The sequence below is a fragment of the Nocardiopsis yanglingensis genome (genome assembly GCF_045809185.1).
GTDB lineage: Bacteria > Pseudomonadota > Gammaproteobacteria > Xanthomonadales > Xanthomonadaceae > Stenotrophomonas > Stenotrophomonas yanglingensis.
In genome coordinates, this window is record NZ_JBJNRH010000004.1 from 240,991 (window position 1) to 296,540 (window position 55,550).

Genomic DNA, 55,550 nt, shown 5'->3' on the forward strand with positions numbered 1-55,550 from the left:
CCTGCGCTGGTTTGTGGTGGGCCCGGCGGGGGGCCGGAACCCGGGTAATTGTCTGCAATTGCCGGCCAGCGGCCGGCACTACCTGCTACATGTCCGGAATCCGACCCTGCCATCACCAGCGCAGCTTGCGCCGTGCCAGCGCTGCGGCCAGCTGTTCCATCACCTGTTGGGCCTGTGCCTGCGGCAGATGGTGCAGGGTGAGCGCCACGTCGCCATGCGCACCGGCAGTATCCAGCTGCAGGCTGCTGGTGCCGAGCAGCTTGTCCAGCGGTGAACGCTGCAGGCGCAGGCCCTGCACCTTGTCCAGTTCGGCCCAGCGCCACCAGCGCTTCCACCAGCCGCCGCGCACCGCCACGTAGTGGTCATCCAGGTACCAGCCCATGCGCGCCATCTGCCGGTTCGCCACCAGCAGGGCGACCGGCAACCAGGCCAATACCACCAGCCCCCATGGGCCCCAGCGCCAGTACGCGGCCGCAGCCAGCAGCGGCACCAGCACCAGCGCGCCCAGGCACAGCCGCCACCAGCCGCGCTGCGGAATGGCGTGCCACTGCAGCGGCGGCCACTGCAACTGTGGCAGCAGGTGCTGCACCAGCTGCTCGCAACGCGTACTTGACGCCAGCGGTGCCAGTTCGCGCAGGGCACGGTCCTCATCGCGCGAGGGCCCGCCAGCGGCGCTGTCGATGCGCAGCTGGCGCAGGCCGAACCAGCGATGCAGGGTGCCTTCGCGCAGCGTCCAGGCCTGGATGCGACGACGCGCCACGCTGCTGCGGGTGCGGCTGAGCAGGCCGGCCGACACGGTCAGGCGGCGTTCCTGCTCACTGAGGGTGAAGCCGTGGTAGCGCAGCAGGGTCAGCACCACCGACAGCGCACGCAGCGCCAGCCAGCCCAGCAACAACGCCGCGGCCAGCAGCAGGAAGGCGCCGGCCACGCCGGGATGCAGGTGGCTTGCATAGCCGAAGGCCTCGCGGCCGCCACGCTGCAGGGCATCGTCCATCACCGGTCGCGGCACGGTCTGGAACAGAACACCGAACGCGGCGATCGCCAGCGCCCAGCCGCGGTTGGAGAGCAGGCCCATGCGCACCACGTCCCAGCTCGACAGTCGCAGCAGCACACGCTCACTGTCGGTGTCGGTGTCGAGCACCTGCCCGGAGGTGACCGCGTCAGCGGCCTGAGGCGCCTGCCCACGCTGGCGCACCAGTCGTTCCAGCGCCAGCGCCTGGTCCAGCTTCAGTACCCGCATCTCGGCTTCCGGACGCACGCCGCCGGCCGATTCCAGGCGCAGCTCGGCCACACCGAACAGGCGGTGCAGCGGGTTCTGCCGCACTTCCACGTTGTGGATGCGGGCGAACGGGATCTCGCGGCGGTTGCGTGCCAGCAGGCCACTGCGCACGGTGATTGCATCGCTGCCGATGCGGTAGCGGTAGCTGAGGTACTGCAGCACCGACACCAGCACCAGCGCTGCGATCGCCGACAGCGGAATCAGCTGCGCCCACATCGGGTCGCGGTCGCCGCGCTGGCCGAACACCAGCAGCGCGACCAGCGGCAGGAAGTAGTGGCGCAGCTGCATCAGCAGCACGAACAACCACGACCACGGGTGCAGGCGATGGTCCTCGCCACCATTGGGCAGCGACGCGGGCAGGGGCGGCGGCTGGCTCACAGGGCGTCGGCGTCCTGGTCGAGCTGATGGGACAGGGTGTCGCGCAGGCGCTCGGCGTCGGCCTCGTCCAGGCCGCTCACGGTCACCGCGCTCATGCGGGTACCGGCGGTGTGCACGATCAGCGTGGCCAGGCCGGCACGGCGTTCCAGCGGGCCGCGACGCAGGTCCAGGTGCTGCACGCGCGAAATGGGGATACGCGTTTCCAGCTGCCACATCAGGTCGCGGCGCAGGCCCAGGCCCTGAGCATCCAGCCGCCAGCGGGTGCGGGTCAAGCGCCGGCGGCCGAGCCAGGCGCCGAAGACGATGCCGATCAGCAGTCCAAGGGCGGCAGTCCACAGGCCGCCGGGCAGATCGAAGAACCAGGCGGCCGCGGCCAGTGGCAGGCCCGGCACGAACAGACCACCGAAAGCGCCTTCCAGTGCAGCGAGACGGGCGGCGCGTTGCGGCAGCGACTGCCAGGCATCGGTGGGCGGGGAGGTCAGGGGAACGTCGGTCACGCGGGCTCCGTCAGGCGGCAGGGCGGGCGATGGCGGCCGAGACCGCACCGCGCAGACGGTAGCAGGTCGGCTGCGTTACTGGGCAGCCTGGATCAGCGCATCCACATCCAGCATGTGGCCTGCGCGATCAGCCTTGGTGCGCAGGTAGTGCTCGTTCTCGGCGGTGATCTCACCGGTGACCGGAATGCAGTCCAGCACCTCGATGCCGGCGTTGCGCAGCCGCTGTGCCTTGGTCGGGTTGTTGCTGAGCAGGGCCACACGCGAAATGCCCAGGCCGTGCAGCATCGCCACCGCGCTGCCGTAGCGGCGCTCGTCGGCACCGAAGCCCAGCTGTGCGTCGGCGTCGATGGTGTCCAGGCCGTCGTGCTGGTAGCCGTAGGCGCGCATTTTGGCGGCGATGCCGGTGCCACGGCCTTCCTGGTCCAGGTACAGCAGCACGCCGCCGCCCAGTTCCTTCAGCTTGCGCAGGCCACGCCGCAGCTGGTCGCCGCAGTCGCACTTGAGCGAGCCGAACAGGTCGCCGGTCAGGCACGAGGAGTGCACGCGCACCGGCACCACGGCCGACAGGTCCGGCTCACCGACGATGATCGCCACCTGGTCGCGCTGGGCCACGCCGCCGCGGAACACCGCGAAGGTGGTCATGCCGACGTCGCGCAGCGGTACCGGCGAACGCGCCACCAGTTCGTAATCGTGGGCCGCATGGGCTGCGCCTTCGGCCAGATCGCACAGGGCCACTTCGGCAGCACCGTCGAAGGTGCGGTCTTCGGCATCCAGGCGCACCGCCACCATGGCCGGCAGCAACAGGCCGAGGCGGGCCAGTTCCACGGCGCCTGCATCGAAGGCGTCACCGGTGCTCCAGCCGTCCGGCATCGGGCCGGGCTCGCGCAGGTAGCCCAGCGAGGGCAGGGCATCGAAGGCAACGCCGGCCAGTGGCAGGCGCGCGCCTTGCGGTGCCTCCACACCAAGCACGCGGGCGCGGGTGGCGGTCAGGAACAGGTAGTGGCGTTCGCACGCGGCGCTGGCGAAGGCGGCGAAGCTGCTGGCGGTGGCGCTGTCCAGCGCGATTACCGCCAGGCGCTGGCCCTGGCCATCGTGGAGCAGGACCGGGCGACCGGCGCGCAGTTCGGCAACCGCGCGTTCGCAGCGGATCGCGGCCGGATCGCCGAACAGGAAAGAAGCAGCAGGCATGGCAGGACCGGGGGAGGCGGACATCGCAGTCTCTATGGGGGCGCCAGCGTCGTATTCAACGTGCTGCGGCCGGCGGTCGCAGGCGGCCGTCAGTGCGGGTGTTCCTCAGTCGCGTACGGGTCTTCCTCGCCGCTGCCCGGTGGCCGCAGCGTATAGCGCTTGTAGGTCCACTGGTACTGCGCCGGGTCCCGGCGGGCGATGCGCTCGATGCCGGCATTGAGGGCGGTAGCGGCCACCTGCGGGTCCGGGTCGGCCACGGCCGGGTCGGTCGGTTCGATGTGCAGGGCGAATTCCATGTCCGGCCCGATGCGCTCGCACCAGCCATACAGCACGGTGGCGCCGGTGCGCTCGGCCAGCCGGTTGACCAGGGTCATGGTCAGCGCCTGCACGCCGAAGAACGGCACGAACACGCCATCGCCAGCCTTGGGCTGCTGGTCGGGCAGGATGCCGGTGGCGCCGCCGTCCTTGAGCACCTTGAACAGTTGGCGCACGGCCGGGCCTTCGGCGCGCACCTGCTGCACGTTCTGGCCGCCCCGCACCAGCTGCAGGAAGGCATCGCTGGCCTCGTCCTCCGGTGGCTTGTAGACGATGGCGATCTGCCCGCGTGAGGCCAGCCACTGGTTCAGCAGCTCCCAGTTGCCGAAGTGCGGCGCGGCCACGATCACGCCCCTGCCGCTGGCCAGGGCTGCGTCGTACAGGGCCTCGCCGTGGCGCTGCTTCAGATGCAGGCGCAGGTTGTCGGCCGGCCTCTGGCTCCACAGACGCAGGGTCTCGATGGCCTGCAGCGCGGTGGAGCGCAGCAGATCGCGGTGGAGGCAATCGCGTGCAGTGCTGTCCAGCTCCGGGTAGGCCAGTTCCAGGTTGCGCCGGGTGACGCGACTCTCACGGGCGTTGAGATTGATCCACGCCCACGCCAGGGCGCGCGCGAATCCCCGCAGCAGCGGCCAGGGCAGGCGGGCGAACAGGGTGGTGGCGCGGTAGACCAGCCGGGCTTTGCGTTGCGGATTCATCGGCGCCAGTTTAGCCAAGGGCGCTGCTATCGTGGCCGGCCCTGTTCATTGGAAGCCCACGATGCTCGTCCTGATCCAGCGTGTCAGCCAGGCCGCGGTCCATGTCGATGATGAGGCGGTGGGGCAGATTGGCCCGGGCCTGCTGGCCCTGGTCGGCATGGAACCGGGCGATACCGAGGCCCAGCTGCGCCGCATGGCCGAGCGACTGCTGGGTTACCGGGTGTTCGCCGACGAGGCCGGGAAGATGAACCGCTCGCTGCGCGACACCGGCGGCGGCCTGCTGCTGGTCAGCCAGTTCACCCTGGCCGCCGACACCCGTTCGGGCATGCGGCCCAGCTTCACCAGCGCCGCGCCGCCGGACGAGGCTGAACGCGGGTTCAATCGATTTGTCGAGATCTGTCGTGAAAATCACGCGCCGGGGGTGGAAACGGGCCGATTTGGTGCCCATATGGTCGTCAGCCTGGTCAATGACGGTCCTGTGACCTTCCTTCTCAGGCCCTAGGCCGCCGGGACCACCGCCCGGCAGGCCGGGCCCCGGGCTGGTATAATGCTACGTTCCCTATTTCTCCCTAGCCGGTGGCGCGAGCACTACATGGCCAACGAACGTCCTGCCCAATCCGAAATCAAGCAACTGATCAGCAAGGGCCTGGAACAGGGCTACCTGACCTACGCCGAAGTCAATGACCATCTGCCGGACGACATGGTCGACCCGGAACAGATCGAAGACATCATCGGCATGATCAACGGCATGGGCATTGATGTCCATGAAGTTGCGCCGGATGTGGAAACCCTGCTTCTCAACGACGGCAACACCGGTAACCGCGAAGTCGATGACACCGCGGCCGAAGAAGCCGCCGCCGCGCTGAGCGCGCTCGACACCGAAGGTGGCCGTACCACCGACCCGGTGCGCATGTACATGCGCGAAATGGGCACCGTCGAGCTGCTGACCCGCGAAGGCGAAATCGCCATCGCCAAGCGCATCGAGGAAGGCCTTTCGCAGGTCCAGGCTGCCCTGGGCCAGTTCCCGGTCTCGGTCGAATCGCTGCTGACCGACTACGAAGCCCACAAGGAAGGCAAGAAGCGCCTGGCCGAAGTGATCGTCGGCTTCAACGACCTGACGGACGAAGCCCCGGCGCCGGCCGCAGCTGCCACTGATGACAGCGACGATGCCGACGCCGATGGCGACGAGGATGAGGACGATGATGTCGAGGGTGGCGAGGAAGAAGCCGCACCGACCGGTCCGGACCCGGAGGAAGTCGCTGCGCGCATGCAGGCGCTGAGCGATGCCTTCAATGCCTTCAAGAAGGCCGCCACCAAGGGCGACAAGAAGAACCTGCCGCGCCTGCGCGAAGAGATGTCGGCGGTGTTCGTCACCCTGAAGCTGCCGCTGCCGCTGACCGATGTGCTGACCAAGCAGCTGCGCGACACCATGGCGTCGATCAAGGCCCACGAGCGCCGCGTGCTGAACCTGGCCACCGTCACCGCCCGCATGCCGCGCAAGGACTTCATCCGTTCCTGGGAAGGCAACCAGACCAACCTGGAGTGGGTGGAAGACGCACTGAAGCGCAAGCAGAAGTGGTCGTCGGCCCTGCGCGAAGTGAAGGACCAGATCATCGCCGAACAGCAGGCGACGATCGACATCGAGAAGCTGACCCAGCTGGACCTGGAAGAGCTGAAGGAAATCAGCCGTGCCATGGCCTACGGTGAAGCCAAGGCGCGCAAGGCCAAGAAGGAAATGGTCGAGGCCAACCTGCGCCTGGTGATCTCGATCGCCAAGAAGTACACCAACCGCGGCCTGCAGTTCCTCGACCTGATCCAGGAAGGCAACATCGGCCTGATGAAGGCCGTGGACAAGTTCGAGTACCGCCGCGGTTACAAGTTCTCGACCTACGCCACCTGGTGGATCCGCCAGGCGATCACCCGCTCGATCGCCGACCAGGCGCGCACCATCCGTATTCCGGTGCACATGATCGAGACGATCAACAAGTTGAACCGCATTTCCCGCCAGATGCTCCAGCAGTACGGCCGCGAGGCTACGCCGGAGGAGCTGGCCAAGGAAATGGACATGCCGGAAGACAAGATCCGCAAGGTGATGAAGATCGCCAAGGAGCCGATCTCGATGGAAACCCCGATCGGCGACGACGAGGATTCCCATCTGGGCGACTTCATCGAGGACACCAACGTGGAGTCCCCGATCGAGAACACCACCAACATCAACTTGTCTGAAACCGTGCGCGACGTGCTGGCCGGCCTCACCCCGAGGGAAGCCAAGGTGCTGCGCATGCGCTTCGGCATCGACATGAACACCGACCACACGCTGGAAGAGGTCGGCAAGCAGTTCGACGTGACCCGCGAGCGCATCCGCCAGATCGAAGCGAAGGCCCTGCGCAAGCTGCGTCACCCGAGCCGCTCGGAGCAGCTGCGCAGCTTCCTGGATATCGATTGATTTCCAGCGGCTGTTGAAGCGTTGAGAGAAACCCCGCCTGGTGCGGGGTTTTTCTTTGATAGTGCCCGGCCATGCCCGTTGGATCTTAACGATGTCGCATCTGCCATTTGAATACCTGCCGCGACGGCCGCACGCTGACCGCGCAGATGCTCAACACATCGCGTAGGCAAGCCGGCCTTCATCGGTGCTGCTGACGCCGTCTGGCGCGGAACTGGCGGCGGCAACCAGAAGGCGCTGGAAGAGGCCAGAAAGACGGTGGCGCTGTTCCAGGCACACCTGCGGCGGCAGGTGTGGTTCGCGGAAGCCGCGGAGAAGTGGTTGGGGCGTGTTGCTGAGGTTCTTGCTGCTACCGGGTAGCCGATCGAGCGCGGCCTCCACTACACTGTGAAGCTGCGCCGGGCCTATAGCTCAACGGTTAGAGCAGGGGACTCATAATCCCTTGGTTTCAGGTTCGAATCCTGATGGGCCCACCAATTAGACGTCTGAGGACGTCCAGATCAGTCCAAAAAAATCCCCGAAAGCGCTGAAATATAAGGCTATCGATGCCACTGGTGTCTCTCCCCTTCCGCTTGCATCCACGAAACAAGTGAGTCAGTGTGTGAGTCACTAGGCGATCCAGTTCTGCCTGACTCACAAACATCTGACTCACATGCTGACTGACACCAAGATTCGTGCACTAAAACCAAGGGGCGCAGCGTATCGGGTCAGGTATGTTTCTCTGGGCATACTTGGTGAGAATGGGCTGATGATCTTCATGGCCTCCAATCCTTCTGCGAAGCTCTATACACCTCTCACTGGGCCCAGGAGAGATTCCCGGTCGTCGTCGATGGACAGGAGCTGATGAACGGGCGGGCAGCCAGTACGCTGTACGGGGTCTGCCATGGAATCAGGGGCGATGATCCGGGATGCCGTGGCGGTCAATCACCAGGACATGGGAAGGAGCAAGATGATCACTCTGTCTGAGGACCCGTGGAAGAACGAGCTTGCGGTTCGTCGAATGGTATCGATCGAGTTGCAGTTCTTTGCCTGGATGCGCCTGGTCGAGGATCGGAAGATCGCGCGCTGCATCGATCTGAAACGGGGTGGCTACCAGCTGTACATGCGTCGCTCCACGTGCTTCTCCCTTCCCGGGATCGGAAGGCGTGTGACAACGTTGGATATTGCGTCAGTGTCCTTGACACCCAAGCTACGCGGAAAGGGCTGGTTCGGTTGCTTCCTGGAGCTGGTCGACCACCTGGTGCCTTGGGACGCGATCTATGTCGAGGCTGTGAGGAATCCACGGCTTGGCCCCTATCTGCTCTCCGTGGGCTTCATTGAGTATGGAGACTGCAGCTACTACCGCCCTACCCGTGCCTGGAGGGAGAGGCATGGATGGAGCGAGCAAGCACGCGCCGATGCCGAAGCGCTGGCGCTGGCATCAAAGCCGATCTCGCTTCTTGAGTCTCTGGATCTTCTTGATCTTGTGCCTTTGAAGCCTGGGGGGTATCGAGCATTCGACACCCCAGGCATGAAAGGGCCGGTAGACGATATGGACAGTGGCGCCAGACCACGCCCATGGTCCATTTCCGGCTGTACAAGCAGCGCCACGCCCAATGCCGGGCGTGGCGCTTGTACTTAGAAGCTGCCGCTGAAGCTGGCGTACAGCGTAGCGTCGCGAGCACGCTTCTGCAGGGTGGTAGAGCTGATGCCGATGTTGCTTTGCAGGCCCCACAGGTTCAGACGCGCACCCAGAACCCCTGTGACGTAGTCCCTGTCGAACTCCAAGCCCGGGACCTTGTCATGCCCGCTTCGGGCATGATCTGCAGCCAGGCGCCGGCCTGCTTGCTGTCTTCAAACTCATGGGAACTGTCATCTACAACCTCGCAATGACCTTCTTCTTTATCCCGCTGACCATTCGGGCGTGCATAAGCCTGAAGAACGACCGTCTGCTGTTGCCGCGCTTCCAGAACAACATCGTGGTCAATCGCATCAAGTTACAGAACGCCATTGGGATCTGGTCACCGATCCTGTTCTGGGTCTTTCACCTTTGCTGGCTGATGTGGAACCTCTTGATCGACGCCTGGCTAGCGTCCAATGCGCATGCCGCGAGGCCGAGAGCCAATGTGCTTTCGCCGTTGCTCTGTAGACGACGCACTACGCTCCCCGGCGATCCTCATCCATCCAGCGTGCTACGTCGCTAGCATTCTCAACGATGACATGTTGCTGTGCAGGCTGGGTAGATACTGTTAGATCTTGCAGATTGAGGTGACGCAAGGTGTAGAACAGCATTGCCTTCCGGCATCGCAGAGTATGGCGACCATCGACCATCCCGTAGTCCCGCATTACCACGGATCGTTGCGCTGAACTGAGTCCGGGGTGTGGGACCAGACTGATGGCAACTTCGGTGTACCAGCCTAGATCCATAGATGGATCTATCGGTGTTGGAGGTTCTACAGCTCCCTCGACAATGAATCTTCCAATAGCGAAATCGCGGAACATGGTGCGTGAGTGGCAGTAGGCTCGCACATGCCAGCGGAGTCCGTCGAAGCCGAGTGCGTGAGGGGACACCACGACTTCGCGCGCACCCTGTTCGTCCATTGATTGGTACGTCCCACGCATGGCAAGCCTGTCTCGCATGGACTGTACCCAGCGGGCAACTTCAGCCGCCTGGATTAGGCGAGAGGGGGTAGAGACCACTCCCGTTGGTGGGGTGTAGCCGATAAAGGACTCATCAGCAGAGATGGCCTCCCGAGCGATGCCGGCTAGCTCGAACAGGTACTGGACCGCAGTGGAGCGACCGTACAACGGGGCGAAGTCGGGAGTTGCCAGATATGTCCTGACTCGTGGGTCGTACCGCATGTTGTGCGGTGCTGAGACCCCATAGTCAGCTAGATCTGTAGATGCCTGAGGAACTGAAATTCCAAAGAAATCAATGAGATCCTTTCTGTTTATGCGGCCTTCGTATTGAAGGCGGAAGTCGATGAAGGCCAAGCGACGTGCTTGGCCCCACCGGACCGCGGCGGGGGGAGGGGGGGTCATGGAGTGGTGCTTCCAGCAAGAGCTGGGGTGAACGCTACCACAGATACAGTTAGTTGACTGTATAAAAAACATGCGTATAGTTGGCATTCGCTATCCAACTTGATTCCAAGTCAACTAGGGGTGGGGGATGAGTCATGAATACGCAGTGCTCGGCGGATTGAACCGTGCGCTGATTGGCAAGCTCGTGATGTGGGTATCCGTGATCCTTTCCGGAGCGGTGAGCGCTGTTGCTGGGCTAGCGGTGGCCATCATCGGCAAAGCTGGCTTCAACATCCCTCCGGTCGTGCTCTGGCCGATCACTGCAGGCCTCATCTACGGTGGTCTCTACTGGCTCTTCGAGGGCCATGTTTGGAAGTTGCCTCGCCTTTCTGCCCTGTTGCGAGTGCCGAACCTGTCAGGCACCTGGACGTGTCGTGGCCAAACGATCAACCAGACGGATAAGACGTTGGGCCCTGAGTGGGAAGCTGAAGTGCTGATCGAACAGAGCTGGGACAAGATCAGGATTAGGTGGAAGACCTCTAGGTCGACATCTATCAGCACCTCGGCTGCTCTCATCTACGAAGGTGCCGACGGCTATCGCGTGCTTTACAGCTATCGCAACCAACCCAGCATCAGCGAACCCGACATGGCGCCTCACCGAGGTTATGCAGAGCTCGCATTCCCCCTCGACGTTCAGTCCGCGAGCGGCGAGTACTTCAACGGACACGGTCGCTACACATACGGAACTCTCAACCTCATCCGATCGGAGAGCAAAGCCTCATGAGCACGGATATCAAGAAGCGCCTGTCGAATCTCAGTGCACGCCGCAGTGGGCACGATCGCGGCATCCGTTCATACGATGCGGCGGTAGCTAGCGCCGAGTTCTCTGATCATGTGATGGAGGCCTATCAAAAGCGTAGCAACCGGGAGCACACGCGCTACGCTCTCGGGGCGATGCAGGAGGTTGAGAAAAGCTACACGCTCAATAGCATCCGGGAGGCTGAGCGGGTGCAGGGGCAGATCCGGCAGCGACTGCTGTCCGAAGATCTGACCTGCAGCTTTAAGCTGCAGGGATCAGTGCCCGGAAACATCCACATCCGTGGTGCTAGTGACGTCGACTTCCTGGTGCTTGAGCCCCGCTTCTATCGCTATGCCGCTTCCGGCGTGCTCGCTCGCCAGGGCTACTACGACAGCCCTTATCCGTATTCTGCAGTGCAGACCTTGGTGGACCTGAGGAAACGACTGGAGAGAATTCTTCGAGACGCCTATCCGGCTGCAGATGTCGACTGCGGAGGGGCGAAGGCAATCACGCTTTGTGGCGGATCGCTTCAGCGGAACGTCGATGTGGTGCCCGCAGTATGGTTTGATACCCCGGAATATCAGGAATCACGTGATGAAGACTTCCGGGGCGTGGAGATATTGGACAAGCATGTTCCTGAGCTGATTGGAAATGCACCCTTCCTACACCTTCGCCGTTTGTCAGAGCGCGATACCGAAACATGGGGTGGACTGAAGAAGGCGATTCGACTTTGTAAGACGCTTAAGGTCGACGCAGTTGATGAGGGCCGGAAAGTTGCGATAACCAGCTATGACGTTGCGTCCGCACTGTGGAGTGCTGATGTCAGCTCCTTGAGGGCCGGAGTAATTCAGGAGCTTTCGATCTTGTCTGCCACGACCCGCTTCTTTGTCTACCTAGTCGGGAACTCGGACCATGCGCGGCGTCTACGGACACCTGACGGCTCCCGTGCGGTCTTCGACAGTCAGGAGAAGATCAACTCAATTGCGATTCTGGCAGATGAGCTCGTCAAGCTTTCGCGAAACGTCAGTCAGGAGCAGGCTCCACTCGGAACCGGAGTCATGCAGTTCAATGATTGGATGAGAATGCTAGAACGTACGCAGATTCCCGCCTATGGGTGAGGGAAGACGCCGCTGTCTATGCGCCCTTGGTTGCCCAACCTAAACAATCAGAATCAGGAGTGAGCATGACATATCAAGTTCTGTGTACCTTCGATCTACAAGCGGCCAGTAGTGCCGACTACAAGAATGCCTACTCCGACCTCGAGAAGATTGGACTAAGGCGTGTTCAAGTAGGCAGCAAGCGCGAGGTGGTTATTCCCACCACTACCGTTCTGGGGGACTTCAATGGGCAGTCGGTGGATTCCGTACGCGATGACATCAGAGAAAAGGTCATCGCGGCATTCACTGCTCGAGGCTTCCAGTCGGAGATCTTCATCGCAGTAGGTAAAGATGGAACTTGGGGGAGCGGAATCACGCGCTGAACTGTGCTGCTTTCATATCCCGCAGTGGCAACTGGGTGGCAGTCAGGGTCTTCCTCTGACTGCCAGTATGCGAGTGGCGTTCCATCTACCACCAATCGAGGATTGCGACCTGGGTGGCTAGAGAGCTCTCAATGCGAGCCACACACCCTGGCTTCGGGTTGATCAAGAAGCGCTTGTGGGCAAGCTCCAGAACTAGAAGGTCTGCACTGTGGTCGGTACATCTCAGCGACGGGGGCGGCCGGTCCCAGTGCGCTTGACCCAGTACGATCGGATCAGTTCGGATGATCGCTGAGCTATGCCGGCATCGACCCGACGTCGCAGCCGGGCTCCGGTGATCACTTCAGCGGCGCCCATGATCACCTCCTGTAGGTCACGGGAGTACACCCAATGCTGACGCCCCGCATTGGCGCCACGTTCGTTCTACGAGCGCAGATGGTCTCCTGGCTGATTTCATCACCGGGTGCGGCGGTGCACGAATGCAATGGCTGCCAATCACTGGTGCCCCGCAAAATGGAGCGGAGTGGATATCAGCTTCCGGAGTTGGAAAAGGGCTCTTATCGAGTCCCAGCGATTCGTCCCCCGGCGCGAGCACTCACTGAACGAGCAAATCACCAAGGAGAGGGCGCATGGGAATCAACGAGGTACGCGAGCTGCTGTCGAGCCGGACTGGTCCGAAGACGTTGAGCTTCGACGGGAGTGCCGGCGGCCCGAATACAGAGGAAATCGTCGCAGCGCTGGCGTATGTTCCGCAGGGTCTTGGACGTGAACTGCTGCAGGCTCTCTGGTGGCCGGAGAGTGGCCAGCGACGGCGCGAGCAACTGCGCCAGGCTGTTGTAGCCCTGGTGGCACCTGAATTCACCCGCCAGATGCACGCGCTGGCGGACGCACGCACCCAGTTTGGTATCGCCAAGGCCAGTATGGGCTGGTGCGGAGGCGTGGTCACGGATGCCCAACGGCGCGAGCTTCGCCGTGCCGAGCAGGCGCTGGAAGATGCACGGGTGGGGGCATGGCCCAATAACACGATGGAGCAGCTTGGGGCTCTGGCCGGAGCGGTGATTGCTGAGATGGCCGGTTCATGCGAGTGCCCGCGGTGCGGTGGCAAGAAGGTTGTCCGCAATGGCGCAGTAGCCGGCGGGGGGAGCTGTGAACACTGCGGCGGAAGTGGCTTCGAGCCGCTCAGTGGCCGGAAGCGCGCAGGCGCGATTGGTGCCGATTGGTCAGCTTACAGCCGGTTCTGGCGGACAGTCTATGAGTGGATGCTTGCCAACTTCCGCGCCGAAGAGTCGCGTGCTGCAAGGCAGTTCAGCAAGGTGCTCACACAGGCTGCTTAGCGATGACTTCCCAGGTCATCGAAAAGAGCGTCAATATTGCCATCATCCAATCTCAAGCCCCGGTCAGCCGGGGCTTTTTCTTTGCCCGCGATCCCATGTCGGATCGGTTCCTACGATCCTTCGAAAGCCGGGGTCGCCAACCATCAGACAGAATGGACAGCGCCTATCAGCAAGGGACTCACAACGTCCACTTGGCGATGACTTCCCAGGTCATCGAAAAGAGCGTCAGTATTGCCATCATCCAATCGCAAGCCCCGGCCCGCCGGGGCTTTTTCTTTGCCCGCGATCCCATGTCGGATCAATGCCTCCGACCCGTCGGGAACGGGGGCGGGCAATCATCAACCGGAAGTCCGGAACTGGCGCCGGAGCCATCGAATGTGATGCTCGCGCGGTACTACGTGCACAGGTTGTTGGGACTGGAATTCGAATCGTCAACGAAGCCGAAGATCACGTGCGCGCCGGTGATTTGGCAGTACGCACATGCTCAGGCGAACGATGGATTGATTCGGTCGCAACCAAATTTGAAGGGCTGCCATGTGCAGCCCTTTTTCGTTTCCAGAGGCGCCGGATTGGCTGGCGTTCTCGGATAAACGCCGAAAGGCATTGAAAAGTGAGCAAGAGAAACATGAGCAAGAAAGCAATCAAGAATGACAAGATCGCCGTGATGGGTCACCGCGACGGCCCGGATCTGCCGATGGACAATTCGGACTGGAGCGTGTCCGGTGACGTGATGTGGGATGCTGGTCGTGCTGTCGGTGCGCGCTTCAATGGATCGCTCGATGGATTCGATGTGAGCGGCGGTGTAAAGAGCGGCGAGGCGACCGTCAACGTCGGTCAGGATCGCTCTCAGCTTTCGCTTCGCTACGCGAACGAGCGTGTCACCGGTTCCGTGAGCTACAACGTAGGCACGGAGCAGGCCAAGATCACCGGCAACTTCGATAGCCGCGGTAACCTGACCGGCTCGGGTGAGCTGCGATTCAAGGACACCACCATCAACTTCTCGCCGAACAGCATCGGAGCATCCTACGACTTCGGCCAAGGCTGGCGTGGCACGCTGACGCGTGAGTTCGGCGGCGGAGTTGGCGTCAACTTCTCCGGTGGCAGCTCGTTCGGTAGCGGCAGCAGCTTCAACCTGAGCCTGGGGGCGACGGGTTCCGGCGGTTCCTGGGGTGTCAACGCGAAGTTCAACCTGGTTGTTCTGACCTCGATGTAACTTCCGAGCCCGGCCGGTTCGCCGGCCGGGTCTGGAGGTGCCTGATCGGCCGTCTGGTGCATGAACCTGCTGTGCGGGTTGTTCATCAAGGCTCGCTACTCGACGTGCAGCGTTGGCCTTCCCTGTGCCGAATGACACATGCCCCGCTGCTTCTGCAGGCAGGAAGATGACGGCATCCCGAAGTGGAGTGATCTGATGCCTCATACGCTCAGTCGTCGCACTTTCCTGGCCAACGCCGCTGCGGTTCCGGCGGTTGCGTTCGTGCCCGCGGGCATTGCTACCGGGAAGACGTATGCTGTCCTTACGGAGAGCTTGATCGAGACGGAGCGGGATGCAGTCCACTCCGCCATGAAAGGCAGCGACATCGGTGCCGCTGCCGTCTGCCTGGTCGAAGGCGGGCAGGTGCGCTGGGCCGAGGGCTTCGGGTACGCATCGGGCCACGGTAGTGCAGCAGTAGACGTCAGCACGATGTTCAGCATCCAGTCCACCTCGAAGAATTTCGCGGCGGTGGCGGTGCTGTTGGCCGTGCAGGACGGCATCCTTGATCTGGACGCGCCCATTACCCGCTATCTGCCGTCGTTCACGGTGCACAGCCGCTTCGAGCATTCACCGCAGGAGCGCATCACGCTGCGCCTGCTGCTTGCCAACCGCGCTGGATTCACGCACGAGGCGCCGCTGGGCAACAACTACGAACCGGCGTCGCCGGGCTTTGATGCGCACGTCCGCAGCATCTCCCAGACATGGCTGCGCTTTCCGGTAGGTACGCGCTACCGCTATTCCAACCTGGGCTTCGACCTTGCAGGCCATGTCCTTGAACAGGCTGCGGGTGTCGGCTACCCGCAGTGGCTGCGGCGTCGGATCTTCGAGCCGCTGGGAATGCACGAAAGTACGGCGGATGCTTCGGTCTATCTGGCAAGCAAGGGCCGCGCACTGGGAACCCAGGAAGGCTTCGTGCAGGTACCGCCGGTGACGCCACTGGTGGTATCCGGTGGCGTCTGGACCAGTGCTGCCGATATGGCCAAGTATCTTGGCTTCATGCTTGCTGGCGGTAAGGCAGGTACGCAGCAACTGCTTGCACCTGATCTCTGGGAGGAGATGCATGGCTTCGGCCTGGGTGGCGACTACGGGCTCGGTGTGATGCGCAGCGAGCGCCGCTACGGCAGCACACCGGTGCGGCTGCTGCACCACCGCGGCGGAGGCTTCGGATTCGGTTGCGTTTTCACTTACTGCCCGCAGGCGCATGTGGGTTTCGCTGCAATGTTCAACCGTGCGACGTCCGCAGGGTATGGCTTCGGCGAGCGTCTGCTTGATCAACTGTTGTCGGCGCGTTTCGGACCACGGCAGCCCCGCGTGCCGGTATCGTCGCTGGCACCGATCCGGTTGAACCAGAGCCAGCTGCGGCGGATGGCGGGAAACTGGATTGGCCGCAGCGCCAAAGCGAAGATTGTGGTTGCCGGAAATGGTGAGCTGCTGCTGCGTCGAGAGGCCAATGAAGCGGGTACCCGGCTTGCGGCCATCGACTGCGATCAACTGTTTACCGAGGGCGCCGATGGAGAGGTTGCGACGTACCGTTACCATGAGGCAACGGACATGCTGCCTGCGCATCTGGAATGTACGAACGGAGAAGATGGCCTGGACCAGAACGACGCCATGGAGATGCCTGCCGGGCCGAATGGCCCCCATTGGCTTCCCTGGCTGGGGCGCTATCGCATCGACCAATGGGGGAAGCCGTCAATGTCCGTTGTGCTGGAACAACGACAGGGCTGGCTGTACATCGATGGCATCCGTCTGGTTGCTGAAGTGGAGCCAGGCCTGTTGTTCACCAGCGATGGCGAAGCCGTGGACTTCCGTGGCCCCCAGCCCACGTGGCGCAACCTGCGCTTGCAGCGCGTCCGCAATGCGGACGCGGGCTGATGCCTGCGTGGCGCTGGGTCATGCGCGCCGCCCCCGGCCATCAATGCTGTAGCGCCCGGCGCCGGTGCAGGCCAGCAGCAGGAAGCCGCCGGCCAGCCCCAGGTTCTTCAGGAACATGATCTGCTGGGTCTGGTCGGCGAAGTTGTGGTGGAAGATGAAGGCGGTGACCAGGCTGAAACCCACCAGCACGACCGACACCAGCCGGGTCTGGAAGCCGAGCAGGATGCACAGTCCGCTGCCGATCTCGAAGGCGATGGTGGGCCAGAGCAGGATGCCGGGCACGCCCATCGCTTCCATGTAGCCCTGGGTGCCGCCGAGATCACCTAGCTTGCCCAGGCCGGAGACCAGGAACAGCGCCATCAGCAGGATGCGTGCAAGCAGGTAAGCGAGCGAATGGGATGAGTGGCTCACGTCGGTGTCCTCGGAGATGGCCGGCGAAGGCGATCGGAGCCCACCGGCAGTGAAGCCTGTGTCTACGCGAGGGGCAAGGCGCCTTGACAGCTGGCCGTCCGCAGGAGACCTTTCTCCCATGACGATTGATATTGAATCGCTCAGCCTTCGGGAGCTGGGCGCCTTGGTGGTTGCCGCTGAACAGCGGAAACAGCTGATTTCCAGCCGCCGTCCGGCCAGTGCGGTACGACGGATGCTGAAATCCGCAGCGGCTGAAGCGGGCTATACCCTCGAAGAGCTGTTCGGCGAAGAGGCCATCGAAGAGGACGCACCGCGCCGGAAGCCGGCACGGCGCAGAACCGGGAAAGTGGCCGCCAAGTACCGCGATCCGGAGTACAAGCGCCTGACCTGGTCCGGCCGCGGGCGCATGCCGCGCTGGTTGGCGTCCAAGGTGCAGAAGGGCCACAAGGTGACCGACTTCCTGATTCCCGGCCTGGCGCGGCCGACGGCGCGCAAGAGCAGCCCGATCGGCAAGCGCACGGTTTTCAAGAAGGATTGAACCTGCCGCGCTGCTACCCTGCCTGGGTCTTTGAACGAAGGAGCACGGGATGGCACACGATGGCAGCATGACGATTCCGCCCAGAATGCTCTACGTCGCGGCAGGCGCTGCGGTGCTGGTCAGCCTGCTGGCCTGGGCGGTGGAATGGAGCGGGATGGCCTATGTCTGCCCGTTCTGCCGCGTGCAGCGCACGGTCATCGGCGTGCTGGGTGTGTTGACGCTGTTCGCGCGACCGGGCGGGCTCATCGTGCCGTGGTTGTCGTACACCGCGGGCGGCTTCGCGTTCGTGGTCGCGGCGATGCAGCACTTCAACGGCTGGAAGCGCATTTCCGCAGGAGATTTCAGCTTCAACGCGCAGTGGTATATCGATCCGTGGCTGCTGTCAGGTTGCGCGATGCTGATCCTGGTGGTGCAGCTGATGCTGGTGCAGGCCGCATCTCGGCGCAGTCTGCACTGAGGGCTGCCCACGGGCGTAGCGTCAGGCGTTCTGGAACACCGCCAGCTGCGCAGCAAACGCACGCTGGTAGGCGGGGCGTTGTGTTGCACGGCCCACATAGGCGACCACCTGCGGGTGCTCGTCGAGGAGGCCGCTGCTCTTCAGGCGCAGCAGTACCGAGACCATCATCAGGTCGCCCACGCTGAAGTCGCCGTCAAGCCACAGGGCTTTGCCCAGCCACGCCGACAGCTGCGCCAGCCGCATACGCACACGCTCATCGAGCATCGGCAGGCGCTGTGCATACCAGGGCTGCTCGCGCTCCAGCACCCAGACCATGGAGCGTTCGACGATGGGCGGCTCCACCGTGTTCAGCGCAGCAAACAGCCACATGATCGCGCGCATGCGCGCATCCGGGTCGGCTGGCAGCAGGCCGGGGTGTTGCTCGGCCAGGTGCAGCACGATCGCACCGGATTCGAACAGGAGCCGGTCGCCCTCCTGCCAGGTGGGAATCTGCCCGAAGGGATTGCGCGCCAGGTGTGCGGGCTGCTTCATCTCGGTGAAGCTGAGCAGCTGCACATCGTAGGGCACGGCCAGTTCCTCCAGCGCCCAGCGTACGCGCATGTCACGGGCCAGGCCCTGGCCGCGGTCCGGGGAAGTGGCGAAGGCGGTGAGAATCGGGCACATCGGGCGGCTCCAGCAGGCCGAAGGAGGGCCTTTCCTGTTCCGACGAACGGGGAGGCGGGAAATCGACAGCGCCCGCTGCGTCGTTCACCCCGCCCGATGCAGTTTCCGGTACTGATCCGGCGTGCACTGCGCGTGCCGCTTGAACATCTCGGCGAAGGCGCTGACGCCGGAGTAGCCCAGCTCTTCGGCGATCCGGCTGATCGGCCGGCGTGTGCACAGTGCTTCGGTGGCGCGCACGAACTTCACCCGTCCACGCCAGTCGCCCAGCGACATGCCCAGCTCGCTGCGTGCCAGGCGCTCCAGCTTGCGCACGCTCATGTGGTGCCGCTGCGCGATCTCGGCAACCGATTCGGCTACCGACAGGTGTTTCTCCATGTACGCCATCACCTGCTTCAGCGCATCGCTGCTGGCGATCGGCAGGAAGCTGGGCAGTACGGCCGCATTGACGATCTGGTCGATCACCACGGTGGCCATGCGCCGTTGGGCCGGCGTCCGCGGATCGGTCACGCCCTGCCGTGCCAGTTCGTGCAGCAGCTCGCGCAGCAGCGGGCTGACTTCCAGTGCACGGCAGCGATCAGGCAACCGGCGTGACAAGGCCGGCGACAGATAGGCCGAGCGATAGGCCAGTTGCGAGCGGTTGCGCGAGTAGTGGGCCATCCCCGGTGGAATCCATATCGCGTAGTGCGGCGGGGACACCATCCACTCGCCGTCGATCTTCATCTCCATCACACCCTGTGCGACAAAGTTGAACTGGCCCCACGGATGGCTGTGCGTCCCCCAGTCGGTGGGTTCCATCGCACCCTGCCGGAAGTAGATCGGGCCAGGCAGTTCGCGGAAGGTGGGGATCGGCTCCATCGGTTGCCGCAAGCCGGGGTCGGTGTGGCGCATTTTCGGGATGTCCTCGATATGCGCCAAGCGTACGCTGGACAATTCCCCACGTACACCCACACGCGTGAACTATCTCTTCCCGATCCTCGCCTGCCTGTTATGGGGCGCGAACACCATTGTCACCAAGCTCGCCTCGGGCTCGGTCGGCCCCATCGACATCGGCTTCTTCCGCTGGCTGATCGCCGCGGTGGTCCTGCTGCCGTTCGCGCTGCCACGTCTGCGCGAAAACCTGCCGACCGTGCGCGCCAATCTCGGACGCTTCCTGGTGCTGGGCTGCCTGGGTGGGGTGATGTACCAGTGCCTGGCCTACTATGCGGCGCACTTCACCTCGGCCACCAACATGGGGGTGATCCAGGCGCTGATTCCGTTGATCGCGCTGGCGCTGTCACGCGTGTTCATGGGCCATCCGGTGCGTGGCACTTCCATTCTTGGCGCGGTGATCTCCACCCTCGGCGTGGTGGCGGTGGTATCGCAGGGCGACCTGGCACGGTTGGCCGCGCAGGGCCTGAACCGCGGCGACGCGATCATGCTGATCGGTGCATTGGCCTTCGCTGCCTACAACGTGCTGATGCAGCGCTGGAAGATTCCGCTGTCGGTGCTGGAGTCGCTGTTCCTGCAGGCCACCGCTGCATCGCTGATCCTGTTGCCCGTGCAGCTGTTGATCGGCACCGGGGTGAACAACCTGACGGCGGTCGGCTGTATCGGTTTTGCCGCCGTGTGCGCCTCGATCCTGGCGCCGCTGACCTGGATGACCGGACTATCGCGGCTGGGAGCCGCACGTGTGTCCGGCTTCTTCAACCTGGTGCCGATCGTGACCGCTGCGCTGGCCGTGCTGCTGTTGGGCGAATCGCTCAGTGGCTGGGTACTGGTCGGCGGTGTGCTCGCGGTGTCTGGCGTGGTGTTCGCCGAGTACAGCGCCCGGCGCGCTGCTGCAGTGCCGAGCGAGCAGCCCGCGTAGGGCTTCGGTCATGCGGGATATGTGTCTCCGCTCAACGCCTGTTCCACCCGCTGTTGCAGCGCGTCTGCATCATGGCCGCGTTTGCCCTGCAGGCTGAGATACAGCGAAAGCGGGTCCACCACATCGCCAATACTGGTGAATGCCGGCGGATAGGCCCAGATCTGCAATCGTGCGCTCTGGCGGCAGTCCGGACCGGGCATGGGAAGTGCGCCCAGCAACCGCCACGCATCGATGTACAGTGCGCGGGTGCCAGCGATCGGGGGCGGTGACGTTTCAGCAAGCGCGTCGAGGCCTGCCTTCGGCGCCGGATGCCCGGCATCGCGGAGTGCCTCGGCGGTCGGGCCCCAGCAGACATCCACTTCCTTCAGGATGGGGGAGCGCAGGAACGGCTGTGCCCTGGCCCAGACTTCGTCGCGGTTGCCGGCCAGCTTCAGGAAGCGCTCGCGGCCACCGGTGGAGCGCTCGACCAGGCCGCGACCGACCAGTTCGGCAGACAGGCGCGACGCCGTCATCGAGGTGTAGCCGGCGGCGGCGCTGATCTCGCGCGGCGACCACCAGCGCGATTGGCCGCTCAGCAGCACGTGGATCAGCACGGCCTGTGCCGAAGGCAGCAGCGAGATGGCCTTCTTCTCGTGATCAGGCGCGTCGCGGAATTCGATGGCGAGGCTGGGAGCAAACAGTTGCGCATGCGGGACCACGAAGTCGATGTGGTTCTCGACCAGGAAGCGGCGCTGGGTCGGCGTGAGATAGGGCGAGACATACAGCACCAGCGCATTCGCTGCCGAGCGCAGGCAGCGCACATCCTGGATCACACGGGTGCTGGATTCACCCGGTTCGCGGGCTACGGCGAGCATGGCCGGGGTTTCCCCGTACAGCGTCAGTTCGGCGAAGTGGTAGCGCGATGCCATGGCGTGCGGAATGGCATGCAATGAAGCAAGTGGATGTACCGCCGAGGCCAGCCCGGGAAGAATCCTGCGCAGGTACCGCTGCGCATCAGCGACCAGGTCGGTCAGGCCGGTGCGAACTGCCGTCGTCATCTCGTACTTCCCTTGCGGCGGTACGGCCGGAACATTGGAACCCGGCCGCACCTCCACATTCAGTGGTGAACCTGGAGACGGGCGTGCAGTGTCGGGGCGCGTGGCAATCCATGCGGTCCTGCTCCTCAGCCGTCATGACATCAGTGTTGCCGGGAACCTTGGAGATTCCGTCGAAGAACAATGGAGATTGGGTGGAGGCGGTGTGCATCGTGGCCGGCGGACTCCCCTTCCGCCGGCCACGTGCACGGACATGCCCGTCAGAAGCGCTGCGAGTACTTCACGTACACGGTGCGGCCGATATCGAAGCCGCCGTAGTAAGGGAAGGAGCTGGACGGCTTGGAGAACATGATCGGGCCCTGGTGGTTGAACACGTTGTTCGAACCCAGCGCCACGGTGCCATCCCACGGCAGCTTGTAGCTGACCTGGATGTCGTGGAAGGCATTTGAACCGACCTTGCGCAGGGCATCCGGTTCACCGTAGGCGTAGCGGTCGGGCAGGGTGCAAGGGCGGTTTGGTACGCAGTTTTCCACCATGCCGGAGTAGTAGCGCACGGTGTACTGCGTGCTGAAGTTGCCGAGCTGCCAGTTCACGCCCAGGTTCGAGCGCAGGCGGGAAATACCCGGCTGGCCGATCCGGCCCATCATGATCGTATCGCCGGCCGAATTCTGGTTCTGCTCGTCGTACTTGGAGATATAGCTGTTCTGCAGGTCGATGGTGAAGCGGCCGAACGAGAACTCGGGCAGACGGTAGCGGATGCCCAGGTCCCAACCTTCGGTTTCCATCGAGCCCAGATTGGCCAGGCCGTAGAACATGCTGGTGATGTGGCCATCGCCAGCGCGCTTGACGCTGCCGCAGCGCGACGCGTTGCCGAGCACGTAGCAGTCACGCAGGATACGGTCGACGCTGTCCTGGATGATCATGTTGGTGATCTTGTAGCTGTACCAGTCCAGGTTGATGTCCAGCCCGTCCACCCAGCGCGGGCTCCAGACCACGCCCACGGTCTTGCTCTTGGACTCTTCCGGGCGCAGCTTCGGATCGGAGCCGGTGGTGAACTCGTCAGGCGTGGCGCACGGATAGCTGGCGCAGGGCTTCAGACTCTGGTTCAGCTGCTGGTAGCCCAGCGGGATGCCGGCAGCGTTGCAGGCAGCGTTGCCGTTGACGCTGTTGGTGGCGCCGATGCCGCACGGGTCGACATAGGTTTCGAAGCTGGTGCCCAGGCCGCCATACAGGTCGGAAATACTCGGCGCACGGAAGCCCTCAGCGAACGTACCGCGGATCATCAGCTCTTCGATCGGGCGCCAGGCGAAGCTGGCCTTGGAGTTGGTGGTGCTGCCGAAGTTGCTGTAGTCGGAGTAGCGCGTGGCCAGGTTCACGGTCAGCTCCTTGGCGAACGGCAGGTCGCGCAGGATCGGCACGTTCACTTCGGCGAAGAATTCGTTGAGGCTGTAGTCACCGGCGGTGGTCGACGCTCCCAGTGCCGTGCTCTGCCGTGACTGGGCGAAGGCATCGGGCACGAAGCGGCCTTCTTCCTTGCGGTACTGATATCCCAGGGCGACGGACAGGTCACCGGCAGGCAGTTCGATCACCGGGCCGGAGATGTTGGCGAAGTAGCTGCGGGTCTTGGTGATGCCGGTATCGTTGAACGTCGGGAACAAGAAGCGCTGCAGTTCGGGATCGGAGAGAGAGCCAGCCCCCGCGACCCCGAACGGCAGCAAAGGATTCCAGGCCAGGCAGCCCGAGACCGGCGATGCCGCCGTGCCACACCGGGCCACACCGTTGGCGTCGAGGTAGGAGGGCCCCAATGCCTGCCGGGAAGCGATCAGGCTCATGTCGCCACGGCCTGTTTTTGTAACTTCATTGCGGTTGAACAGTGCGCCGACTTCCCAGTCGTACGTCTTGGTGCCCAGCTCGAAGTAGCCGGACAGGCTTGGTGCAATCCGCAGCGACTTCAGCTTGCTTTCGGTCGTGCGCGGCACTTCCCACAGGCGGCGATTGAACGCGATGCTGTGGTCGAGCGGGTTGAATACGCTGGCCGCGTCCAGGGGCGTGCCGAACTTGGTGGACTGGTATGGATAGCCCGCGATCTGCTGGTCGGTGGTGCGCTCGTTGTAGCCGATGTCGGCGGTGAACGTGATCTGGTCGGTCAGCGCGTAGTCGGTGCTGAGGAACAGCGAGCGGCGCTCGATGCCGGTCTGCAGGTGCATCTGGTCGTTGCCGTTGGCGAACTCGGCCGGGGTGATCGGGTGGTAGTCGTTCGGGTTCTTCGGATCGCCGCCCCGATTGAGGGTCTTGAATACGGCGTCACCGGTGTTGCACTTGTAGAGCGCGGGGTCGCACCACGAACCATTCTGGCTGATGTTGCTCCAGTCCGCGCCCGGATAGTGGGGGCCGGCACCGCCATACCTGGAGAATTCGCGGTCGCGGGCAGACACCGGGTCCGACTTCTGGTACTCCAGTGCGAGGGTGTAACCGCCGCGTTCGCCGCGGGCGCCAGTCACCAGCGAGAACGTGCTGTCCTTGCCATCGCCCTGGCTGAACTGCCCATGCTGCATGGACACTTCCAGGCCTTCGTAGTTCTTGCGGGTGATGATGTTGACCACGCCGGCGATCGCATCCGAGCCGTATAGTGCGGATGCGCCGTCCTTCAGTACGTCGATGCGTTCCACCGCGCTCATGGGGATCTGGCTCAGGTCCTGCAGGCCACTGGTAGTGGCGCCCAACCGCTTGCCATTGACCAGCACCAGTGTGCGCGTAGCGCCCAGGTTGCGGATATTGACGTAGTAGCCACCAACATTCTCGCCCGATGCCAACGCACGTGCACGCGAAATGGTCGGCGCGCCGGTGGAGGTCAGGTTCTGCAGCAGGTCGGCGATGGTGGTGAAGCCCTGCTGTTCGATCATCGCGCGGGTGATGGCGATGATCGGCTGCTGCGTTTCGATATCCACGCTGCGGATGGCCGAGCCGGTCACCTGGATCCGATCCAGGTTCTTCGGCGTCTTGTCGCTGTCATTCTGCGCATGCGCAGCCGGCGACCAGGCGGCCGTCAGGGCTGTGCCTACTGCCAGGGAAAGCAGGGTGTACTTGTGGTGCATTTGGCTCTCTCCAAATCCAGTTGAATGGGTTTCGTGCATCGCTGCGTGGAAACCGATCTGAAACTCCGCTCTGCGGAATCGGAAGGAACCTAACACTCCGTTTACATCTCGATTGCGTTATGGACGCGTTATCGTCGCGCGCCGGATACAGCGCTCGTGCACAGGCCATGCACGAGATCGCGACGTGAACCGAGGGCGCTCTGCTTCAGTCTGGTTGTGGCCCGATGACAGACTCCAGGAGACATCCGATGAATACCCCAGGGAAACCTAAACCCACATGGAAACAGTGGCATGTGCTGTTGCTGGTGCTTGCCATCGCACTGTTGGTGACGCTGATCATCGTCATCGCCCCCTGGTGAATCGTGGGCGTTCTGCTCAGGTACCGTGAACGTGCCAATGCGATGGGATGAAGGAGTCAGGACGCGTTGAGGGTGGTGATGCATGCATCAATTCGTACTCACCCAGCCGGCACATCCAAACCTCCACAGTGGTCTCGAAGGCAACGCACTCGCGCTGTCATTCTCCATAGACCATCGAGCACACAGGAGCGATTCCATGAGCACCCAGTCCACCATCGAACACCGCCTCAACGACCTGATCGAGATTGCCCGGGACGGAAAGTCGTTCTATGAGGAAGCTGCGACCAAGGTGAAGGATGCCGAATTGTCGGCCCTGTTCACTCGCATTGCCGGCGTCAAGGGCCGCATCGTCGCCGCGCTGAGTGGCTCGGTTGCTGCCAGCGGCGGCAAGCCGGCCGAGCACGGTACCGTGGTTGGCTCGATGCAGCAGTTCTACGGCAAGGTGCGTGCTGCATTCGGCGACACCAACTATGGTTACGTGGCCGAGCTGGAAGAGTCCGAAGACCGTCTGCTTGGCGCGTTCAAGGATGTGCTGAAGGATAACGAGCTGCCGCCGGCCGTGCGCCAGGAAGTCACCCAGCTGCTGCCTGAAGTGCAGGAGTGCCACAACGTGATGCGTGCGCGAAAGCACGCCATGAAGGCGGCCTGACGATCATCGGCGGCCTTCTCCCCGGGGCCGCCACGGTCGGGGCAGCGAGGCTGCCCCGGCCAACTTCGAGATCGTGTGCATCACTCAGCGTGGCACATCAGGTGCAATGTCCTGCAGATGCATCACCCGCCCCATCAGCTCGCTGAAGATGGGAGCGGCGACGGCTCCGCCACCGTAGCCTCCGCGCTGTGCATCGGGATCGTCCACCACCACGGCGACCGCATAACGTGGATGTTGCGCCGGTACGACCCCCGCAAACAGAGACATGTAGTGGCGCGCGTATCCGCCGGCGGCCGCCTTGCGCGCGGTTCCGGTCTTCCCAGCGATGGCATACCCGCTGATGCGTGCCCGCGTGGCGGTGCCACCCGGCTCGCTGGTGGTGGCAATCATGGCGAGTACCTGATCGGCCACATCTGCGGGCATGGCGCGGGTCGCTACCGTTGCGCGACCATGCTCGAAGGTCGGTTGCACGCGCAGGCCATGGTTGGCCAGCGTTGCGTAGGCATTGGCCAGCTGCAGCGTGGTCATCGACAGCCCGTACCCGTAGGCGAGGGTCTGCTTGCTGGTACCACTCCATTCAGCAGGGGCGGCCAGTACACCGTTGCGCTCGCCGGGGAATCCACTCCCCGAGACATGCCCGGCGCCCAGCGCCGTAAACATCGCGTGCAGCTGTTCCCGGCTCAGGCGGTGCGAAATCAACGAGATGCCCACGTTGGAGCTTTTCTTCAGGACCTCGGTGGTATCCAGTACGCCCAGATCCCGATAATCACGGGTCGTGAAGCGACCATTGCGGATCCAGCCTGGGTGGGTGTCGAACATGCTGGCAGACGTGATAACACCGGCCTCGAGCGCCGCAGCGACGGTGAAGGGTTTCACCGTGCTGCCAGGCTCGAACACATCGGTCGCTGCACGGTTGCGGCGTGCATCGGCGGCGCCGGTACCGGGTGCATTGCTGTTGTAGGTGGGCCAGTTGGCCATCGCCAGGATCTGGCCGGTGCCGACTTCCAGCACCACGATGCTGGCGGCAGCTGCGCCGTGGCGTTGTACCGCCGGCCCCAGTCCTGCGTGGAGGATGTGCTGCATACGGCTGTCCAGCGACAGCACGATGTCCTCGCCGGGACGCGCCGGACGGCCGCGGTCGCGCAGCTCGACCGGGCGGCCCTTGCGATCGATGATGACGTCACGGTAGCCGGCCTGTCCGCTCAGGCGCGCGTCGAACAGGCGCTCAAGGCCTTCAAGGCCATGGCCTTCAATATCGGTGACGCCGACGGTCTGCGCGAACAGTTCCGACTGTGGGTAGAAGCGTTTGAACTCCTGCTGCAGATGGACTCCGATCGGCGCCCTGGCCTGCAGTGCTTCAAGGCGGGCGGGATCGCCGCGACGGAAGCCAGGCAGATAGACGAAACGTCGTTGCCGGTTGCGCGCCAGCAGTCTGGTCAGCACCGCCGCATCGGCATCCAGTAACGAGGCCAGCTGCTCGACTGAACCTGATGCCTCGAAGAAGGCGCGCGGGTCGATCCACAGCGATGCCACGGGAGCCGATCCGGCAATGACGATGCCGTGGCGGTCGTACAGCGTACCGCGATGTGCGCGCAGCGGATGGTGGCGGAGCATCCGTGCTTCGGCCTGGTGCAGGTAGAAGTGGTGATGGACGATCTGGACGTCGGCGGCCCGCGCCAGCAGCAGGCCCGCCAGTACGGCCAGTGCGGCACAGGTCAGGCGGTAGCGGCGGCGGAAGCCATGGGCACGCGTGCGGCGTGGCGCCATGGTGGTGGGGCGCATGCGATGGGACATCGAAACAAGAGCTACAGCGGTTGCCCGGCGATGTAGGCCAGCAGTGCGGAAGCACGGTCGATGACATTGGCGTGGCTGCGGCCATCGGCAACAGCCATGCAGGCGATCTCGGCATCGCGCAGCATGGCCAGCTGGTCCTGCAGGGCCGGATAGGGTTCGGCCGTGCGATAGGTCGCGGTGTAGCCTGCATCCAACAGCGGCTGGACCTGCACGGGATGGCTGTCGCGCTGGTTGCGCAGGGTGTGGTCGATCCGTGCGACATCGCAGGAAGCGATGGCATTGAACGCGTACTCCCAGGCCACGGCATTCGCCATGCCCTGGTCGATCTGGTTGAGCAGCGCTGCGCGTGGCGGCTCTACGGGGAGATTGGACGATGCCGCACCAGTGGTGGCCAACGGCATGGCGAACAGCAACAGGATCAGGGAGAGGTTCAGTCGCATGCGCGCGATTCCGGGAGTTGCGGGAGGGACGATGCTTTCGCCGCAGACCGGCTACGGCCCAGCAGCAGCACCGCAAGGCTGGCCAGCAGCGCGGCGATGGCCGACGTCCACAGTGCACTGGCAAATCCGTGGCTGTAGATCGCCTGCGCGAAGGCGGCGGTGCGTGCGTCGGCGAAGGTGCCGGTGGCGATCGCATCGGCCATGGGCAGCACATCGCGCGCGGGAACCGCAGCGGACAGTGCGCTGCGGATGCCCAGGCTCAAGGCACTGGACAACACAGTGAATCCGAGCAGGATGCCGACAAAGCGCGTGGTCGCGCTGATGCCGGAGGCCATGCCGGCCCGCTCGCGTGGCGCTGCGCCGATGATGGCCTTGGACGTCTCGCCATTGAGGATGCCGCCGCCGGCACCGATCACCACCATTGCGGCGAGTGCCAGCCACGGCAGACGCTGCCACGCGGCCAGTCCGGCCACGGCATTGCCTGCGGCAGTGATCGACAGCCCGATCGCCAGCACGGCCGGACTGGTCAGGTGGCGACCGAGCCGCCGGCCCACGCTGGGAAACAGCAGCATCGCCGCGGCGAACGGAAGCATGCCGGCACCCGCAGCCAATACACTCAGGCCGACGCCATTCTGCAGGTACTGCGGCAGCATCGACGCCATCACCTGTGCGCTGACCGAATAGCCAACCATGGCAATGAGTGCGCCGACGAAACGCGGGCTGGCCAGCAGCCCGAGATCGACCATGGGGTGTGACCGTGCCCGTTCAACGATGACGAAGGCGGCGGCCATGATGATGGCCAGGCCCAGCCCGCTCAGCGCCGGCGCCGATGACCAACCTTTTGCCAGTCCTTCCACGAGGAAGAACACGATGCCGAAGATGGCAGCGCTGAACGTGATGATGCCGGGTGGATCGAGCGGGCGGACCACGCTGTCGGACGACTCGGGTATCCAGCGCAGCGTGCCGTAGCCGAGCAGGGCCAGGAACGGAAGGATCGCGATGAACACCGCGCGCCAGCCCCAGAGCGCGGACAACAGGCCGCCGATCAGTGGTGAGAGCACCATCATCACGCCCATGGCTGTGCCCCAGAACGCCCATGCAGTGTCTTTGGCGGCCCCCTGGTGGTAGGTGTGGCCGATGATCGACAGCGAGGGCGCCAGCAGGAACGCAGCACCGATGCCCTGCAGTGCCCGTGCCAGGTAGAGCAGGGCAGCACCGGGCGCCAGTGCACAGAGCAGAGAGGTGAGGGCGAACAGGCTGATGCCGATCAGCAGCACCCGGCGACGGCCGTAGCGGTCGGCGACAGCTCCGGCGGGCAGCAGCAGTGAGGTAAAGGACAGGATGTAGGCACTGATCACCCACTCGATATCGGCGAATCCGGCGTGCAGGTCACGCGCGATGCTGGGCAGTGCGACCGCTACGGCATTGGTCTCCAGCACGGTCATCGTGCAGCCCAGAGAGGCCACCAGCAGGACCGCGTCAGGCAGCGTGTGCCGTGCAGGCGAAGAGGGAGGGGAGGGCGGCACCGGTCACTCGCAGGAAGGGAGGACGGCCATTCCAGCAATGATCGGTGTTTGTTTCATTCTCGGTGTTTTCTGGTTACGTTAGCTTGAACCTAACGAAATGCCGCCCATGGAACGCCGTCACCTGGAGTACTTCGTCACCTTGGCCGAGGAACTGCACTTCGGTCGTGCGGCCCTGCGCCTGGGGATCGCCACTCCCACGCTGAGCGTGCAGATCCAGGACATCGAGCGTCGGCTCGGCACGCGCCTGTTCGACCGCAGCCGGCGCGAAGTGCTGCTGACCTCCGCAGGCGAGGTGTTCCTGGCGGAAGCCCGCGATGTGCTGCGCCGGTTCGAACAGGCCGAGACCCTGGGCCGGCGCGCGGGGCGGGGTGAGATCGGCAAGATCGAGATCGGTTACGTCGGCTCGGCGCTGTATGCCGGCGCGTTGCAGGATCAGCTCAGCCGGTTCCGCAGCCGCTACCCGGGCGTGGAGCTGCAGGTGAGCGAATGGCCGATGGGCGAGCTCCCGCAGCTGCTGCAGGAAGGACGGGTAGATGTGGTGTTCTGCCGGCCTCCGATGGATGTACCCGACAGTTTCGGCGAACACACCCTGGTCGAAGACCAGTTCTGCGTGGCCCTGCCAGAAACCCATCCGCTGGCGCAGGCCGGGGCGCCGGTACAGCCGGCATCATTGGCCCGGGAGGGCTTTGTCATGCCGGAGCAGCCGGTGGGCGCAATGGAAGTCGGGCGCCGCGGCGGTTTCATTCCGCGTATCCGTTCCCAGCCCGGGCATCTTGCTGCGGTGTTGGCCGAGGTGTCGGTCGGCGTCGGTTCGGTGGCGATCGTGCCATCGGTGCTGCAACGCACGCTGGTGCTGCCCGGGATGATCTATCTGCCACTGGCCGGTCCCACCATCGTCTCGACCATCGCCGTGCAGTACCGGCGTGGGGAGACCTCGCCTGTGGTGCGGCGGCTGATCGAGCAGGTGAAGGAAACACCGTGCAGGCGCATCGACATGCTGCCCCTGGCCTGAAGGCCGCGCGGCAGATGGACGATTGCTACACTTGCGCCACCTGCATTCGCATTCGATGGACATCATGAACAACGGGAACGGTCCGCAGACAGTTCGCTGAGCCGCAACAACGATGCAGACGTTGTTGCGGTGATCACCCCTGCGATGCATGCGAGGTGGATGGATCACCGCCGGATTCACTCTGGGCGGAGATTCCCCATGTTCAATCGTCAGGCCCCGCGTTGGGGCCATACCCTGCCATCGGCCATTGCGCTGATGGCGCCGTTCGACCTCCTGGCCTCGCTGGCCATGGACATCTATCTTCCCGTAGTGCCCTTGATGCCCAGCGCGTTGGGCGCATCGCCCACGCTGGTGCAATTGACGCTGAGCATCTACATGCTGGTGCTCGGCATCGGCCAACTGCTGTTCGGCCCGTTGTCCGATCGCATCGGGCGGCGGCCGGTACTGCTGCTGGGTGCATTGCTGTTCACCGTCGCGTCGTTTGCGTTGGCGCTGTCCAGCAGTGGCGGGGCATTCCTGGCCTGGCGCACCGTGCAGGCGGTGGGAGCGTCGGCGGCATTGGTGGCGACCTTTGCCACGGTGCGTGATGTGTATGCCGATACACCCGAAGGCGCGTCGCTGTATGGGCTGTTCGCCTCGATGCTGGCCTTCGTGCCGGCGCTGGGGCCGATGCTGGGGGCACTGGTGGCAACGGCAGCGGGCTGGCGTGCGATCTTCGTGCTTCTGGGCGTGCTTGGCGCGGTCGCCGGCCTGCGCGCGCAACGCCAGTGGCAGGAAAGCCGCCCAGCATCTGGTGCAGAAGCGAGATCAGCACTGCAGAGGATGCTTCGCAGTGGCGCCTTCTGGGCATACACGCTGGGATTCAGTGCGGCAATGGGTACGTTCTTCGTGTTCTTCTCGATTGCACCGCGCGTGCTGGTCGAACGCATGCAGTACTCGCAGATCACGTTCAGCCTGGCGTTCGCGACCGTGGCGCTGGTGATGATCCTCACTTCGCGCGTGGCGAAGCGGTTCATTGCACGCTGGGCGGTACGCGGCACTTTCCTGCGCGGCCTCTGCGTGATGGTGGCGGGTGTGCTGCTGATGGCGCTCGGTGCGGTGTTGCCACTGTCATTTGCCAGCGTCGTGCTGCCCATGTGGGGCATTGCGGTGGGGCTGGTGATGGTGGTCTCGGTGGCCGCCAATGGCGCGTTGCGTGATTTCGCCGATGCGTCGGGTACGGCGGTGGCGCTTTACTACGCCGTACAGAGCGTGATCGTGGCCGGCTTCGGGACACTGGCTACCGTGTTGTTGCCGGGGGACACGGTGTGGCCGCTGGTGGCCTATGGCCTGCTGTTGCCACTTGCCAGTCTGATTGCGGTGGCGGCGTTGCGGTGCCGCGCATAGCCTTGGGCAGTGAATAAAAAAGGGGCGGCCATGAGGCCGCCCCAACCCGTCAAGCGATCATGTGCGTGGTACTAGAAGCGCACCGACCAGCGCACGTTCGCACTGTGGTCGCGGCTCTCGCTGCCGTACTGGCCGCTGTAGCCCAGCTCCAACTGCTGCCGCGGTGTCAGCCACGCGGACAGGCCCAGTTCGGCCACTACGGCGTTGTCGGCAATCGGAGCACCCTCGACCGCGAAGGTGGTGCTGCTGTTGGCGAAAGCCAGGTTGGCCACCTGGCTGCGATCACCCGAGGCACGGCGGTAGCCGACACCGCCACGCAGGTGCAACCAGCTGTCCTGCTGGAACGATGCCTTCAGGCCCTTGTCGAAGCGCACGCCCGCAGTGGCGACCGTGGTGCCGGTGTCGTCCACCTTGCCGTGCAGGGCCGCCGCGCCGCCGCGTTCGGTGATCTGCTTCAGATCCACCTCCACGCGCGCGACCTGCAGGTACGGCTCCAGCCCGGCTTCCGGGCCACCGAAACGGTAGCCGGCTTCGATGAAGGCCTGGCGGGTGCGGGCGTCGTAGCGTGCGCTCAGGCTGTCGCTGAAGCCCGCGAAGGCCACATCGCGTGTGCTCTTCACCTCGTGCTTGCTCCAGGCCAGGCCGCCGCGCAGGCCGAAGCCGCCCCAGGTATGGCTGGCGTAGGCACCGAAGTGCGTGTTGTCGATCTTCGACTTGGCGCGGCGGTCCTGCTGCTTCACATCGGTGCGGCCGGTGCCGGCCAGCACACCGACCTGCCAGCCGGAGAACTCGCGGTCGATACCGACCAGCAGGCCGTTGCTGTTGGCTTCGGTGCGGGCGGTGTTGGCGTTGCCATCCAGCTTGCTGTTGCCGCCCAGGGCCTGCACCCATGCGCCCGTGGCATCGCCCGCATCAGCACCGGGTGCGGTGGCGCCGGCACGACGTGACAGTGCGGCATCGCGCACATAGCGGCTGCCCTCGACCAGGGCCAGCGCCGTGGCCGGATGCAGCTCGCCGCTGAGGCCGTCGAGCACGCCACCGAGCTGTTGCGGGAACAGCTGCGTCAGCGGCTTGGGCAGGCCCTGGTTGATCGCCAGCACGTCAGCGGCGCCGGCCACCGCGCGTTGATTCGGCGTGGTGGCGGCACTGGCCAGCGAGGCGCCACGGGCCACGTCGATACGGGTGCCATTGGCACCGTAAGCCAGGCTGAACTGCAGGAACGGCGAGAAGGCACTGAAGTCGGTTTTGGCGAACTGGCCGCTGACGCCGCCATCGGCGCGGATGAAGTTGAACTGCTCGCCGAGGTAGTAGGTGCCCGGCTCCGGCAGTGCGACCAGGGTGCCGCCGAGGGTGGCGGTGCCGGTCACGTGCAGCTGGTCACTGCGCCCGCCCGGCGCGAGTTCGGCCGCATAGACACCGGTTGCGCCCTGCACGTAGTCGCCATTGATGGTCAATGTGCCGATGGAGTTGCCGGGCGCGATGATGCCGTCCACGCGGGTGTTGCCCAGCGTACCGACACCCTTCAGCAGGCCGTTGGCACCGACCGTGGTGGTGCCGCCAGTCTGCGTGCCGTTGAAGGACACGACGCCACCGTTGACGGTCAGGTTGCTGTCCTTCAGCAGGCCGCTGGCGCTGACCGTGCTCACGCCCCCGGTGGTGTTCAGCGCGGTGGAGACCAGGCTGCCGTTGAGCAGGAACTGGCCACCCTGGACCTCGATCGCTGACGTGAGCGTGTTGGCACCGTTCAATTCCAGCGTGCCGTCCTGCAGCACTGCGCCGTTGAAGGTGTTGTCGCCGCTCAGGCGCAGCCAGCCGATGCCGGACTTGGTCAACTTGCCGGGGCCACCGATGTCGTTGGTCCAGTCATCCCAGGCATCGCCTTCCCACACCTTCAGGCCACCGGCCTTCTGGTTCATCACCACGTTGGTATCCACGCGCAGCGAACCGTAGCCTTCGATGGCCTTGCGCAGGTCCATCAGGCCCCAGCCGTAGATCTCATCGATGCCCGGCGCGCCCAGATCGCGCGCGGTGGTCAGCAGCACGTCGCGGACCTGCGCGCTGTCCAGATAGGGGAAGCGTTCGAACAACAGGCCCAGCGCACCGGTGACGTGCGGTGCGGCCATCGAGGTGCCGCTGAGCAGTCCGTAGCTGTATGTCGGCACGCGCTGGGTGACGTCAAGCGACAGATTACCGTTGGCATCCACGCCCAGCGCCGCCGCCACGGCGGAGTCATCGCCATAGACGGTGGAGTTGATGCCTGAGCCGGGAGCGGCCAGGCACCAGTTGGCGCTGAGGCCGCACTTGTTGGAGGTCAGGCTGAGCGTGAAATCCTGGCCGACGTTGACGACACTGAGCCAGTACTTCTCAATGTCAGCGAAGGCACGCGGAAGGGTGGCGTACATGCCGGCTATCGGGCTGGCCGATACGGGAGCCGCAACATCACGTGCAGGCGAATTTCCTGCTGCCCAAACCTGGATCATGCCATTGGCGCGGGATCCGTCGGCATAGGTGGCGAGGTAGTCGCGATCATCCGGATCGTTGTAGATCTGATCCATCTGTACCGCATTGGGCTCTTTGCTCAGGCCCCAGCTATGGTTGACCGCGCGCACGCCCTGGGCGTTCATCTGGGCGTACATGTCGACCACGGCGGACGAATCGGGGCCAACGCTACCGAGTGAGACCACCGAGTAGCCGGTCGCCGTTCGCTGCCATTCGCTGGCGCTGTTGAAGAACAGGCGGGCGACGCTGAGATCCGCCCCGAAGGCGACCCCATGCATACCATTGCCATCGCGGTTGGCGGCGATGGTGCCGGCCACATGGGTGCCGTGTACTTCAAAGCCGATGCCGGGCTGAACATAGGGGCCCGCCATGATCAGGTCGCGAATGTTCTGTGGGACGTTGGCGTTGAAGCCGACGTAGCTCACCTGCACGTCGTCGCCATCGCTGGAGAAGCAGGCGCCGGGGCCGGTGAGCTGTGTGGTGTTGGTGCAGTGCGAACCGTCGGCCAGAAGGTCGGCGATGTGGAGGCTGCGATGGTTCTTTCCCGCGAACTCCGGGTGGTCAAGACCGGTGCCACTGTCGAACACGCCGAGGCGGATGCCGGTGCCCGTCAGGCCGCGCGCATAGGCATGGTCCGCGTTGGTTGCGGCCAAGCCCCAGTCGGCATTGAACTCGTTCGTGCGCCAGCTGGCCGGATCACCTGGCTTACCGAGAATCGACGTGGTACTGGCTGCTGCTACGGGTGTTGCGGCCGACAGGTTCGCGCCGGTCGATGAACTCGCCAGTGGTGTGGGCTGCGCCCACGCAGCCTGTAGCTGGCGCTGTTGCTGCCAGGCCTCGAATGAGTCGTTGGCCATGGCGGGCAGCGTGCTGGCAAGCAGCAATGTGCTAGTGACCGCCAGTGCCAGGCGGCTGTGCATCGGAGAACGGGAGCGGGACGAACGGCCATACAGCGGGTGATTCATCAGACAACTTCCTTGATTGACGGACATCAAAGGCCGTTAACCCCGCAGCGCGCCGATCACCCCCAGTTGCGTGAAGATAATTTAATGAACGAGTTAAGGTTTCGTGACATGAGCATTCACTTCGTCTCCCGGCGGTCCCGCTACCGTGACCCAACCTGGGCTCACCAGGCCTATCAGGGAGTGATGCAATGCGAGTTTTCAGGAAAGTGATCGCAGGGGCTGTGTTCGCGCTGGCATGTACCGGTTCGGTGGCGGTGGCAGGGCCGGTCGAGCCCTGCGACAAGCCGTGCTGGCGGGCTTACCAGATGTGCCTGGCCAGTGGTGCCGATGCCGGTGAATGCCAGCAGGCGTACAACACCTGCGTGGTCGATCTGTGCATGGGCGTGTGAGTCGCGCCGTTTGAGCGTTGCGTTCCGTGGAGCCCCGTCATCGACGGGGCTCTTCTGTTTCAATCGAGGATGCCGGCAGCGATACGGTAGTCTCGGCATGTCTTCATGGGCAGAGGAGTGCCATGGCCGTCAAACGTGTTGTCGCCAACATCGCCACGGCGGAGCCGCAAAGGGCTGCTGCCTTCTACGGCGAGCTGCTCGGCATGCCGGTGGTGATGGATCACGGCTGGATCGTCACTCATGGCGGGCAGGGCAGCGCGCTGGCGCAGGTCAGCTTCGCCAGTGAAGGAGGTTCCGGCACCGCAGTGCCGGACCTGTCGATCGAAGTGGACAATCTGCAGGAGGTGCTGGACCGCCTGCGCGCGGCCGGCGTTGTGCTGGAGTACGGCCCGGTCGACGAACCCTGGGGTGTGCGCCGCTTCTTCGTCCGCGATCCGTTCGGCCGGTTGTTGAACATCCTCGCCCATTCCTGAGCAGCGGCGAGGACTTCAGCGTCGCGTGCCGGCTCGCTTCGGGGCTGGCGACACGCCGACCATGCGCAGGCAATCGTCCACCACGGCGCCGATGAAGGCTTCGGCATCCTGCGCTGGTGCGGCGATCAGGTCGTCGGTGGCGCCGTGCACGCCGGCATAGATCAGTGAGGCGGTGACCTGCGGCGCGGGCAACTGCCAAAGCCCATCGGCGATGCCGGCGTCGAGGATGGCCAACAGTTGCTGCTGGATTGCGTTGCGTTCGGCGTTGCCACGCTGGTGGTGGTGATGGTTGGCGTACACCACATCGTGCAGCGCGTGGGTGCGCACGTAGAGCTCGATATTGGCGCGGATCCAGGCACGCAGGCGCGCCACGCCATCGCGGGTCGGGTACTGCTGCACGGCGCGGTCGACGTCTTCCATGAAACGCTGGGTGTAGCGCTGCGCCAGTGCCTGCAGGATCTCGGTGCGCGAGGCGAAATAGGTATAGAAGGTGCCCTTGGCCACATCAGCCGCGGCGACGATGTCGCTGATGGTGGTGGCGTCCACGCCTTGCGACAGGAACAGCGCCTGCGCGGCGTCCATCAGTTCTTCCTGGCGGGTTTCTGCGGGCTTGGTGCGAGGCCTGGCGACAGCTGGGGTCTGCATGGTGGGCAAGGTCCGGGTGCGACGATGGCCATTCTAGCTGTCCTTCGGCATTGACTGACCGCCAGTCATTGACCGACGGTCAGTCAGTGGCTACGATGCGCGCACGTCCTCCCCCGGGATCCATACATGCAACGTTTCCAACGTCCGGCTCTGGTGCTGGCCGCCTACCTCGGCACGTTTCTCGCCTCGCTGGACATCAGCATCGTCAACGTCGCGCTACCGACTCTGCAGCAGGCGTTGAATACCGACATGGCCGGCCTGCAATGGGTGATCAATGCGTATGCGATCGCGTTGTCGGCGCTGATGCTGTCGGCGGGGCCGCTCGGGGATCGTTACGGTCATCGGCGGATGTGGTTGATCAGCGTCGCCACCTTCACTCTAGGTTCGTTGCTCTGCGCCTGTGCCGGCAATCTTGCGACCCTGGTGGCTGGACGCGCAGTGCAGGGCATCGCGGGCGCGTTGCTGATTCCCAGCGCGATGCCGATTCTCAGCCATGCATTCCCGGATCCGCGCCAGCGCGCGCGGGCGATCGGTGGCTGGTCGGCGTTCAGTGCGTTGGCCCTGGTGCTTGGGCCGTTGCTGGGTGGGGTGCTGGTGCAGCGCGCCGGATGGCCCAGCATCTTCCTGATCAACCTGCCGCTGGGCCTGCTCGCGCTCATGCTCGGTGCCTGGGGGATTCCCGAGCGGCGGCATCCAGAGCATGCCGCACTGGATCCTGCCGGACAGCTGCTCAGCATGGTCGCGCTGGGTGCGCTGAGTTACGGCCTGATCGCGATCGGCGAGCACGGCCTGTTGGCGCCGGTGACGCTGCTGGCGTTGGGCGTGGCAGCTGCCGGGTTGTTCCTGTTCGGCATCGTCGAACGCCGGATAGCACGCCCACTGCTGCCGCTGGACCTGTTTGCCGACCGTCGCTTCGGCATGCTCAACCTGGCATCGTTCGTGCTGGGTTTCACCGCCTACGCGAGCCTGTTCTTCCTGTCACTGTTCTTCCAGCAGGCGCAGGGGCATAGCGCAGCCCTGGCAGGGGCACAGTTGGTTCCGCAGTTCCTGCTGATGGGTGTCGTCTCGCTGTTGTTCGGTCGTCTGGTCGCCCACCTGGGGCTGCATGCCGCGCTGGTGCTGGGCTACGCCCTGGTAGGGGCGGCGCTGTGTGCGATGGCCACGTTCGAACCGGCTACTTCGCGCGCTTTTGCCAGTGTTCTGCTGGTGCTGCTTGGCATTGGAATGGGACTGGCAGTGCCGGCGACCGGCATGGCGGTCATGGCCAGCGCGCCGGTCGAGCGCGCGGGTATTGCCTCAGCCACGATGAACGCATTACGCCAGGCAGGTATGAGTCTGGGCATCGCGCTGCTGGGCAGCCTGATGGGCCAGCGCGCCGTACAACAGTTCGCCACTTCCGCACAGGCGGCCGGGCAGCGGGGGCTGGTGGCACAGGCGCGCGAAATGATCCTGCAACCGAGCTCGATGCACGCCACGCCGCAGATGCTGGCGTGGTATCGCAGTGCGATGGCCAGTGGTTTCGGCTGGGCGATGGCGGTGGCCGGTGCGCTGGCCCTGCTTGTGGCGCTGGGTCTGTATCGGCAGCGCGCACCGGCCTGACGCGCGGCATTCAGCCCTGCTGGCGTTGCGGGCCCTCTGTCGTGCGTTCGGTCTCCTGTTGCTGCTGTTGCTGCTGGCGCGCATTGGCGTGGCGAGCGTGTCCACCTTCACGACCGATCGCGGCCATGTGCTGGCGGTTGCGGCTGATCGCCTCGCCGCCCTTGCGGCCTGCGACACGTGCTTCGGCCGGACTGAATTCGTGCGCGTTGCCGGAGGCGTGCGCGGCGCGCCCGCCCTTGGCAGCGATCGCGCGCTGCTTGTCCTGGTCCATTGATGCGAAGCCCCGGTTGGAGCTGCGCGGGTTCTGCTCAGTCATGTGAAATCTCCTGCAGTGTGGACGCCGCCTCGTAGACGACGGGATCCATGCTTGGCCATCGCACGCTAAGTCCAGGTCGCCATCTTCGCCACGATTTTCACGCGCCCTGCGCACGCGGCTGATCACGCAGCCATTCAGGCGGGTGCTGCCTTCGCTGCAGCCAGCGCCATGCCGCTGACCACCGCCGCGATCGTCTCCACGTCTGCCAAGGGGGCTCCCTGGTTCAATCGCGCCTGCAGCGCCCCATGGGAGACGGCGAAGACGATCGCCTGGCCAAGCAGGGCGTGGGTGCGCAGCACCGTCTCGACGCCGGATGGTTCGCTGCCGCGCAGGCGCGCCACGCACGCGTCCAGCGTGGTGTGCAGGGGTTCGAACAGCGTACGGTGGGCGCTGGCGAACGCGGCCGTTGGTTGGATCTGTTCGCGCGCCAACAGCAGCGTGCGTGGACCCGCATCCGGTGCCGACAGCAAGGCATGGACAAATGCCCGCATCAACTGTTGCAGCTGCTGCGTGGCCTGCCGCGCGCCAGTCGGCGGTGCTGCCGGCAGCGGCAGTCGTTCGGCAATGGCTTGGGCACAGCGCTGCAGCACGGCGGCATACAGTTCCTGCTTGCCGCCGAAGTGATACGGAATGGCTGACTGGCTGCAGCCGGCCATGTCCACCAGTTGGCGGGTACGTACACCCTCCACACCGAATGCGCTGAACAGCTGCAGCCCCGCGTGCAGCAGTCGGCCTCGGGTCTGCCCGCTGCGCGTCTCGGCCGCGCGCCGTCGTGCCGGTGTCTGCAGATGGGCGATGAACTCAGGCATCGGCCTGCATCAGCCGTGTCGAGTTTTCATTGAGCGCGGTACCCGCGTCCGCGCCGACGATGACCGTACCGCCGATGTTGGCCATGTGCCGCCCGAATGCACAGTTCGGTTCGAAGGCGAAGCACATGCCAGCCTGCAAGGGCAGTTCGCGCCCGACGGTCGGCAGCGGCGCGATGTGCGCATAGCGCGCGGCCTCCGGCAGTGCTTCGATGCCTGGTGCACGGCCGAAGCCAATCGGTCCATAGGGGTTGAGGCTGTGGACCAACGGATGCACGTGCCAGCCGCCCGCCTCCAGCAGGGGCGCTTCCATCGCGTCGACGACATCGCCGAAGGTATTGCCCACGCGCAGTGCAGACAGGCCTGCTTCGTAGCTGCTGCGGGCGACGGCGGCGGCGCGATGGATGTCCTCGTGCACCTCGCCGACGGCCACCGCGGCCTGATGCTGGGTTTCCATCAGTCCGTACAGTGCGAAGATCTCCGACAACACCAGGTCACCATCGCGCAGGATGCGCGGCAGCTGTGCACGGTACTGCCAGGCGGGTGGTCCCCAGCCTACATACTCGGGACCCGAGCCGAGCAGCACCTCGGCGGTATAGCCCCCCAGCGAGAAACAGGTGGCGGTCACTGCGGCAACCAGTTCGGCTTCGGAAACACCGGGGCGAGCAGTGGCACGCAGCGCCTCGCTCATGGATTCACCGATCCAGGCGGCATGCGCGATCAGCGCCAGTTCTTCCTGGCTCTTTACCGAGGCGCGCTGGAAGAACGCACGATACACCGGTACGAATTCCGCGCCCGGCACTGCCGCCTGCATGCCCAGCAGGGTGCGAGCAGGCATCGCGCCGTCGAAGTAGAACGGCGGATAGGGCTCCAGCCCCAGCACGCCGATACGTGCCGAGTGCAGGCCACACTGCTGCAGCCAGCGGCCCACCTCCTGCCCGGATTTGCCCACCCACAGCTGTTCGGGTGCGATCCACTGCAGGTCGCCGCGCAGGCCGGCCTGCAGGTGGTCGGCAATCATCAGCGAGGCAAAGGTGAATACCCGGGGCGGCTGGTCGCCGACGAACACCACGATCGAGCCGGGCCGGTCATTGGTGAAGTAGCAGTCCGGCGAAAAGCCGGCCGGTGCAGCGGCTTCTCGGTCGCCATGCACAACCAGGGCATCGAGTCGTTCACTGGCCATGATGTCGCGGGCCAGGGCCCAGCGGCGGTCGCGTTCCATCAGGCTCAGTGGTGCGGGCGGCATGCGCATGAGGAGTACTCCAGGGGAAGGAGCGCGCAGGCTCGATCACGCAGATGAATGAATCAACCGCTTGAATCGGCATTGCATGTGCGCTGCTGCGGGGGCAGCTGAAGTCGGCGATTGCGCAGCGTTGCCGATCATCGTGATGGGGCCACCGCCACTGTTGATAGGATGCGCAACAACGCCACCTGTCTGGCCACAACAAGGATGTAGAACATGAACAGGATTGGATTGATCGCATTGCTGGCCTGTGCCGCCCCCGTCCATGCGGCCAGCCCCCTGTTGTCCGGCAGCTTTGTCCACGTCGGCTATTCGGCCACCGACGAACAACTGCCGGCCACGCAGTTGCCGCTGTTCCTGGATGAACTGCAGGACCTGGGCAACGACACGATCATCCTCGGCCAAGTGCGTGCCACCCGTGCTGGCGTGGGGTGCGCCAGCGGCGTGCAGGATTTCGAATGGATTGCCGGCTTTCCCGGCAAGCTCGGCACCGTGCTCGACGCGGCAGCCGCGCGCGGCATGAAGGTCGTGGTCGGCACCACCTACAGCTCGGGGCAGTGCGCCACTTTCTGGCAAGGCCAGAACGCAACGGCCGTGGCACAGGATGCGGCGCAGTCGTTGGCCCAGCTTGGCCAGCAGTACGGATCGCATCCGGCGTTCGCGGGCTGGTACATCACCGACGAGCCGGCACAGGTGCCGGCTGATCGCGCACCGTTCTACCGTGCGGTCGTGACGGCGCTCAAAGGCAGCACACCCTCGCGGCCGGTGATGGTCGCGCCCTACCTGGCATCATCCAGCGTTGATCCGGCCAGCGTGGGCCGGGCTGCTGCACAGTTCCGCACCGCCACCGGGGTGGACGTGCAGATCTGGCAGGACGGCATCGGTGCCGCCTCGCATGCGCGACTGTTCCAGTGGGATCGCGCGGGTCATTCCACCGAGGCGTATTACGAGGCGCTGTCGGCGGCGCTGGGTGCCAGCGGCCTGTGGGCCGACATCGAACTTTTCAACCATGGCAGTCCCTTGTTCCTGGACACCGGCAACGGACTGTCCGGCGCCTATCGCCCGGCCTCGGTACAGCGCATCAACCAGCAGTTGTGGAGTGCGCGCTCGGCCGGCAAGCGCGTTGCCTGGCTCAACCAGTACCACATGTCCGAGGTGGTCGGCCCCGGCCAGGGCTATGGCGAATCGCCGCGGCTGATGAACACCTATCGCGGGTTGTATGGCCTCGGTGCGTCCTACAGTGTCGATCCGGTGCAGACCACCTACAGCTACAGCGTGGCGCCGGATGCGAACTATCCGGACAGCAGCGGTCACGAGCTGTTCGATCGCCGCGTGGGGGATCCGCGCAATCCGATGGATGCCGGCTGGGTGGGCGTGCACGGCAACGTCAGCATCACCATCGACCTGGGCCAGCGTCGGCGGGTGGACTGGATCGGCCTGCATACGATGACCCGCCCGGCGTGGGGTATCGTCACGCCGACGTCGGTGGAGGTGATGTGCGCTGAGCCGGGCACTGCCGCAACCAGCATCGGCGTGCTGTCGGCGCCATTCACCCAGGCCGGGCTGAGCGGTTCGACCGAAGAGGAATACGTGCTGGGCAATGCCGCGCCGCTGGCCGCGCAGTGCCGCACGCTGGAGCTGCGGTTGGCCAATGGCAGCTGGACCTTCCTCAGTGAAATCGAGATGGCGGCCGAGCAGTAGGCGCCTCAGCGTTGGCGTGCGTCGTGCAGTCGCTGTGCGAACGGCCGCTGCTCAAGCGCCTGCAGTGCGTCGCGCAGCACCTGCTCCAACGACTGCCCAAGATCGGCATCGAGGCTGCGCGCCGCGCGAGCCGTGGCCTGCCACTGCGCCTGCAGCGCCGGCAACGCCTGCAGTGCGCGCGGGCTCAACTGCAGGATGCGCTCACGGCTGTCTTCACCGACCGCAGCGTGCAGCCAGCCGTCGCGCACCATTGCTGAAACCGTCTGGCTGAGCGCCGAATGGCTGAGCCCGCAGGCCAGTGCGAGGTCCTTGATGCGGCAGGGGCCTTGCGCCATCAGCGTGCGCAGTACCGGGGTGTAGCGCGGCCGGTAGTCCAGCTTCAGGTCGCGGTAGGCCTGTTCGACCGCCGGGTCGAGCTGGTCGAGCAGGGCCCGCAGCAGCGTTCCCAGGGTGGCGTGTTGGAGATCCATGGTGGTGATGATATATAAGTACTTACATATCATCAACGTGGGGTGCGGTCATGGCGGTTTCGTGGATGCTGGGCGCGCTGCTGGCGACGTCCTGCCCGGCCCAGGACGCGGTGCTGCAGGCGGCGGCCACGGCGATAGAGGCGCAGTACCTGGACGTGGCCGAAGGCGCGCGCATTGCCGAGGCGGTGCGCGGCTGGTCCAGCCAGCAGCGCTATGTGGACAGCTGCGCGGACCCGAAGACTTTCAGCGCACGCCTGAACCAGGACCTGGACGTGTTCGATGGCCACTTCCATGTCGAGCGGGTGGATGCCAGCGCCGGCCAGGACGACTGGCTGATGGCCTGGCGCGCGGATGCGCGCAGCAATGGTGCGGGCGTGCGCGAGGTGAGGGTGCTGGAAGGCAACATCGGCTACCTGCGGCTGAGCACCTTCTATCCGCTCGATCTGGCCCGGCCGAAGCTGGCCGCGGCCTTCACCCTGCTGGCCGACACCGATGGCCTGGTGCTCGACCTGCGCCAGAACGGAGGTGGCGATGATGGCAGTGCGGACCTGCTGGTGCGCACCCTGCTGGAGCCCGGTGTGACCGCAGTGCAGGTGCTGGAGCAACGTGGACGGCGTACCCCCGTGCCACTGCCGCCAGCGGGCCTTCCGCCGTACCTGAAGCCGTTGGTGATCCTGATTGACCGCCGCACCGGATCGGCTGCCGAATTTGTCGCGTACTCGCTGCAGGCAGAGGGGCGCGCGCGCATCGTCGGCAGCCGCAGTGGCGGCGCCGCACATATGTTCGATGATCCTGTGCTGCTGCCGGATGGCTATCAGATCAGCATTCCGGACCGGCAGCCGATCAATCTGCGCACCGGCGGCAACTGGGAAAGGACCGGTGTCATGCCTGATACGCCGGGCGGTGATGATCCGCTGTTCATCGCGCGGCAGCTGCTGGCCCCGAAAAAGTCGTCAGGATGAACGCATGCCTGCAAGGCGGTCCTATCGCAGATGTGCTGCTGCATGCCTAGAATCGAAGCATCCCGGTAGTTCCCGGGCGCTTCGAGTGAATGGACTCAATGAAGATTCTGTTGACCGGCAGTTCCGGGCGGATCGGACGCGCGATCTTCGGCGCGCTGGCGGCGGCCCATGAAGTGGTGGGGCTGGACCGCAGTCCGTTCGCCACTACGCGCATCATTGCCGATGTCACCGATCGTCAGGCGGTCACGCGGGCGGTGCAGGGCGTCGGCGCGGTCATCCATACTGCGGCGCTGCACGCCCCGCACGTCGGCCTGGTGCCGGATGCGGTATTCCAGCAGATCAATGTGGAGGCGACCGCGCACCTGTTGCAGGCTGCCCGCGAGGCAGGTGCACGCCGCTTCGTACTGACCAGCACCACCGCCCTCTATGGTCACGCGGTGGTGGCCGGCGGCTGCCGCTGGATCGATGAGGACACCGAACCCCTGCCGCGCACCATCTACCATCGCAGCAAGCTGCAGGCAGAGGCGTTGGCTGAAGCCGCTGCGGCGCCGGGCTTCAGCGTGCGCGTGCTGCGCATGGCTCGCTGCTTCCCCGAGCCACCGGAGCGGATGGCGATGTTCCGCTTGCACCGCGGCATCGACGCGCGCGACGTGGCCAGCGCACATGCCGCGCTGCTGCACGATGAGGGCGCTGCCTTCGCACGCTACATTGCCTGCGCACCGACGCCGTTCCTGCGCGAAGACTGCCTGGAACTGGCCACCCAGCCGCGCAGGGTGCTGGCCCGCCGCGCCCCACAGCTGCTGGCCGAGTTCGAGCGCCGTGGCTGGCCGCTGCCGTTGAGCATCGACCGCGTCTACGACAGTGCACGGATGCGCAGCGCACTGGGCTGGCAGCCGCGCTTTGGCCCGGACGATGTCCTGCAGCAGTACGCCGCTGGCAGCATCGAAGTACTGCCGCGGGCGGAATGGATCAAGGACCGCGTGGCCGAATAGGGCGGCATTAGGGCGGGTTCCTGACCCGACCCTGAGCAGGTTCAGGAATGTGCAGACGGACCGCCTCAACCTCGTTCGCAGACGGCCGCTAACCCTGTGCGCTTCCAGCGCCGGGCCCGACCCGGCGGCCGGTGGCCTGCGCGACGGATCGCGCGCCTGCGCGGTGCCTTCGCGGTGCCGGTCGTCCTGAACTGCCTTGCGGACCCTTCCATGTCTTCTTCCCGTTCCGCCGCTGCCCGCCGCCCGGGCAGCATCGCCCACAAGTTGATGCTGGGCACCGCCGTGATCGCACTGCTGTGCTTCGGCCTGACCGCATTCCTGATCTACCGACAGGCCAGCGCCAGTCTGATCAGCGCCTCGCGCCAGACCATGACCAGCGAGGCCAACGCTGAAGCGCGCCAGGTCGCGGCTGATCTGGGCACTGCCTTCGCCAGCAATGACGCCATGGTCGAGACCGTGCTGGCCCAGCGCGCGCGCGGTGACGTGCCCGATCGCGCCAGCCTGGCGGCGGTGCTCGGCGAGCAGTTGCGCACCCATTCAGAATGGCTGGGCAAGAGCACCATGTGGGAGGCCGATGCCTTCGACGGCAAGGACGCCGAGTTCGTCAACACCGAAGCGCACGACGCCACCGGTCGCTACATGAGCTACTGGGCCTGGCACGACGGCAAGCCGCAGCAGTCACAGATGACCGACTACACCGAGACCGCCAGCGGTTCCGGTGACTGGTACATGGTGCCCAGCCGCGACAAGCTGCCGAAGGTCAGCGAGCCCTATGCCTATGACATCGCCGGGCAGCAGGTGCTGATGAGTACGCTGAGCACGCCGATCATCGAGAACGGCAGGTTCCTGGGCGTGTTCACCGTGGACTTCTCGCTGGCAGCGTTGCAGAAGCACCTGGCCACATTGAAGCCGATGGGGGCTGGCCGCGTCGAACTGCTGTCGCCGAAGGGCGTGGTGCTGGCTTCGGCCAATGCCGCCGAAATCGGCAAGCCGCGCAACGATGCCCTGACCCGCAGCATGCTGGCCGACATCGCCGCCGACCGTCCGTTCGAGGCCTTCAGCCCCGATGCGGCCGGCAACGTGCGCGTGTATGTGCCGCTGCGCGTGGGCGACGCCCCGCAACGCTTCGCGCTGGGCGTGGTGATGCCGCATGCGGTGATCGTGTCTGAAGCACGCCAGCTGCTGTGGCTGACCCTGCTGGTCGGCGTGATCGCCGCGCTGACCCTCAGCGCCGGTGTCTATGTACTGCTGCGTCGCCTGGCGATCCGCCCGCTGGCCGAAGCAGTGCGCGTGGCCGGCGACGTCGCCGCCGGCAAGCTGGACAGCACGTTGCCGGCACGCAGCAACGACGAAGTGGGGCGCCTGCTGGACGCGATGCAGGGCATGCGCGGCCAGCTGCAGTCGGTGATGGCCGCGCAGGCTGAAATGGCGCGCCGCCACGATGCCGGTGAACTCAGCTACCGGATGGACGCTGCAGCGTTCCCGGGCGAGTACGGCCGCATGGTGGCCGACAGCAACCAGCTGGTGGCGTCCAGCAATGCGGTCACCCAGCGCCTGGTTGAAGTGATGCAGCGCTATGCCGTGGGCGACCTCAGCGTGGACATGGAAGCGCTGCCGGGTGAGAAGGCGGTATTCACTGCCGCGATGGCGACCACCAAGAGCAACCTGGCCGCGATCAACGAGCAGATCCAGCAGCTGGCCGCTGCTGCCGCTGCCGGTGATTTCGCCGTGCGCGGTGATGCACTGCGCTTCGACCACGATTTCCGCCGCATGGTGGAGACCCTGAACACGATGATGCAGGTCAGCGACCACAACCTGGCTGCACTGTCGACGCTGCTGCGTGCGATCGCCGCAGGCGACCTCAGCGCGCGCATGCAGGGCGACTTCCACGGGGTATTCGCGGTGATGCGCGACGATGCCAACAGCACCGTGCAGCACTTGACCCAGATCGTCGGGCAGATCCAGCAGTCGGCGGCCAGCATCCGCCTGGCCGCCGGTGAGATCGCCGCCGGTAACAGCGATCTGTCGCGGCGTACCGAGCAGCAGGCCGCCAACCTGGAAGAAACCGCCGCCTCGATGGAGGAACTGACCTCCACCGTGCGCCAGAATGCCGATCACGCGCTGCAGGCCAACAGCCTGGCCGGATCCGCGGCGGGCGTGGCCAGCGAAGGCGGCCAGGTGGTCAGCCAGGTGGTGCACACCATGGAGCAGATCGAGGCGTCTTCGCAGCGCATCGCCGAGATCATCTCGGTGATCGATGGCATTGCGTTCCAGACCAACATCCTGGCGTTGAACGCGGCGGTGGAAGCGGCGCGTGCCGGCGAACAGGGCCGTGGCTTTGCCGTGGTGGCCAGTGAAGTGCGCGCACTGGCGCAGCGCTCGGCAGGTGCGGCCAAGGAGATCAAAGAGCTGATCGACGCCTCGGTGGCGCAGGTCGGCGCCGGTGCGCAGCTGGTGCACGGCGCGGGCCGCACCATGCAGGAGATCGTCGGTCAGGTCGGGCGGGTCAACGAGATCATGGCCGAGATCTCGGCCGCGTCACGCGAACAGTCGGCCGGCATCGAGCAGGTCAACCAGACCGTGGTGCAGATGGACGAAACCACCCAGCAGAACGCCGCGCTGGTGGAGGAAGCCAGTGCTGCCGCGCGCGCGATGGAAGAACAGGCCGAGCAGCTGGCGGTGGCGGTTTCGCGCTTCCGTTTGCAGGCCGAGCCGGTAGCCGCGGCACGCCGCGCGGCCTGAAACCAGGCATGCGCACATGAAGACGCCCGGCCAAGGCCGGGCGTCGTCGTTTCTGCTCATCGGTGCGCCGGAGTCAGGTCCGGTAACCGCAACGGCTCAGAACATCCCTTCGAAGGGGTTCCAGCTGGCCTTGCCCTTCACCTGTTCCAGGTAGTAGCTGTAGTTGGTGCTGGAGGCGACCAGGAAGTTCATGGCGATGAACACGGCACGGGCCACAATGTCCGGCAGGAACAGGGTGACGATGCCCAGCGCGATGTTGATGCCGAGCACGACCAGCGCCTTGCGCCACATGCCCAGGATGAGCAGGTAGATGAAGCCGAAGAAGAAGGCGAAGAAGTTGATGTTGACCTTCAGGCGGTCACCGAAGGACAGCGCCTTCCAGGCCTGCTTGAAACCCGGCTCCTTGGGCGCGCCGTGCTGCTGGAAGAAGTTGAAGCGGAACTGCCACTTCGGGCTGAAGCGGGAGAGGTCGACTGCGTTCATTGACGATCACGTCCTTGTAGGAAAACGATTACATCTTATCGGGCGAGGGGTCCGCGAGGCCACCCTCCCGCGTCAAAAATGTGACGTTTGATCAGGTGTGGCGCTGTGGCAGGGTACGCATCGTCACCCATCCGCCTTGTTTTTAGGATAGGGTGCGCAGTTCCGCTGCCGCCCCAGCTGAACCCGGGCGGCGGCGGGATGTCCATGGAGGTTGCATGACCACACCTGCTACACCGGAAAACGCACCGGGACCGGTGCTCCTGCCGACACCTGAAGTGGTGCAGGCACAACAGCTGCTCGCACGCCAGCAATTGGCGGTGGCGATGGACCGTGCACGCACGGCTGCTACGCAGAACGCGGCCGCGGCCGCGCTGGAAAGCGAGTAATCCGCAACACCGCCGATCGCGCTGGCCTGTCGCCAGCGCGATCGCGGCGCGCGCCGCCGGTCAGAACCGCGCGGTCATGCTCAGGAAGTAACTGCGTCCGGCCACGAAGTAGTCGGTGGAGCCTTCGGCATACAGCTTCTTGTCGACCAGGTTGCTGACGCCGCCGCGCAGGGTCAGCACCTCGTTGACGTTCCAGGCCGCAGTCAGGTCATACAGGGTGTAGGCCTTGAGGAAGGTCGTGGCGGTGCCGGTCTGCTTGCCGGTGTACTGCGCCGACAGGCTGCTGGAAAACACCGTGTTGGGCGTCCAGTCCAGCGACGAATAGCCGGAGAATTCCGGCGTATCGATCAGGTTCCTGCCGGTGGTCAGGTTCTTGGCCTCCTTCATCCAGGTGGCCGAAGTGCGCCAGCGCCAGTGCTCACCGAAGCGGAAGTTGAGGTTGCCTTCCATGCCGCTGGTACGGGCGCGCTGCACGTTGCTCATGCGCGTCCACCAGATGCCGTTGAACCGGCCCAGCGGGGCGTACTCGATCTTGTTCCTGAAGTCGGTATGGAAGTAGGTCAGGCCCGCATCGACCAGGTCGTTGTCGAAGCTGATGCCGATCTCGCGGTTGGTGCTGGTTTCCGGATCCAGATCCGGGTTGCCGGCCATGTAGCAGCCACCGCGGGTATAGCCCAACGGGATCAGCGAGGTGCAGCCGCGGCCGCCGGACTGGGTGGCGGCGGTGGCCGAATTCTCGGTCAGGCTGGGTGCGCGGAAGCCTTTGGAAACGCCGCCCCGGATCGTCCACTGCTCGGCCGGATGCCAGACCAGGTAGGCACGCGGGCTGACGTGGCCGCCGAACTTCTCATGGTGGTCCAGGCGTGCGCCCAGGGTCAGCGCCAGGGTGCGGTGCAGCTTCAGTTCGTCCTCGACGAACAGCGCCCAGGTATCGACCTCCAGGTCCGAGCCACTGACCGCGTTGCCGGCATAGTCGATCGGCGCGCGGCCGATGGTGTCGGTGTTGGTCAGCTCCTGACGCTTCCACTGGCCGCCCACGGCGAACTGGTGTTCAACGCCGAGGGTGAACGGCGTGGTCAGGCTGCCTTCGATGATCGTATCGGTGGCTTCGGAGCGTCCGGTGGCACCGATGTCGTTCTTGTATTCGGTCCAGTACGCACTGATCTTCGAGTTGCCAAAGCTCCACTTGCCATCGTGGTTGAGCGCCAGCGAGCTGCGCTTGAGTTCACTGGCACCCCAGGCGCCTTCGTCCTGTTTTTCCAGTGAGGCATCGATGAAGGCCTGCTGCACGCCATGGCCGGCTTCCAGCGACAGCTCCTGGGCGTCGCTGAGCTTCCACTGCAGCAGCGCGTCGACATTGCGGTCCTTCTCGCCGGCGTAGGCATTGCCATAGACACCACCGTTGGAGCGGTCCGAGTCGCGGCGCATGCTGTTGGCGCCGATGCGCAGGCCGAAGCGTTCGCCGAGTGGGCCGGAGAACGTCGCGCCGATCTGCTGGGTATCCCCGCGCTTGCCATCACCCGGGCGGGTGTAGCTGTGGGTGGCACTGCCGTTCCAGTCATCGCCGATGCGCTTGGTGATGATGTTGATCACGCCGCCCATCGCGTCGGAGCCGTACAACGACGACATCGGTCCGCGTACCACCTCGATGCGTTCGATCTGGTCGGGCGAGATCCAGTTCAGATCCTGACGGCCGAGGTCGGGGCGGTAATTGGTCGAGGCCGAGCTGCCCATGCGCTTGCCGTCCACCAGCACCAGCGTGTAGTTGGAGGGCATGCCGCGCAGCTTGATCTTGGACTGCTCGCCCGCCGCGCTGAAGCCACCGGTCACGCCCGGCACGCGGCTGAGCAGGGTGGCCAGGTCGTGCACCGGCTGGCGCTCGATATCCTCACGGCTGATCACGCTGATGCTGGCCGGCGCATCCTTGATCCATTGCTGGTTGCCCGAGGCGGTGACCACCACGGCATCCAGATCCTTGGTGGAGGCATCGGCGCTGGCCTCAGCGGCGGCCAGGCCGGGCAGGGCCAGCAGGCAGGCGGTGGCCAGGGCGGTGGCCAGGCGGGTGCGCGGCAGGCGCGCGGAACGGGAACGGGACGGCAGGGACATGACGGCTTCCATGGGAGAAAGTAGGGACCCGGTGGAAGCAGCAGGCGCAGCGGACAGCAGGCAGCCCCTTCCATGGGTCGTCGGCGCGGTGTGGACCGGCGCAGCTGGGTGGGTCTGTGCCGTGCGGAACACGGCGACCTGCCTGGTTAATGAAATGATAACCGTTCGCGTTTGTTACGATCCAGTACCCCCGGTGACAAAGTGACAACCTCCTGCGCCGCCACGGCACGCCTGCTGTTTGCTGAATGGGGACAAATGCCGGCGTAGACCTTCGCACGCGGCTTACATCCGGCGCCCTAGACTGAGCCGCATTTTCGATTCCGCCCCGTTGGAGATCGTGTGGGTTCCGGTAGTGACAGACATCGACTGTGTGGCCAAGCGCCGGCACAGCCAGGACAAGTGCGGGCGCCGGGAAGGCGCGCCGGGAACCTTCGTGCATGCAGCCCGGCCGGGACGGCCGGCCGTGCCGACCGTGGGGAGTAAGCGGTGATGGGGGGTCAAACCATCCACGCAGACGCGGAGGCCCCCGGGCTCGACGCCGGCTGGGCGCTGCTGCCGGCCGAGTCGCCGCTGCAGATGCCCGAGCAGACCCTGCGCGCAGGCGAACTGAAGGTCCGCCGTCACCGCACCTCGCCGCGGCTGATCGGCCTGCGCCGGTTCTATATCTTCGGCGGCACGCTGGCGATGACCGCCATCGCCACCCGGATGATGTGGCGGGTGCTGTCGGCCAATGGCATCAGCGTGCTCGAAGCCTGCCTGCTGGTCCTGTTTGTCGGCCTGTTCGCCTGGATCGCGCTGTCTTTCGCCAGCGCCCTGGCCGGCTTCCTGACCGCTGTGTTCGATCGTGGCTACCGTCTCGGCATCGATCCGGACAAGCCGCTGCCGACCGTGCACAGCCGCACCGCGCTGCTGATGCCGACCTACAACGAAGACCCGCGCCGCCTGTTGGCCGGCCTGCAGGCCATCTACGAATCAGTGGCCGCCACCGGGCAGCTGGAACGTTTCGACTTCTTCGTGCTCAGCGATACCCGTCGCGAGGACATCGCACGGGCCGAGGAGCAGGTGTTCGCCGAGCTGCGTGATCGCGTGCCGGACGGTCGGGTGCGGCTGTTCTATCGCCGCCGTGGCGACAACAGCGGGCGCAAGGCCGGCAACATCGCCGACTGGGTCCGCCGCTTCGGTGGGGCCTACCCGCAGATGCTGATCCTCGACGCCGACAGCCTGATGACCGGCGACAGCATCGTGCGCCTGGTCGCGGGCATGGAACACAACGCCGATGTCGGCCTGATCCAGACGCTGCCGTCGGTGATCGGCGGGCGTACCCTGTTCGCCCGCATGCAGCAGTTCGGCGGCCGCGTGTACGGGCCGGTGATCGCCCGCGGCGTGGCCTGGTGGCATGGTGCCGAGAGCAACTACTGGGGTCACAACGCCATCATCCGTACCCGCGCCTTCGCCGACCACGCCGGCCTGCCGGCGCTGCCGGGGCGCAAGCCGTTCGGCGGCCACGTACTCAGCCATGATTTCGTTGAAGCGGCACTGATGCGCCGTGGCGGCTGGGCCGCGCACATGGTGCCGTACCTGGGCGGCAGCTACGAGGAAGGGCCGCCGACCCTGACCGATCTGCTGGTGCGCGACCGCCGCTGGTGCCAGGGCAACCTGCAGCATGGCAAGGTGGTCGGCAGCCGTGGCCTGCACTGGATCAGCCGCACCCACATGCTGATTGGTATTGGTCATTACTTCACCGCGCCGATGTGGGCGATGCTGATGCTGATCGGTATCGCCATCCCGCTGTTCCAGGAGGGCATCGATTTCAATGCCCTGCTGCACCTGTCGCCGAGCGTGTACTGGCGCGCCCAGGACGAGGAGCAGGTGGTGCGCCTGTTCGCGGCGACCATGGCGGTGCTGCTGCTGCCCAAGGTGCTGGGCTACCTGGCGATGCTGCTGGACCCGGTCGACCGCCGCGGCTGCGGTGGTGCGATCCGCGCGTTCGTCTCGATGCTGGTGGAAACCGTACTGGCCGCGCTGATGGCGCCGGTGGTGATGTACGTACAGTCACGCGGCGTCGCCGAAGTGTTGTCCGGGCGCGACTCGGGCTGGGACGCACAGCAGCGTGACGACGGTGGCATCTCGTGGTTGACGCTGATCCGCGGCTATGGCGGTCTGGGCGTATTCGGTGCCTTCATGGGTATGCTGGCCTGGGCGGTATCGCCGTCGCTGGCCGCGTGGATGGCACCGGTGGTGATCGGCATGGTGCTGGCGGTGCCGGTGGTGGCGCTGACTTCCTCGCGTGGCCCGGGTGCCTTCCTGCACCGTCTTGGCCTGCTCGATATCCCCGAGGAGAACATTCCGCCGCCGGTGCTGGTGCGTGCGGCACAACTGCGCCGGGAAGCCGCCGAGCAACCGCCGCTGTACTGATCCCCCTGTGCCAGCGGCATAATGCGGCTCGAACTTGAAGGAGCCGCATCATGCTGCAAACGGTGGAACAGGAAACCGGCGCCTCGCCGCAGTGGTCGGTGATCTGGCTGCACGGCCTCGGTGCCGACGGCCATGACTTCGCGCCGATCGTGCCGGAACTGGTGCGCCCGCACTGGCCGGCGCTGCGCTTCGTGTTCCCGCATGCACCGGTGCGGCCGATCACGATCAACAACGGCGTGCCGATGCGTGGCTGGTACGACATCGTCGGCATGGATTTCCGTTCGCGCGCCGACATGGCCGGCGTGCAGGAATCGGTGGTGCAACTGGACGCGCTGATCACGCGCGAGATCGAGCGCGGCATTCCGGCGGAGAAGATCTTCCTGGCCGGCTTCTCGCAGGGTGGCGCGATCATCCTGACCGCCGCGCTGTCGCGCACCGCGCCGCTGGCTGGCCTGATCGCGCTGTCCACCTACCTGCCCGAAGCTGAAAGCGCCAAGCGCGTTCACGGTGCGGTGCAGGTGCCGGTGTTCATGGCCCATGGCAGCAGCGACCCGGTGATTCCGCAGGCGGTGGCCGTACACAGCGCGCAGGCATTGCAGGCGCTGGGCCTGGAAGTGGAGTGGCACAGCTACCCGATGGCGCACCAGGTCTGCGCCGAAGAGATCCAGGCGCTGGGTGACTGGCTGCAGGAACGGCTGGGCGCCGCCTGAGCCATGCCTCCGGCCAGCACGCCGCCGTGGATGCCGGAACTGTGCCGCCTGCCGCGGCTGGCGGCGATGCTCGGCCTGGCCGAGCTGGTGGTGGTAGTGCTGGCGCTGGCGCCCGACGGCAGCCGTCACTGGACCTTTGGCGAACTGTTGTCGGCCAGTGGTTTCGCGTTGTGGCTTGCGCTGGCGGTGACCGCCAGCCTGTGCCTGCTGCGGCAGGCGCTGTCGAGGCTGCCGCAGGTGCTGGGGGCTGTGGCGGCCATCGCACTGGCGACGCTGATCGCCGTGGTCTGTGCCGGCATCGTGCATGCGCTGTACGCGGTGCTGGGGGACAACTTCGCCCGCGGCATCAGCTTCTGGCGCTTCACGCTCGGCAGCGCGGCCACCACCGCGCTGATCACTGCGCTGGCCCTGCGCTATTTCTACGTGAGTGACCGCTGGGCCGCGCAGGTGCAGGCCAATGCCCGTGCCCAAGCCGACGCGCTGCAGGCGCGGATCCGTCCGCATTTCCTGTTCAACAGCATGAACCTGATCGCCAGCCTGCTGCATCGCGATCCAGCGGTGGCCGAACGTGCGGTGCTCGATCTGTCCGATCTGTTCCGTGCCGCGCTGGGTGCAGGCGAGGGGGATTCCACCCTGCGCGACGAATGCGAGCTGGCCGAGCGCTACCTGTCGATCGAATCGCTGCGCCTGGGCGAGCGCCTGCAGGTGCGCTGGCAGCGCGACGAGCCGCTGCCGTGGGACCTGCCATTGCCGAGGCTGGTGCTGCAGCCGCTGGTGGAGAACGCCGTGCTGCACGGCATCTCGCGCCTGCCCGAAGGCGGCACCATTGAATTGCAGCTGGTGCGCGAGGGCAACGAGCTGCAGATCCGCGTACGCAATCCCGCGCCCGATCCACAGGCCCCGGGGCTGGCCCTGGCGCGCGGTGCCGGTCATGCCCAGCACAGCATCGGCCATCGGCTGGCCTGGCGCTTTGGCAGCGCCGCACGGATGACGGCTGGCTGGAGCGAGGGCTACTATGCCTGCCAGGTGACAGTGCCGATCCAGTGAGGGAACGATCGTGAGGGTAGTCATCGCCGATGACGAACCGCTGGCGCGTGAGCGCCTGCGCAGCCTGTTGGCCGCGCAGGACGGCGTGGACGTGGTGGCCGAGGCCGGCAACGGCGAACAGGCCCTGCACGCGTGTGCGGAGCTGCAGCCGGACCTGGTCCTGCTGGATATCGCCATGCCCGGGCTGGATGGCCTGGAAGCCGCCCGCCATCTGGCCAGCTTCGAGCCGCGCCCGGCGGTGGTGTTCTGCACGGCCTACGACGCGCATGCACTGTCGGCATTCGAGGCCGCAGCGATCGACTACCTGATGAAGCCGGTGCGCGCCGAACGCCTGGCAGCGGCGATTGCACGTGCACGCACGTTCCTGGCCGGTCGCGACGGCCAGCCTCAGGAACACAGCGGGCAGCAGGCCCGCAGCATGCTGTGCGCGCGCCTGCGTGGCAGCCTGCGCCTGATTCCGCTGGACGACATCCACTACCTGCAGGCCGAGGAAAAGTACGTGGTGGTGCACCACGCACGCGGCGAGGACCTGATCGAGGAGTCGCTGAAGTCGCTGGAGGAAGAGTTCGCCAGCCGCTTCATCCGCATCCATCGCAATTGCCTGGTGGCACGCCATGAGCTGGTGGAGCTGCGACGTGGCACGGGTGGCCAGGTGCAGGCGATGCTGCGTCATGGCAAGCAACCGCTGGAAGTCAGCCGCCGCTGCGTGGCGACGCTGAAGCAGGAACTGCGGCATCTGTGAGTTTTCCGCGCGGCCTGCGGCCGCGACTGCTTACAGATCAACATCAAGATCAACAGCAACAGCAACAGCAACAACGGGTCATGGCTCGGTATTTCTACGTGCTGGGTCGGGGCGGGG

General features: G+C 65.2%; 51 protein-coding genes and 1 tRNA gene. 30 read left to right on the forward strand and 22 right to left on the reverse strand.

Annotated features, from left to right (window positions below):
• Positions 1–112: 112 nt before the first annotated feature.
• The 4 genes from ACJ7C5_RS08690 to ACJ7C5_RS08705 form a co-directional block, all read right to left on the reverse strand.
• On the reverse strand, positions 113–1,657 hold the full coding sequence (locus ACJ7C5_RS08690; RefSeq protein WP_412703657.1) for a PH domain-containing protein: 1,545 nt from the start codon (positions 1,655–1,657) through the stop codon (positions 113–115).
• On the reverse strand, positions 1,654–2,154 hold the full coding sequence (locus ACJ7C5_RS08695) for a PH domain-containing protein (protein WP_088480054.1): 501 nt from the start codon (positions 2,152–2,154) through the stop codon (positions 1,654–1,656). Before ACJ7C5_RS08695 ends, ACJ7C5_RS08690 begins: the two co-directional genes overlap by 4 nt.
• Before the next feature lie 75 nt (positions 2,155–2,229).
• Complete coding sequence (gene ribA / locus ACJ7C5_RS08700) at positions 2,230–3,342, reverse strand: GTP cyclohydrolase II RibA (RefSeq protein ID WP_412703658.1); 1,113 nt, start codon at positions 3,340–3,342, stop codon at positions 2,230–2,232.
• 89 nt (positions 3,343–3,431) lie between these two features.
• Positions 3,432–4,352 carry a lauroyl acyltransferase gene (locus ACJ7C5_RS08705; RefSeq protein ID WP_412703659.1) on the reverse strand — a complete coding sequence of 307 codons (921 nt, stop codon included), beginning with the start codon at positions 4,350–4,352 and terminating at the stop codon, positions 3,432–3,434.
• A 61-nt stretch (positions 4,353–4,413) separates the two neighbouring features.
• On the opposite strand from ACJ7C5_RS08705, the gene dtd reads away from it, so the two are divergent.
• The 4 genes from dtd (at position 4,414) to ACJ7C5_RS08725 (ending at position 8,416) form a co-directional block, all read left to right on the forward strand.
• Complete coding sequence (gene dtd, locus ACJ7C5_RS08710) at positions 4,414–4,854, forward strand: D-aminoacyl-tRNA deacylase (protein ID WP_049401012.1); 441 nt, start codon at positions 4,414–4,416, stop codon at positions 4,852–4,854.
• A gap of 90 nt (positions 4,855–4,944) precedes the next feature.
• Positions 4,945–6,798: an RNA polymerase sigma factor RpoD gene (gene rpoD, locus ACJ7C5_RS08715; protein WP_094001096.1), complete on the forward strand. Its 1,854-nt coding sequence runs from the start codon at positions 4,945–4,947 to the stop codon at positions 6,796–6,798.
• Between the two features lie 397 nt (positions 6,799–7,195).
• Positions 7,196–7,271: transfer RNA gene (locus ACJ7C5_RS08720), tRNA-Ile, on the forward strand.
• A gap of 422 nt (positions 7,272–7,693) precedes the next feature.
• Positions 7,694–8,416 carry a hypothetical protein gene (locus tag ACJ7C5_RS08725; RefSeq protein WP_412703660.1) on the forward strand — a complete coding sequence of 241 codons (723 nt, stop codon included), beginning with the start codon at positions 7,694–7,696 and terminating at the stop codon, positions 8,414–8,416.
• Here the strand turns inward: ACJ7C5_RS08725 and ACJ7C5_RS08730 are convergent.
• Entirely contained in the window at positions 8,413–8,562 is a 150-nt protein-coding gene (locus ACJ7C5_RS08730; protein ID WP_412703661.1) for a hypothetical protein, read from the reverse strand. The two genes, ACJ7C5_RS08725 and ACJ7C5_RS08730, sit on opposite strands and share 4 nt — an antisense overlap.
• A 74-nt stretch (positions 8,563–8,636) precedes the next feature.
• Between ACJ7C5_RS08730 and ACJ7C5_RS08735 the strand changes: the two genes are divergently transcribed.
• A complete protein-coding gene (locus tag ACJ7C5_RS08735; RefSeq protein ID WP_412703691.1) occupies positions 8,637–8,978 on the forward strand; it encodes a hypothetical protein in 342 nt (113 codons plus the stop codon).
• On the opposite strand, the gene ACJ7C5_RS08740 is transcribed toward ACJ7C5_RS08735, so the two are convergent.
• Positions 8,932–9,903 carry a BrxR family helix-turn-helix transcriptional regulator gene (locus tag ACJ7C5_RS08740; protein WP_412703662.1) on the reverse strand — a complete coding sequence of 324 codons (972 nt, stop codon included), beginning with the start codon at positions 9,901–9,903 and terminating at the stop codon, positions 8,932–8,934. The genes ACJ7C5_RS08735 and ACJ7C5_RS08740 overlap by 47 nt on opposite strands.
• Before the next feature lie 40 nt (positions 9,904–9,943).
• Here ACJ7C5_RS08740 and ACJ7C5_RS08745 point away from each other — a divergent pair, with 40 nt between their 5' ends.
• From ACJ7C5_RS08745 to ACJ7C5_RS08775, 7 genes are all read left to right on the forward strand, one after another.
• The gene (locus ACJ7C5_RS08745) at positions 9,944–10,579 is read left to right on the forward strand and encodes a Cap15 family cyclic dinucleotide receptor domain-containing protein (RefSeq protein ID WP_412703663.1); all 636 of its coding nucleotides are present in this window, start codon (positions 9,944–9,946) and stop codon (positions 10,577–10,579) included.
• Complete coding sequence (locus ACJ7C5_RS08750; RefSeq protein ID WP_412703664.1) at positions 10,576–11,712, forward strand: nucleotidyltransferase family protein; 1,137 nt, start codon at positions 10,576–10,578, stop codon at positions 11,710–11,712. The genes ACJ7C5_RS08745 and ACJ7C5_RS08750 overlap by 4 nt, the downstream gene beginning before the upstream one ends.
• A gap of 65 nt (positions 11,713–11,777) precedes the next feature.
• Positions 11,778–12,074, forward strand: coding sequence for a hypothetical protein (locus tag ACJ7C5_RS08755; RefSeq protein ID WP_412703665.1), 297 nt, complete (start codon positions 11,778–11,780; stop codon positions 12,072–12,074).
• 626 nt (positions 12,075–12,700) lie between these two features.
• Positions 12,701–13,405, forward strand: a complete 705-nt coding sequence (locus ACJ7C5_RS08760; RefSeq protein ID WP_412703666.1) for a hypothetical protein — start codon at positions 12,701–12,703, stop codon at positions 13,403–13,405.
• A 2-nt stretch (positions 13,406–13,407) separates the two neighbouring features.
• Complete coding sequence (locus tag ACJ7C5_RS08765) at positions 13,408–13,995, forward strand: hypothetical protein (RefSeq protein ID WP_412703667.1); 588 nt, start codon at positions 13,408–13,410, stop codon at positions 13,993–13,995.
• A gap of 35 nt (positions 13,996–14,030) precedes the next feature.
• Positions 14,031–14,618, forward strand: a complete 588-nt coding sequence (locus tag ACJ7C5_RS08770; protein ID WP_412703668.1) for a hypothetical protein — start codon at positions 14,031–14,033, stop codon at positions 14,616–14,618.
• A gap of 195 nt (positions 14,619–14,813) precedes the next feature.
• Entirely contained in the window at positions 14,814–16,532 is a 1,719-nt protein-coding gene (locus ACJ7C5_RS08775) for a serine hydrolase domain-containing protein (protein ID WP_412703669.1), read from the forward strand.
• Positions 16,533–16,550: 18 nt separating this feature from the next.
• Here the strand turns inward: ACJ7C5_RS08775 and ACJ7C5_RS08780 are convergent, their stop codons facing one another.
• On the reverse strand, positions 16,551–16,943 hold the full coding sequence (locus ACJ7C5_RS08780; RefSeq protein WP_094001086.1) for a DoxX family protein: 393 nt from the start codon (positions 16,941–16,943) through the stop codon (positions 16,551–16,553).
• 118 nt (positions 16,944–17,061) lie between these two features.
• On the opposite strand from ACJ7C5_RS08780, the gene ACJ7C5_RS08785 reads away from it, so the two are divergent.
• Both ACJ7C5_RS08785 and ACJ7C5_RS08790 read left to right on the forward strand, forming a co-directional pair.
• Positions 17,062–17,481, forward strand: a complete 420-nt coding sequence (locus ACJ7C5_RS08785; RefSeq protein WP_088027349.1) for an H-NS histone family protein — start codon at positions 17,062–17,064, stop codon at positions 17,479–17,481.
• Between the two features lie 67 nt (positions 17,482–17,548).
• A complete protein-coding gene (locus ACJ7C5_RS08790; protein WP_412703670.1) occupies positions 17,549–17,938 on the forward strand; it encodes a hypothetical protein in 390 nt (129 codons plus the stop codon).
• Between the two features lie 21 nt (positions 17,939–17,959).
• Here the strand turns inward: ACJ7C5_RS08790 and ACJ7C5_RS08795 are convergent, their stop codons facing one another.
• Positions 17,960–18,601 carry a glutathione S-transferase family protein gene (locus tag ACJ7C5_RS08795; protein WP_412703671.1) on the reverse strand — a complete coding sequence of 214 codons (642 nt, stop codon included), beginning with the start codon at positions 18,599–18,601 and terminating at the stop codon, positions 17,960–17,962.
• Positions 18,602–18,685: 84 nt separating this feature from the next.
• Positions 18,686–19,489, reverse strand: coding sequence for an AraC family transcriptional regulator (locus ACJ7C5_RS08800; protein ID WP_412703672.1), 804 nt, complete (start codon positions 19,487–19,489; stop codon positions 18,686–18,688).
• Between the two features lie 64 nt (positions 19,490–19,553).
• On the opposite strand from ACJ7C5_RS08800, the gene ACJ7C5_RS08805 reads away from it, so the two are divergent.
• Positions 19,554–20,447, forward strand: coding sequence for a DMT family transporter (locus ACJ7C5_RS08805; protein WP_412703673.1), 894 nt, complete (start codon positions 19,554–19,556; stop codon positions 20,445–20,447).
• Positions 20,448–20,455: 8 nt separating this feature from the next.
• Here ACJ7C5_RS08805 and ACJ7C5_RS08810 read toward each other — a convergent pair whose 3' ends face one another.
• Entirely contained in the window at positions 20,456–21,484 is a 1,029-nt protein-coding gene (locus tag ACJ7C5_RS08810; RefSeq protein ID WP_412703674.1) for an IclR family transcriptional regulator, read from the reverse strand.
• 257 nt (positions 21,485–21,741) lie between these two features.
• Positions 21,742–24,576 carry a TonB-dependent receptor gene (locus tag ACJ7C5_RS08815; protein WP_412703675.1) on the reverse strand — a complete coding sequence of 945 codons (2,835 nt, stop codon included), beginning with the start codon at positions 24,574–24,576 and terminating at the stop codon, positions 21,742–21,744.
• Positions 24,577–25,131: 555 nt separating this feature from the next.
• Between ACJ7C5_RS08815 and ACJ7C5_RS08820 the strand changes: the two genes are divergently transcribed.
• A complete protein-coding gene (locus tag ACJ7C5_RS08820; protein WP_005419568.1) occupies positions 25,132–25,584 on the forward strand; it encodes a PA2169 family four-helix-bundle protein in 453 nt (150 codons plus the stop codon).
• A gap of 84 nt (positions 25,585–25,668) precedes the next feature.
• On the opposite strand, the gene ACJ7C5_RS08825 is transcribed toward ACJ7C5_RS08820, so the two are convergent.
• The 3 genes from ACJ7C5_RS08825 to ACJ7C5_RS08835 are packed head-to-tail and all read right to left on the reverse strand — an operon-like array spanning position 25,669 to position 29,344.
• Positions 25,669–27,366: a peptidoglycan D,D-transpeptidase FtsI family protein gene (locus ACJ7C5_RS08825; RefSeq protein ID WP_412703676.1), complete on the reverse strand. Its 1,698-nt coding sequence runs from the start codon at positions 27,364–27,366 to the stop codon at positions 25,669–25,671.
• 23 nt (positions 27,367–27,389) lie between these two features.
• Positions 27,390–27,818, reverse strand: a complete 429-nt coding sequence (locus tag ACJ7C5_RS08830) for a hypothetical protein (RefSeq protein WP_412703677.1) — start codon at positions 27,816–27,818, stop codon at positions 27,390–27,392.
• The gene (locus tag ACJ7C5_RS08835; protein ID WP_412703678.1) at positions 27,809–29,344 is read right to left on the reverse strand and encodes an MFS transporter; all 1,536 of its coding nucleotides are present in this window, start codon (positions 29,342–29,344) and stop codon (positions 27,809–27,811) included. The genes ACJ7C5_RS08830 and ACJ7C5_RS08835 overlap by 10 nt, the downstream gene beginning before the upstream one ends.
• A 106-nt stretch (positions 29,345–29,450) precedes the next feature.
• Here ACJ7C5_RS08835 and ACJ7C5_RS08840 point away from each other — a divergent pair, with 106 nt between their 5' ends.
• On the forward strand, positions 29,451–30,356 hold the full coding sequence (locus ACJ7C5_RS08840) for a LysR family transcriptional regulator (RefSeq protein ID WP_412703679.1): 906 nt from the start codon (positions 29,451–29,453) through the stop codon (positions 30,354–30,356).
• A gap of 198 nt (positions 30,357–30,554) precedes the next feature.
• A complete protein-coding gene (gene cml / locus ACJ7C5_RS08845) occupies positions 30,555–31,742 on the forward strand; it encodes a CmlA/FloR family chloramphenicol efflux MFS transporter (protein WP_412703680.1) in 1,188 nt (395 codons plus the stop codon).
• Positions 31,743–31,813: 71 nt separating this feature from the next.
• Here cml and ACJ7C5_RS08850 read toward each other — a convergent pair whose 3' ends face one another.
• Positions 31,814–35,206 carry an autotransporter domain-containing protein gene (locus ACJ7C5_RS08850; RefSeq protein WP_412703681.1) on the reverse strand — a complete coding sequence of 1,131 codons (3,393 nt, stop codon included), beginning with the start codon at positions 35,204–35,206 and terminating at the stop codon, positions 31,814–31,816.
• 188 nt (positions 35,207–35,394) lie between these two features.
• Here ACJ7C5_RS08850 and ACJ7C5_RS08855 point away from each other — a divergent pair, with 188 nt between their 5' ends.
• Both ACJ7C5_RS08855 and ACJ7C5_RS08860 read left to right on the forward strand, forming a co-directional pair.
• Complete coding sequence (locus ACJ7C5_RS08855) at positions 35,395–35,595, forward strand: hypothetical protein (RefSeq protein ID WP_049449083.1); 201 nt, start codon at positions 35,395–35,397, stop codon at positions 35,593–35,595.
• Between the two features lie 122 nt (positions 35,596–35,717).
• Complete coding sequence (locus tag ACJ7C5_RS08860; protein WP_412703682.1) at positions 35,718–36,068, forward strand: VOC family protein; 351 nt, start codon at positions 35,718–35,720, stop codon at positions 36,066–36,068.
• A gap of 15 nt (positions 36,069–36,083) precedes the next feature.
• Here the strand turns inward: ACJ7C5_RS08860 and ACJ7C5_RS08865 are convergent, their stop codons facing one another.
• Positions 36,084–36,713 carry a TetR/AcrR family transcriptional regulator gene (locus ACJ7C5_RS08865; RefSeq protein WP_097049623.1) on the reverse strand — a complete coding sequence of 210 codons (630 nt, stop codon included), beginning with the start codon at positions 36,711–36,713 and terminating at the stop codon, positions 36,084–36,086.
• Between the two features lie 126 nt (positions 36,714–36,839).
• On the opposite strand from ACJ7C5_RS08865, the gene ACJ7C5_RS08870 reads away from it, so the two are divergent.
• Positions 36,840–38,312: an MFS transporter gene (locus ACJ7C5_RS08870; RefSeq protein WP_412703683.1), complete on the forward strand. Its 1,473-nt coding sequence runs from the start codon at positions 36,840–36,842 to the stop codon at positions 38,310–38,312.
• 10 nt (positions 38,313–38,322) lie between these two features.
• Here the strand turns inward: ACJ7C5_RS08870 and ACJ7C5_RS08875 are convergent, their stop codons facing one another.
• The 3 genes from ACJ7C5_RS08875 to ACJ7C5_RS08885 form a co-directional block, all read right to left on the reverse strand.
• Positions 38,323–38,628 carry a KGG domain-containing protein gene (locus ACJ7C5_RS08875; RefSeq protein ID WP_049449091.1) on the reverse strand — a complete coding sequence of 102 codons (306 nt, stop codon included), beginning with the start codon at positions 38,626–38,628 and terminating at the stop codon, positions 38,323–38,325.
• A gap of 134 nt (positions 38,629–38,762) precedes the next feature.
• Positions 38,763–39,437, reverse strand: a complete 675-nt coding sequence (locus ACJ7C5_RS08880) for a CerR family C-terminal domain-containing protein (RefSeq protein ID WP_088027321.1) — start codon at positions 39,435–39,437, stop codon at positions 38,763–38,765.
• Positions 39,430–40,686, reverse strand: coding sequence for a M24 family metallopeptidase (locus tag ACJ7C5_RS08885; protein WP_412703684.1), 1,257 nt, complete (start codon positions 40,684–40,686; stop codon positions 39,430–39,432). The genes ACJ7C5_RS08880 and ACJ7C5_RS08885 overlap by 8 nt, the downstream gene beginning before the upstream one ends.
• Positions 40,687–40,893: 207 nt before the next feature.
• Here ACJ7C5_RS08885 and ACJ7C5_RS08890 point away from each other — a divergent pair, with 207 nt between their 5' ends.
• The gene (locus ACJ7C5_RS08890; RefSeq protein ID WP_097049625.1) at positions 40,894–42,378 is read left to right on the forward strand and encodes a DUF4434 domain-containing protein; all 1,485 of its coding nucleotides are present in this window, start codon (positions 40,894–40,896) and stop codon (positions 42,376–42,378) included.
• A 5-nt stretch (positions 42,379–42,383) separates the two neighbouring features.
• On the opposite strand, the gene ACJ7C5_RS08895 is transcribed toward ACJ7C5_RS08890, so the two are convergent.
• Positions 42,384–42,848, reverse strand: a complete 465-nt coding sequence (locus ACJ7C5_RS08895) for a MarR family winged helix-turn-helix transcriptional regulator (RefSeq protein ID WP_088027316.1) — start codon at positions 42,846–42,848, stop codon at positions 42,384–42,386.
• Positions 42,849–42,898: 50 nt separating this feature from the next.
• Here ACJ7C5_RS08895 and ACJ7C5_RS08900 point away from each other — a divergent pair, with 50 nt between their 5' ends.
• From ACJ7C5_RS08900 to ACJ7C5_RS08910, 3 genes are all read left to right on the forward strand, one after another.
• A complete protein-coding gene (locus ACJ7C5_RS08900; protein ID WP_412703685.1) occupies positions 42,899–43,810 on the forward strand; it encodes a S41 family peptidase in 912 nt (303 codons plus the stop codon).
• Between the two features lie 98 nt (positions 43,811–43,908).
• Entirely contained in the window at positions 43,909–44,802 is an 894-nt protein-coding gene (locus ACJ7C5_RS08905) for an NAD-dependent epimerase/dehydratase family protein (RefSeq protein ID WP_412703686.1), read from the forward strand.
• Positions 44,803–45,012: 210 nt separating this feature from the next.
• The gene (locus ACJ7C5_RS08910) at positions 45,013–47,544 is read left to right on the forward strand and encodes a methyl-accepting chemotaxis protein (RefSeq protein WP_412703687.1); all 2,532 of its coding nucleotides are present in this window, start codon (positions 45,013–45,015) and stop codon (positions 47,542–47,544) included.
• 96 nt (positions 47,545–47,640) lie between these two features.
• Here the strand turns inward: ACJ7C5_RS08910 and ACJ7C5_RS08915 are convergent, their stop codons facing one another.
• On the reverse strand, positions 47,641–48,027 hold the full coding sequence (locus ACJ7C5_RS08915; protein WP_094001067.1) for a DUF2628 domain-containing protein: 387 nt from the start codon (positions 48,025–48,027) through the stop codon (positions 47,641–47,643).
• Positions 48,028–48,242: 215 nt separating this feature from the next.
• Here ACJ7C5_RS08915 and ACJ7C5_RS08920 point away from each other — a divergent pair, with 215 nt between their 5' ends.
• The gene (locus tag ACJ7C5_RS08920) at positions 48,243–48,413 is read left to right on the forward strand and encodes a hypothetical protein (protein WP_167345305.1); all 171 of its coding nucleotides are present in this window, start codon (positions 48,243–48,245) and stop codon (positions 48,411–48,413) included.
• Between the two features lie 60 nt (positions 48,414–48,473).
• On the opposite strand, the gene ACJ7C5_RS08925 is transcribed toward ACJ7C5_RS08920, so the two are convergent.
• On the reverse strand, positions 48,474–50,519 hold the full coding sequence (locus ACJ7C5_RS08925) for a TonB-dependent receptor domain-containing protein (RefSeq protein WP_412703688.1): 2,046 nt from the start codon (positions 50,517–50,519) through the stop codon (positions 48,474–48,476).
• Between the two features lie 489 nt (positions 50,520–51,008).
• Here ACJ7C5_RS08925 and mdoH point away from each other — a divergent pair, with 489 nt between their 5' ends.
• From mdoH to ACJ7C5_RS08945, 4 genes are read left to right on the forward strand one after another with little or no spacing between them, the layout of a single operon-like run.
• Positions 51,009–52,934 (forward strand): glucans biosynthesis glucosyltransferase MdoH, encoded by a 1,926-nt coding sequence (mdoH, locus tag ACJ7C5_RS08930; protein WP_094001065.1) that lies wholly within the window; start codon positions 51,009–51,011, stop codon positions 52,932–52,934.
• Positions 52,935–52,984: 50 nt separating this feature from the next.
• On the forward strand, positions 52,985–53,644 hold the full coding sequence (locus ACJ7C5_RS08935) for an alpha/beta hydrolase (RefSeq protein ID WP_412703689.1): 660 nt from the start codon (positions 52,985–52,987) through the stop codon (positions 53,642–53,644).
• Positions 53,645–53,647: 3 nt separating this feature from the next.
• Entirely contained in the window at positions 53,648–54,691 is a 1,044-nt protein-coding gene (locus ACJ7C5_RS08940; RefSeq protein ID WP_176433081.1) for a sensor histidine kinase, read from the forward strand.
• 10 nt (positions 54,692–54,701) lie between these two features.
• Complete coding sequence (locus ACJ7C5_RS08945) at positions 54,702–55,433, forward strand: LytR/AlgR family response regulator transcription factor (protein ID WP_049449107.1); 732 nt, start codon at positions 54,702–54,704, stop codon at positions 55,431–55,433.
• Positions 55,434–55,550 lie beyond the last annotated feature (117 nt).

Coding starts and splice junctions, on each gene's coding strand:
- ribA (WP_412703658.1), bottom strand. CDS start 3,342: ATGCCTGCTGCTTCTTTCCTGTTCGGCGATCCGGCCGCGATCCGCTGC.
- ACJ7C5_RS08705 (WP_412703659.1), bottom strand. CDS start 4,352: ATGAATCCGCAACGCAAAGCCCGGCTGGTCTACCGCGCCACCACCCTG.
- dtd (WP_049401012.1), top strand. CDS start 4,414: ATGCTCGTCCTGATCCAGCGTGTCAGCCAGGCCGCGGTCCATGTCGAT.
- rpoD (WP_094001096.1), top strand. CDS start 4,945: ATGGCCAACGAACGTCCTGCCCAATCCGAAATCAAGCAACTGATCAGC.
- ACJ7C5_RS08725 (WP_412703660.1), top strand. CDS start 7,694: ATGATCCGGGATGCCGTGGCGGTCAATCACCAGGACATGGGAAGGAGC.
- ACJ7C5_RS08735 (WP_412703691.1), top strand. CDS start 8,637: ATGGGAACTGTCATCTACAACCTCGCAATGACCTTCTTCTTTATCCCG.
- ACJ7C5_RS08740 (WP_412703662.1), bottom strand. CDS start 9,903: ATGCCAACTATACGCATGTTTTTTATACAGTCAACTAACTGTATCTGT.
- ACJ7C5_RS08745 (WP_412703663.1), top strand. CDS start 9,944: ATGAGTCATGAATACGCAGTGCTCGGCGGATTGAACCGTGCGCTGATT.
- ACJ7C5_RS08750 (WP_412703664.1), top strand. CDS start 10,576: ATGAGCACGGATATCAAGAAGCGCCTGTCGAATCTCAGTGCACGCCGC.
- ACJ7C5_RS08755 (WP_412703665.1), top strand. CDS start 11,778: ATGACATATCAAGTTCTGTGTACCTTCGATCTACAAGCGGCCAGTAGT.
- ACJ7C5_RS08760 (WP_412703666.1), top strand. CDS start 12,701: ATGGGAATCAACGAGGTACGCGAGCTGCTGTCGAGCCGGACTGGTCCG.
- ACJ7C5_RS08765 (WP_412703667.1), top strand. CDS start 13,408: ATGACTTCCCAGGTCATCGAAAAGAGCGTCAATATTGCCATCATCCAA.
- ACJ7C5_RS08770 (WP_412703668.1), top strand. CDS start 14,031: ATGAGCAAGAAAGCAATCAAGAATGACAAGATCGCCGTGATGGGTCAC.
- ACJ7C5_RS08775 (WP_412703669.1), top strand. CDS start 14,814: ATGCCTCATACGCTCAGTCGTCGCACTTTCCTGGCCAACGCCGCTGCG.
- ACJ7C5_RS08785 (WP_088027349.1), top strand. CDS start 17,062: ATGACGATTGATATTGAATCGCTCAGCCTTCGGGAGCTGGGCGCCTTG.
- ACJ7C5_RS08790 (WP_412703670.1), top strand. CDS start 17,549: ATGACGATTCCGCCCAGAATGCTCTACGTCGCGGCAGGCGCTGCGGTG.
- ACJ7C5_RS08795 (WP_412703671.1), bottom strand. CDS start 18,601: ATGTGCCCGATTCTCACCGCCTTCGCCACTTCCCCGGACCGCGGCCAG.
- ACJ7C5_RS08800 (WP_412703672.1), bottom strand. CDS start 19,489: ATGCGCCACACCGACCCCGGCTTGCGGCAACCGATGGAGCCGATCCCC.
- ACJ7C5_RS08810 (WP_412703674.1), bottom strand. CDS start 21,484: ATGACGACGGCAGTTCGCACCGGCCTGACCGACCTGGTCGCTGATGCG.
- ACJ7C5_RS08815 (WP_412703675.1), bottom strand. CDS start 24,576: ATGCACCACAAGTACACCCTGCTTTCCCTGGCAGTAGGCACAGCCCTG.
- ACJ7C5_RS08820 (WP_005419568.1), top strand. CDS start 25,132: ATGAGCACCCAGTCCACCATCGAACACCGCCTCAACGACCTGATCGAG.
- ACJ7C5_RS08825 (WP_412703676.1), bottom strand. CDS start 27,366: ATGCGCCCCACCACCATGGCGCCACGCCGCACGCGTGCCCATGGCTTC.
- ACJ7C5_RS08830 (WP_412703677.1), bottom strand. CDS start 27,818: ATGCGACTGAACCTCTCCCTGATCCTGTTGCTGTTCGCCATGCCGTTG.
- ACJ7C5_RS08840 (WP_412703679.1), top strand. CDS start 29,451: ATGGAACGCCGTCACCTGGAGTACTTCGTCACCTTGGCCGAGGAACTG.
- cml (WP_412703680.1), top strand. CDS start 30,555: ATGTTCAATCGTCAGGCCCCGCGTTGGGGCCATACCCTGCCATCGGCC.
- ACJ7C5_RS08850 (WP_412703681.1), bottom strand. CDS start 35,206: ATGAATCACCCGCTGTATGGCCGTTCGTCCCGCTCCCGTTCTCCGATG.
- ACJ7C5_RS08855 (WP_049449083.1), top strand. CDS start 35,395: ATGCGAGTTTTCAGGAAAGTGATCGCAGGGGCTGTGTTCGCGCTGGCA.
- ACJ7C5_RS08860 (WP_412703682.1), top strand. CDS start 35,718: ATGGCCGTCAAACGTGTTGTCGCCAACATCGCCACGGCGGAGCCGCAA.
- ACJ7C5_RS08865 (WP_097049623.1), bottom strand. CDS start 36,713: ATGCAGACCCCAGCTGTCGCCAGGCCTCGCACCAAGCCCGCAGAAACC.
- ACJ7C5_RS08870 (WP_412703683.1), top strand. CDS start 36,840: ATGCAACGTTTCCAACGTCCGGCTCTGGTGCTGGCCGCCTACCTCGGC.
- ACJ7C5_RS08875 (WP_049449091.1), bottom strand. CDS start 38,628: ATGACTGAGCAGAACCCGCGCAGCTCCAACCGGGGCTTCGCATCAATG.
- ACJ7C5_RS08880 (WP_088027321.1), bottom strand. CDS start 39,437: ATGCCTGAGTTCATCGCCCATCTGCAGACACCGGCACGACGGCGCGCG.
- ACJ7C5_RS08885 (WP_412703684.1), bottom strand. CDS start 40,686: ATGCGCATGCCGCCCGCACCACTGAGCCTGATGGAACGCGACCGCCGC.
- ACJ7C5_RS08890 (WP_097049625.1), top strand. CDS start 40,894: ATGAACAGGATTGGATTGATCGCATTGCTGGCCTGTGCCGCCCCCGTC.
- ACJ7C5_RS08895 (WP_088027316.1), bottom strand. CDS start 42,848: ATGGATCTCCAACACGCCACCCTGGGAACGCTGCTGCGGGCCCTGCTC.
- ACJ7C5_RS08900 (WP_412703685.1), top strand. CDS start 42,899: ATGGCGGTTTCGTGGATGCTGGGCGCGCTGCTGGCGACGTCCTGCCCG.
- ACJ7C5_RS08905 (WP_412703686.1), top strand. CDS start 43,909: ATGAAGATTCTGTTGACCGGCAGTTCCGGGCGGATCGGACGCGCGATC.
- ACJ7C5_RS08910 (WP_412703687.1), top strand. CDS start 45,013: ATGTCTTCTTCCCGTTCCGCCGCTGCCCGCCGCCCGGGCAGCATCGCC.
- ACJ7C5_RS08915 (WP_094001067.1), bottom strand. CDS start 48,027: ATGAACGCAGTCGACCTCTCCCGCTTCAGCCCGAAGTGGCAGTTCCGC.
- ACJ7C5_RS08920 (WP_167345305.1), top strand. CDS start 48,243: ATGACCACACCTGCTACACCGGAAAACGCACCGGGACCGGTGCTCCTG.
- ACJ7C5_RS08925 (WP_412703688.1), bottom strand. CDS start 50,519: ATGTCCCTGCCGTCCCGTTCCCGTTCCGCGCGCCTGCCGCGCACCCGC.
- mdoH (WP_094001065.1), top strand. CDS start 51,009: ATGGGGGGTCAAACCATCCACGCAGACGCGGAGGCCCCCGGGCTCGAC.
- ACJ7C5_RS08935 (WP_412703689.1), top strand. CDS start 52,985: ATGCTGCAAACGGTGGAACAGGAAACCGGCGCCTCGCCGCAGTGGTCG.
- ACJ7C5_RS08940 (WP_176433081.1), top strand. CDS start 53,648: ATGCCTCCGGCCAGCACGCCGCCGTGGATGCCGGAACTGTGCCGCCTG.